The 57,671-nt window shown below is 71.6% G+C and carries 48 protein-coding genes (2 of these 48 running past the window's edge); 41 read left to right on the top strand and 7 right to left on the bottom strand.

Annotated elements, in window-relative coordinates:
- Positions 1 to 1,620, top strand: partial view of a threonine--tRNA ligase gene (gene thrS, locus ABZX40_RS00685; protein WP_355733020.1) — the 3' portion only. 357 nt of this gene lie to the left of the window's left edge; the window shows 1,620 of its 1,977 coding nt (coding positions 358-1,977); the start codon falls outside the window, past its left edge; it ends in the stop codon at positions 1,618 to 1,620.
- Positions 1,621 to 1,664: 44 nt separating this feature from the next.
- Here thrS and ABZX40_RS00680 read toward each other — a convergent pair whose 3' ends face one another.
- Entirely contained in the window at positions 1,665 to 2,327 is a 663-nt protein-coding gene (locus ABZX40_RS00680; RefSeq protein ID WP_355733023.1) for a potassium channel family protein, read from the bottom strand.
- Between the two features lie 85 nt (positions 2,328 to 2,412).
- On the opposite strand from ABZX40_RS00680, the gene ABZX40_RS00675 reads away from it, so the two are divergent.
- The gene (locus ABZX40_RS00675; protein WP_355733026.1) at positions 2,413 to 2,973 is read left to right on the top strand and encodes an HIT domain-containing protein; all 561 of its coding nucleotides are present in this window, start codon (positions 2,413 to 2,415) and stop codon (positions 2,971 to 2,973) included.
- 85 nt (positions 2,974 to 3,058) lie between these two features.
- Here ABZX40_RS00675 and ABZX40_RS00670 read toward each other — a convergent pair whose 3' ends face one another.
- Both ABZX40_RS00670 and ABZX40_RS00665 read right to left on the bottom strand, forming a co-directional pair.
- Positions 3,059 to 4,720 carry a hypothetical protein gene (locus ABZX40_RS00670; RefSeq protein WP_355733029.1) on the bottom strand — a complete coding sequence of 554 codons (1,662 nt, stop codon included), beginning with the start codon at positions 4,718 to 4,720 and terminating at the stop codon, positions 3,059 to 3,061.
- A 246-nt stretch (positions 4,721 to 4,966) separates the two neighbouring features.
- Positions 4,967 to 7,162 carry an elongation factor G-like protein EF-G2 gene (locus ABZX40_RS00665; RefSeq protein ID WP_355733031.1) on the bottom strand — a complete coding sequence of 732 codons (2,196 nt, stop codon included), beginning with the start codon at positions 7,160 to 7,162 and terminating at the stop codon, positions 4,967 to 4,969.
- Between the two features lie 280 nt (positions 7,163 to 7,442).
- Here ABZX40_RS00665 and pgsA point away from each other — a divergent pair, with 280 nt between their 5' ends.
- From pgsA to ABZX40_RS00590, 15 genes are all read left to right on the top strand, one after another.
- Positions 7,443 to 8,150 (top strand): phosphatidylinositol phosphate synthase, encoded by a 708-nt coding sequence (gene pgsA, locus ABZX40_RS00660; protein WP_355733034.1) that lies wholly within the window; start codon positions 7,443 to 7,445, stop codon positions 8,148 to 8,150.
- Entirely contained in the window at positions 8,147 to 9,064 is a 918-nt protein-coding gene (locus tag ABZX40_RS00655) for a phosphatidylinositol mannoside acyltransferase (protein ID WP_355733037.1), read from the top strand. Before pgsA ends, ABZX40_RS00655 begins: the two co-directional genes overlap by 4 nt.
- Positions 9,061 to 10,287, top strand: coding sequence for a glycosyltransferase family 4 protein (locus tag ABZX40_RS00650; RefSeq protein WP_355733040.1), 1,227 nt, complete (start codon positions 9,061 to 9,063; stop codon positions 10,285 to 10,287). The genes ABZX40_RS00655 and ABZX40_RS00650 overlap by 4 nt, the downstream gene beginning before the upstream one ends.
- A gap of 52 nt (positions 10,288 to 10,339) precedes the next feature.
- Positions 10,340 to 10,885, top strand: a complete 546-nt coding sequence (locus ABZX40_RS00645) for a hypothetical protein (protein ID WP_355733043.1) — start codon at positions 10,340 to 10,342, stop codon at positions 10,883 to 10,885.
- A 1,352-nt stretch (positions 10,886 to 12,237) separates the two neighbouring features.
- Complete coding sequence (gene pdxS, locus ABZX40_RS00640) at positions 12,238 to 13,152, top strand: pyridoxal 5'-phosphate synthase lyase subunit PdxS (protein ID WP_355733046.1); 915 nt, start codon at positions 12,238 to 12,240, stop codon at positions 13,150 to 13,152.
- Positions 13,153 to 13,159: 7 nt separating this feature from the next.
- Positions 13,160 to 13,777, top strand: a complete 618-nt coding sequence (gene pdxT, locus ABZX40_RS00635) for a pyridoxal 5'-phosphate synthase glutaminase subunit PdxT (RefSeq protein WP_355733049.1) — start codon at positions 13,160 to 13,162, stop codon at positions 13,775 to 13,777.
- Between the two features lie 47 nt (positions 13,778 to 13,824).
- On the top strand, positions 13,825 to 14,577 hold the full coding sequence (locus ABZX40_RS00630; RefSeq protein ID WP_355733052.1) for a YebC/PmpR family DNA-binding transcriptional regulator: 753 nt from the start codon (positions 13,825 to 13,827) through the stop codon (positions 14,575 to 14,577).
- Between the two features lie 227 nt (positions 14,578 to 14,804).
- On the top strand, positions 14,805 to 15,365 hold the full coding sequence (gene ruvC / locus ABZX40_RS00625; protein ID WP_355733054.1) for a crossover junction endodeoxyribonuclease RuvC: 561 nt from the start codon (positions 14,805 to 14,807) through the stop codon (positions 15,363 to 15,365).
- A complete protein-coding gene (gene ruvA / locus ABZX40_RS00620) occupies positions 15,362 to 15,967 on the top strand; it encodes a Holliday junction branch migration protein RuvA (RefSeq protein WP_355733057.1) in 606 nt (201 codons plus the stop codon). The genes ruvC and ruvA overlap by 4 nt, the downstream gene beginning before the upstream one ends.
- A gap of 231 nt (positions 15,968 to 16,198) precedes the next feature.
- Entirely contained in the window at positions 16,199 to 17,293 is a 1,095-nt protein-coding gene (ruvB, locus tag ABZX40_RS00615) for a Holliday junction branch migration DNA helicase RuvB (protein WP_355733060.1), read from the top strand.
- A 163-nt stretch (positions 17,294 to 17,456) separates the two neighbouring features.
- Complete coding sequence (yajC, locus tag ABZX40_RS00610) at positions 17,457 to 17,948, top strand: preprotein translocase subunit YajC (protein ID WP_355733063.1); 492 nt, start codon at positions 17,457 to 17,459, stop codon at positions 17,946 to 17,948.
- Positions 17,949 to 18,080: 132 nt separating this feature from the next.
- Positions 18,081 to 19,871 carry a protein translocase subunit SecD gene (gene secD / locus ABZX40_RS00605; RefSeq protein WP_355733065.1) on the top strand — a complete coding sequence of 597 codons (1,791 nt, stop codon included), beginning with the start codon at positions 18,081 to 18,083 and terminating at the stop codon, positions 19,869 to 19,871.
- Between the two features lies 1 nt (position 19,872).
- Positions 19,873 to 20,991, top strand: coding sequence for a protein translocase subunit SecF (secF, locus tag ABZX40_RS00600; RefSeq protein ID WP_355733068.1), 1,119 nt, complete (start codon positions 19,873 to 19,875; stop codon positions 20,989 to 20,991).
- Positions 20,988 to 21,527 (top strand): adenine phosphoribosyltransferase, encoded by a 540-nt coding sequence (locus ABZX40_RS00595; protein WP_355733070.1) that lies wholly within the window; start codon positions 20,988 to 20,990, stop codon positions 21,525 to 21,527. Before secF ends, ABZX40_RS00595 begins: the two co-directional genes overlap by 4 nt.
- A gap of 264 nt (positions 21,528 to 21,791) precedes the next feature.
- Positions 21,792 to 24,347 (top strand): RelA/SpoT family protein, encoded by a 2,556-nt coding sequence (locus ABZX40_RS00590; protein WP_355733073.1) that lies wholly within the window; start codon positions 21,792 to 21,794, stop codon positions 24,345 to 24,347.
- Between the two features lie 194 nt (positions 24,348 to 24,541).
- On the opposite strand, the gene ABZX40_RS00585 is transcribed toward ABZX40_RS00590, so the two are convergent.
- Both ABZX40_RS00585 and ABZX40_RS00580 read right to left on the bottom strand, forming a co-directional pair.
- Positions 24,542 to 25,771: a DUF349 domain-containing protein gene (locus tag ABZX40_RS00585; protein ID WP_355733076.1), complete on the bottom strand. Its 1,230-nt coding sequence runs from the start codon at positions 25,769 to 25,771 to the stop codon at positions 24,542 to 24,544.
- Between the two features lie 143 nt (positions 25,772 to 25,914).
- Positions 25,915 to 26,748, bottom strand: a complete 834-nt coding sequence (locus tag ABZX40_RS00580; protein ID WP_355733079.1) for a peptidylprolyl isomerase — start codon at positions 26,746 to 26,748, stop codon at positions 25,915 to 25,917.
- 204 nt (positions 26,749 to 26,952) lie between these two features.
- On the opposite strand from ABZX40_RS00580, the gene ABZX40_RS00575 reads away from it, so the two are divergent.
- The 5 genes from ABZX40_RS00575 (at position 26,953) to rpsD (ending at position 32,434) form a co-directional block, all read left to right on the top strand.
- Positions 26,953 to 27,660, top strand: a complete 708-nt coding sequence (locus ABZX40_RS00575; RefSeq protein WP_355733082.1) for an MBL fold metallo-hydrolase — start codon at positions 26,953 to 26,955, stop codon at positions 27,658 to 27,660.
- 13 nt (positions 27,661 to 27,673) lie between these two features.
- Positions 27,674 to 28,936, top strand: coding sequence for a histidine--tRNA ligase (gene hisS, locus ABZX40_RS00570; protein WP_355733084.1), 1,263 nt, complete (start codon positions 27,674 to 27,676; stop codon positions 28,934 to 28,936).
- Positions 28,937 to 29,374: 438 nt separating this feature from the next.
- A complete protein-coding gene (locus ABZX40_RS00565) occupies positions 29,375 to 30,040 on the top strand; it encodes a vitamin K epoxide reductase family protein (protein ID WP_355733087.1) in 666 nt (221 codons plus the stop codon).
- Positions 30,041 to 30,161: 121 nt separating this feature from the next.
- On the top strand, positions 30,162 to 31,517 hold the full coding sequence (locus ABZX40_RS00560; RefSeq protein WP_355733090.1) for a replication-associated recombination protein A: 1,356 nt from the start codon (positions 30,162 to 30,164) through the stop codon (positions 31,515 to 31,517).
- A 302-nt stretch (positions 31,518 to 31,819) separates the two neighbouring features.
- Positions 31,820 to 32,434: a 30S ribosomal protein S4 gene (gene rpsD, locus ABZX40_RS00555; RefSeq protein WP_355733093.1), complete on the top strand. Its 615-nt coding sequence runs from the start codon at positions 31,820 to 31,822 to the stop codon at positions 32,432 to 32,434.
- Between the two features lie 26 nt (positions 32,435 to 32,460).
- On the opposite strand, the gene ABZX40_RS00550 is transcribed toward rpsD, so the two are convergent.
- Positions 32,461 to 34,662, bottom strand: a complete 2,202-nt coding sequence (locus ABZX40_RS00550; RefSeq protein ID WP_355733096.1) for an AAA family ATPase — start codon at positions 34,660 to 34,662, stop codon at positions 32,461 to 32,463.
- A gap of 179 nt (positions 34,663 to 34,841) precedes the next feature.
- Here ABZX40_RS00550 and ABZX40_RS00545 point away from each other — a divergent pair, with 179 nt between their 5' ends.
- From ABZX40_RS00545 to nusB, 12 genes are all read left to right on the top strand, one after another.
- On the top strand, positions 34,842 to 35,279 hold the full coding sequence (locus ABZX40_RS00545; RefSeq protein ID WP_355733099.1) for a DUF948 domain-containing protein: 438 nt from the start codon (positions 34,842 to 34,844) through the stop codon (positions 35,277 to 35,279).
- Positions 35,280 to 35,295: 16 nt separating this feature from the next.
- On the top strand, positions 35,296 to 35,661 hold the full coding sequence (locus ABZX40_RS00540) for a hypothetical protein (protein WP_355733102.1): 366 nt from the start codon (positions 35,296 to 35,298) through the stop codon (positions 35,659 to 35,661).
- Positions 35,661 to 38,333, top strand: a complete 2,673-nt coding sequence (gene alaS / locus ABZX40_RS00535; RefSeq protein ID WP_355733104.1) for an alanine--tRNA ligase — start codon at positions 35,661 to 35,663, stop codon at positions 38,331 to 38,333. The genes ABZX40_RS00540 and alaS overlap by 1 nt, the downstream gene beginning before the upstream one ends.
- The gene (ruvX, locus tag ABZX40_RS00530; RefSeq protein WP_355733107.1) at positions 38,333 to 38,797 is read left to right on the top strand and encodes a Holliday junction resolvase RuvX; all 465 of its coding nucleotides are present in this window, start codon (positions 38,333 to 38,335) and stop codon (positions 38,795 to 38,797) included. The genes alaS and ruvX overlap by 1 nt, the downstream gene beginning before the upstream one ends.
- A gap of 123 nt (positions 38,798 to 38,920) precedes the next feature.
- On the top strand, positions 38,921 to 40,669 hold the full coding sequence (gene mltG, locus ABZX40_RS00525) for an endolytic transglycosylase MltG (RefSeq protein ID WP_355733109.1): 1,749 nt from the start codon (positions 38,921 to 38,923) through the stop codon (positions 40,667 to 40,669).
- Between the two features lie 11 nt (positions 40,670 to 40,680).
- On the top strand, positions 40,681 to 41,529 hold the full coding sequence (locus tag ABZX40_RS00520) for a shikimate dehydrogenase (protein WP_355733111.1): 849 nt from the start codon (positions 40,681 to 40,683) through the stop codon (positions 41,527 to 41,529).
- A 200-nt stretch (positions 41,530 to 41,729) separates the two neighbouring features.
- Positions 41,730 to 42,914, top strand: coding sequence for a chorismate synthase (gene aroC / locus ABZX40_RS00515; RefSeq protein WP_355733113.1), 1,185 nt, complete (start codon positions 41,730 to 41,732; stop codon positions 42,912 to 42,914).
- Entirely contained in the window at positions 42,911 to 44,554 is a 1,644-nt protein-coding gene (aroB, locus tag ABZX40_RS00510) for a 3-dehydroquinate synthase (protein WP_355733116.1), read from the top strand. Before aroC ends, aroB begins: the two co-directional genes overlap by 4 nt.
- A 655-nt stretch (positions 44,555 to 45,209) precedes the next feature.
- Positions 45,210 to 46,112: an AAA family ATPase gene (locus ABZX40_RS00505; protein ID WP_355733119.1), complete on the top strand. Its 903-nt coding sequence runs from the start codon at positions 45,210 to 45,212 to the stop codon at positions 46,110 to 46,112.
- Between the two features lie 79 nt (positions 46,113 to 46,191).
- Complete coding sequence (locus ABZX40_RS00500) at positions 46,192 to 47,298, top strand: aminopeptidase P family protein (protein WP_355733122.1); 1,107 nt, start codon at positions 46,192 to 46,194, stop codon at positions 47,296 to 47,298.
- Between the two features lie 48 nt (positions 47,299 to 47,346).
- On the top strand, positions 47,347 to 47,913 hold the full coding sequence (gene efp, locus ABZX40_RS00495) for an elongation factor P (protein WP_355733124.1): 567 nt from the start codon (positions 47,347 to 47,349) through the stop codon (positions 47,911 to 47,913).
- Positions 47,914 to 47,915: 2 nt separating this feature from the next.
- The gene (nusB, locus tag ABZX40_RS00490; RefSeq protein ID WP_355733127.1) at positions 47,916 to 48,350 is read left to right on the top strand and encodes a transcription antitermination factor NusB; all 435 of its coding nucleotides are present in this window, start codon (positions 47,916 to 47,918) and stop codon (positions 48,348 to 48,350) included.
- Positions 48,351 to 48,614: 264 nt separating this feature from the next.
- Here nusB and bldD read toward each other — a convergent pair whose 3' ends face one another.
- The gene (gene bldD, locus ABZX40_RS00485; protein WP_355733130.1) at positions 48,615 to 49,118 is read right to left on the bottom strand and encodes a transcriptional regulator BldD; all 504 of its coding nucleotides are present in this window, start codon (positions 49,116 to 49,118) and stop codon (positions 48,615 to 48,617) included.
- Positions 49,119 to 49,415: 297 nt separating this feature from the next.
- Between bldD and pyrR the strand changes: the two genes are divergently transcribed.
- The 7 genes from pyrR to ABZX40_RS00450 form a co-directional block, all read left to right on the top strand.
- Entirely contained in the window at positions 49,416 to 50,021 is a 606-nt protein-coding gene (gene pyrR, locus ABZX40_RS00480) for a bifunctional pyr operon transcriptional regulator/uracil phosphoribosyltransferase PyrR (RefSeq protein WP_355733133.1), read from the top strand.
- A gap of 138 nt (positions 50,022 to 50,159) precedes the next feature.
- The gene (locus ABZX40_RS00475) at positions 50,160 to 51,149 is read left to right on the top strand and encodes an aspartate carbamoyltransferase catalytic subunit (RefSeq protein ID WP_355733136.1); all 990 of its coding nucleotides are present in this window, start codon (positions 50,160 to 50,162) and stop codon (positions 51,147 to 51,149) included.
- A 5-nt stretch (positions 51,150 to 51,154) separates the two neighbouring features.
- Positions 51,155 to 52,444 carry a dihydroorotase gene (locus tag ABZX40_RS00470; RefSeq protein ID WP_355733138.1) on the top strand — a complete coding sequence of 430 codons (1,290 nt, stop codon included), beginning with the start codon at positions 51,155 to 51,157 and terminating at the stop codon, positions 52,442 to 52,444.
- Positions 52,445 to 52,449: 5 nt separating this feature from the next.
- On the top strand, positions 52,450 to 53,022 hold the full coding sequence (locus ABZX40_RS00465; RefSeq protein ID WP_355733342.1) for a hypothetical protein: 573 nt from the start codon (positions 52,450 to 52,452) through the stop codon (positions 53,020 to 53,022).
- A complete protein-coding gene (gene carA / locus ABZX40_RS00460; protein WP_355733141.1) occupies positions 53,019 to 54,173 on the top strand; it encodes a glutamine-hydrolyzing carbamoyl-phosphate synthase small subunit in 1,155 nt (384 codons plus the stop codon). Before ABZX40_RS00465 ends, carA begins: the two co-directional genes overlap by 4 nt.
- On the top strand, positions 54,166 to 57,474 hold the full coding sequence (gene carB, locus ABZX40_RS00455; RefSeq protein WP_355733144.1) for a carbamoyl-phosphate synthase large subunit: 3,309 nt from the start codon (positions 54,166 to 54,168) through the stop codon (positions 57,472 to 57,474). Before carA ends, carB begins: the two co-directional genes overlap by 8 nt.
- Before the next feature lie 123 nt (positions 57,475 to 57,597).
- Positions 57,598 to 57,671, top strand: the 5' portion of a protein-coding gene (locus ABZX40_RS00450; RefSeq protein WP_355733146.1) for a quinone-dependent dihydroorotate dehydrogenase. The gene runs 1,033 nt beyond the window's last position; 74 of the gene's 1,107 nt are visible here — the first part of the coding sequence; the start codon lies at positions 57,598 to 57,600; the stop codon falls past the right edge of the window.

The raw sequence follows: 57,671 nt of genomic DNA, 5'->3' as shown, positions 1-57,671 counted from the left end.
GTCGAGAAGAAGATGCAGGAGATCCAGAAGCGCGGCCAGCGCTTCTCCCGGCGGGTCGTCACCGACGACGCCGCCCGCGAGGAGCTGGCCGGCGAGCCGTACAAGCTGGAGCTGATCGGCCTCAAGGGCGCCGCCTCCAGCGACGACGGGGCGGATGTCGAGGTCGGCGCCGGTGAGCTGACCATCTACGACAACCTGGACGCCAAGACCGGCGAGCTGTGCTGGAAGGACCTGTGCCGGGGTCCGCACCTGCCCTCCACCCGGCTGATCCCGGCGTTCAAGCTGATGCGCAACGCCGCCGCCTACTGGCGGGGCAGCGAGAAGAACCCGATGCTCCAGCGCATCTACGGCACCGCCTGGCCGTCCAAGGACGAGCTGAAGGCGTACCTGGACTTCCTCGCCGAGGCCGAGAAGCGCGACCACCGCAAGCTCGGCAGCGAGCTGGACCTGTTCTCCATCCCCGAGCAGATCGGCTCCGGCCTCGCCGTCTTCCACCCCAAGGGCGGCATCATCCGCCGCGTCATGGAGGACTACTCGCGCCGCCGCCACGAGGAGGAGGGCTACGAGTTCGTCTACACCCCGCACGCCACCAAGGGGAAGCTCTTCGAGACCTCCGGGCACCTGGACTGGTACGCCGACGGCATGTACCCGCCCATGCAGCTCGACGAGGGCGTGGACTACTACCTCAAGCCCATGAACTGCCCGATGCACAACCTGATCTTCGACGCCCGCGGCCGGTCCTACCGTGAACTGCCGCTGCGGCTCTTCGAGTTCGGGACCGTGTACCGGTACGAGAAGTCGGGTGTGGTGCACGGCCTGACCCGGGCGCGCGGGTTCACCCAGGACGACGCCCATATCTACTGCACGCGCGAGCAGATGTCCGACGAGCTGGACCGGACGCTGACCTTCGTGCTCGGCCTGCTGCGGGACTACGGCCTGACGGACTTCTATCTGGAGCTGTCGACCAAGGACCCGGAGAAGTTCGTCGGCTCGGACGAAGCGTGGGAAGAGGCCACCGAGACGCTGCGGAAGGTCGCCGAGAAGCAGGGGCTGCCGCTGGTGCCGGACCCGGGCGGCGCCGCGTTCTACGGGCCGAAGATCTCCGTGCAGACGAAGGACGCCATCGGCCGGACCTGGCAGATGTCGACGATCCAGCTCGACTTCAATCTGCCCGAGCGGTTCGACCTGGAGTACACCGCCGCCGACGGCACCAAGCAGCGGCCCGTGATGATCCACCGCGCGCTGTTCGGCTCGATCGAGCGGTTCTTCGCGGTGCTCCTTGAGCACTACGCGGGTGCCTTCCCGGCATGGCTGGCGCCGGTGCAGGCGATCGGCATCCCGATCGGGGACGCGCACGTGGAGTATCTGGAGGAGTTCGCCGCCACCGCGAAGAGGCGGGGGCTGCGGGTCGAGGTCGACTCCTCGGCCGACCGGATGCAGAAGAAGATCCGCAACGCCCAGAAGGCCAAGGTGCCGTTCATGGTCATCGCGGGTGATGAGGACATGGCCAACGGGGCGGTGTCGTTCCGGTACCGGGACGGGTCGCAGGAGAACGGCATTCCGGTGGCCGAGGCGATCGAGAAGATCGCGAAGACCGTCGAGGAGCGCGCGCAGATCTGACGGCGGGCGTTTCCGTAGAGCTGTGGGGGGAGCCCCCGGGGAGATCAGCTTCCCGGGGGCTCCTCCTCGTCCGGCCGGGTGAAGCGATGGATCAGCCAGGACGAGAACGAACCCGTCACCGCGCCCAGCAGCGCCAGACCGCAGGCCATCATCCCCACCGCGATCAGCCGGCCCTTCGGGGTGATCGGGACGATGTCGCCGTAGCCGACCGTGGCCAGCGTCGAGCAGGTCCACCACACCGCGTCGCCGAAGGTCGTCATGGTGGCGCCCGGCGCGTAGCGCTCCTGGGCGTAGACCGCGAGGGCGCCGGAGAAGCCGACGAGCACGGCGGCGAGGCTGGCGTAGACCATCACCCGGCCGTAGAGGGGGAGGCGGGGGCGGCCGTGGCGGCGCTGGACGGCGTCGTAGAACTTCATGATCCGCAGGGGGCGGAGCAGGGGCAGCAGCAGGGTCAGGGTGTCCAGGGGGTGCTGGCGGACGAAGCCCCAGCGGCGTCCGCCGAGCCGCCAGCGCACCGCGTAGTCCACGAAGAACATCGCCCAGGCCGCCAGCAGCACGGCGAGGGTCAGATCGTGCCAGCCGGACGGCAGTCCGGGGGCGAGCACCAGGGTCGCGTAGGCGCCGAGGAAGCAGAGCGAGGCCAGGGAGAGCGGGATCTCGGTACGGTCCTCCCAGCGGCGGGCGGGCGTACGGCTGACGTCGTCCATCGGGCCAGCTTGGGCCATCGGACGGGCCCGGCCCGGGGCGGCGTTCCGCACTCCCCGGCGACACGCCGCGAACGGCCGAAGCCATATGCTGCTGGGCATGACGAGTGAGCCGGAGCAGCAGATCGGGGTGGGGACGCAGGACGCGTTCCAGCGTCTGTGGACGCCCCACCGGATGGCCTACATCCAGGGCGAGAACAAGCCGACCTCGGCGGAGGCCGGTGACGGCTGCCCGTTCTGCGCGATCCCGGCGAAGTCCGACGAGGACGGGCTGATCGTCCGGCGGGGCGAGCAGGTGTACGCGGTGCTCAATCTGTACCCGTACAACGGCGGGCATCTGATGACCGTGCCCTACCGGCATGTCGCGGACTACACCGAGCTGACCGCCGGGGAGACGGCGGAGCTGGCGGAGCTGACCAAGCAGGCGATGACCGCGCTGCGGGCGGCGTCCGGGGCGCACGGGTTCAACATCGGGATGAACCAGGGGAGCGTGGCGGGCGCCGGGATCGCCGCGCATCTGCATCAGCACATCGTGCCCCGCTGGGGCGGGGACACCAACTTCATGCCGGTGGTGGGGCACACCCGGGTGCTGCCGCAGCTGCTGGCGGACACGCGGGCGATGCTGGCCCAGGCGTGGCCTTCGGCGTAGGGCGGCTGTACGCGCCGGTACCGGGCTGGGCGGGGGTCGCACAGCCCGGTTGCGCGGCTGGGGCGCCGCGGTGGGCGGCCCCGGCCTACGCGTCGTAGAGGTCGGCCTTGCGCGGGGCGGCGTCCTGGACCGCGCCCGACAGGAACGAGGAGCGGGCGCCGAACTTCTCGGTGTCGACGCCGTTCTCCTTGAGGACCCGGATCGCGGCGGCGTGGACGACCCGCAGGACGGGGGTGGCGGCGCGCAGGGCGTCGTCGGCCATGAAGCGGTGGCGCCAGGGCTGGTCCGCCCAGGCGTGCCGCAGACCGAACGGCTCGGGCAGGCCGACGGAGCCGCCCAGCCAGTTCAGCAGCGGCGGGTACCAGGTGAGCGGGGCGCGGACGGCGAGCCGGACCACCTCGTTGGTGCTGACCAGGGGGAGCTTGACCGTGCGGTTCTCCCACGGCTTGAGCGCCTTCTGGACGGACTTGGTGGGGGCCGAGGACTTGGTGGTGAACAGCGAGTTCACCGGGCCCAGGGCGTGGCCGGTGACCTCGATGCGCAGCGTCGAGTGCAGCACGGTGACCGTGATCATCATGGTGATGACCAGCTGGCCGTCCCACAGGGTCCACTGGACGCCCAGGTAGTGGCGGTTGCCCGCGCCGAACTGCTGCTTGTTGCAGATCTCCTGTATCGCGTGCTGCTTGAACTGGAACGCCTCGACATCGGTGCCCTCCGGGCGGGACACCGATCCGGCGTTCTCCCCGATGGGGCTGACGATCCAGTGGCGTATGGAGGGCGGGGTGAAGCCGCCGGTGTTCAGGGGGCCGCGCTCCAGCATGCGCAACTGGTCGTGGATCGAGCGGATGACGTCCCAGCTGCGGAAAGGGTGGATCTCGCGGTCCGGATCGACCGGGGTCAGTTCCTCGGCGAGCTGCCAGGCACCCCAGCGGGTGCCCATGCCGAGTATGCCCTTGGGCCCGGCGTAGAAGACCGAGTTGGACTGCTGCTCGGCGCTCAGCTTGGCCAGGGACTGGCGCAATTGCTCGGCGGCGGTCTCGCCGGGGTTGCTGGGCACCGCCTCCGGGACCTTGGCGCCGACGTTGCCCCCGGACAGCAGGCTGTCCCAGCGCTCGCGCAGATCCTTGGCGGTGGACTCGCAGACCTGCTTGGCCCAGAACCAGCCGAGGACGGGCAGGGCGATGGCCGCCCGCGCGTACCACGCCCAGAAGCCCGTCAGCGGCATCCGGATCAGGAAGATCACGGCGACCACGCCGACGGCCAGCAGCAGGGCCGTGGCCAGCGCGGAGGCCCGTTTGTCGTCGCGCTTGTCGATCATCGCGCGGAGCTGGAAGACGCCCAGCCACAGCAGCAGACCGGGCAGGAACAGCACACCGCAGACCACCATGATCGCCGTGAGCTTGTTGTCGCGGTCGCGGCGGATGCGGTTGGCGGCCAGCGCGTGCTCCACGACGACCTGGGGTTCGGTGCCGAAGGACTGGATCAGCGCGCCGCGGCCCGGGGCCAGCATGCGGCTGACCAGGGCGCGGGAGAACGCCTCACCGAGGTTGGGCCGGAAGATGGCGGCCCATTTGCGGCCCTCGTTGACGCTCGACTTGTGCCAGTCGTTGTCGGCCTTCTTGATGTCGTCCATCGGGCTGTCGCGGTAGGCCATGGAGGCCAGCGCGTAGGTCGGCGCCTGGCCGCCGTCGCCCGTGCGGGGCACCTGGGGTCCGAAGATGTCCCCGTAGCCGCCGTCACTCGCCATGCCCGCCCCCGATCGCCGCAGTGTCGCTCCTGCCGCACTTCCCGACTTCCCGGCCCCGCACACCTGTTGGCCGGTCGTCCGTCCAGAACGGGTCCCGCCCGACGTGCCACCTGATCACGTGATCAGCGTAGCCGCCGCCACCGACATCCGGCGGCGGACGGCCGAAGCCGCCCGCAGGACTCCCCTCGGGCCGGGCCCGACGAGCGCCCGCCGACAGGGGATTTGTGCCCGTCGAGGAGGCAACTCCTAGCCGTCCCCCTCCTGTTCCCGGATCTTTTCCGCGATCTGCGGGGGCATCGGTTCGTGCCGGGCGTACGCCCGCTGGAACCGGGCTGTGCCGTGCGACAGGGAGCGCAGATCGACGGCGTACCGGCTGATCTCGATCTCGGGCACCTCGGCGCGCACCAGCGTGCGCCCCCCGCTGGTCTGCTCGGTGCCGAGCACCCGGCCGCGCCGTCCGGACAGATCGCTCATCACCGCGCCCACATAGTCGTCGCCGACCAGCACGCTCACCTCGGCGACCGGCTCCAGCAGATGGATCCGGCTGTCCCCGGCGGCCTCGCGCAGGGCCAGCGCGCCGGCCGTCTGGAAGGCGGCGTCGGAGGAGTCCACCGAGTGCGCCTTGCCGTCCAGCAGGGTCACCCGCACATCGACCAGCGGATATCCGGCGGCGACGCCCTTGGCGGCCTGGCCGCGCACCCCCTTCTCGACGGACGGGACGAACTGCCGGGGCACGGCCCCGCCGACCACCTTGTCGACGAACTCGATACCGGAGCCGTTCGGCAGCGGCTCCACCTCGATCTCGCAGATCGCGTACTGCCCGTGCCCGCCGGACTGCTTGACGTGCCGGCCGCGGCCGGCGGCCCGGTCGGCGAAGGTCTCGCGCAGGGACACCCTGTGCGGGACGACGTCGACCCGGACGCCGTAGCGGGCGCGCAGCCGTTCCAGGGCGACATCGGCGTGCGCCTCGCCCAGGCACCACAGGACGACCTGGTGGGTGTGCTGGTTCTGCTCCAGGCGCATGGTGGGGTCCTCGGCGACCAGCCGGGCGAGCCCCTGGGAGAGCTTGTCCTCGTCGGCTTTGCTGTGCGCCCGGATGGCCAGCGGCAGCAGCGGGTCCGGCATCTCCCAGGGCTCCATGAGCAGCGGGTCGTCCTTGGCGGAGAGGGTGTCGCCGGTCTCCGCGCGGCCCAGCTTGGCGACCGCGGCCAGATCCCCGGCGATGCAGTGCGACAGCGCCCGCTGCTGCTTGCCGAAGGGCCCGGTCAGCGCGCCGACGCGTTCGTCGACGTCGTGGTCCTCGTGCCCGCGGTCGGCGAGGCCGTGCCCGGAGACATGCACGGTGTCGTCGGCGCGCAGGGTGCCGGAGAAGACCCGCACCAGGGAGACGCGGCCCACATAGGGGTCGGAGGAGGTCTTGACCACCTCGGCGACCAGCGGGCCGCCCGGGTCGCAGGGCTTCAGCTCGCGCGGCTCGCCGCCGATGGTGGTGACCCGGGGCGCCGCGCGCTCCAGCGGGGTCGGGAAGCCGCCGGTGACCAGTTCCAGCAGTTCGACCGTGCCCAGGCCCTGGCGGGCGCCCGGGGCGGCGGGGGCGGCGGCCAGCACCGGGAAGAAGACCCCGCGCGCGACGGCCCGCTCCAGATCGCCGACGAGGGTGCCGACGTCGATGGGGTCGCCGCCGACGTACCGGTCCATGAGGGACTCGTCCTCGCTCTCCGCGATGATGCCCTCGATCAGCCGGTTCCTGGCCTCCTCGATCAGCGGCAGCCGCTCCGCGTCCGGCGGGGACTCCACCCGGGTGCCGCTCGCGTAGTCGAACAGGGTCTGCGAGAGCAGCCCGATCAGCCCGGTCACGGGGGCGTGCCCGTCGGGTCCGGCGGGGCCGCGCAGCGGGAGGTAGAGGGGGAGCACGGCGTCGGGGTCGTCGCCGCCGAACGCCTGGGCGCATATCCGGGTCATCTCCTCGAAGTCGGCCCGCGCGGATTCCAGGTGGGTGATCACGATCGCGCGGGGCATGCCGACGGCCGCGCACTCCTCCCACACCATGCGGGTCGCGCCGTCCACGCCGTCGGAGGCGGAGACCACGAAGAGGGCCGCGTCCGCGGCGCGCAGACCGGCCCTCAGCTCCCCGACGAAGTCGGCGTATCCGGGGGTGTCGAGCACATTGACCTTGATGCCGTTCCATTCGACGGGCACCAGGGAGAGCTGTACCGAGCGCTGCTGACGGTGCTCGATCTCGTCGTAGTCGGAGACGGTGCCGCCGTCCTCCACGCGGCCCGCCCGGTTCACCGCTCCCGCGGTCAGCGCGAGAGCCTCCACCAGCGTCGTCTTGCCCGATCCGGAATGGCCGACCAATACCACATTCCGTACGGATGTGGGATGGTCGGCCGCCCTGGCCCTGCCGGCGGCTCCGGGGTGTGCGTTCGCCTTGTCGCCCATGGCCTTGCCTCCCGTGCACGGTGTGGTCGGTGAGGCGCGGGCGGACAGGGGGCCGCGGTGGCGGCTCCGGTGACGCCCGCGGTCCTTCGAGCTTTCCACTCCCGTCACGGTGCGTCCATACAGGCGACACGGACCCGACGCCCGCCGGGGGTCGCGTACGGGGCGGGGCACGGTGCCCCGTCCCCAGTGCCCGGCAGTCGTACAAGCGCCCGCGTGGCTACGATGGGCCAGCCGGTGGCCAGCAGGGGCCGCGCGGCGACAGCGACCCCTTTGGAAGGCCATGCTGAACAAGTACGCGCGTGCATTCTTCACGCGTGTCCTCACTCCGTTCGCCGCGTTTCTGATCCGCAGGGGCGTCAGCCCCGACACGGTGACGCTGATCGGCACCGCCGGAGTGGTCGCGGGCGCGCTGGTCTTCTACCCCCGGGGCGAGTTCTTCTGGGGCACGGTCGTGATCACGCTGTTCGTCTTCTCCGACCTGGTCGACGGGAACATGGCCCGCCAGCTCGGCCGCTCCAGCCGCTGGGGCGCCTTCCTGGACTCCACGCTCGACCGGGTCGCCGACAGCGCGATCTTCGGCGGTTTCGCCCTCTGGTACGCCGGACAGGGCGACAACAACGTGCTCTGCGCGGTGTCCATCTTCTGCCTGGCCAGCGGCCAGGTGGTGTCGTACACCAAGGCGCGCGGCGAGTCGATCGGGCTGCCGGTCGCCGTCAACGGGCTGGTCGAGCGGGCCGAGCGGCTGGTGATCTCGCTGGTCGCGGCCGGTCTCGCGGGCTTCGACACCTTCGGTGTCCCCGGCATCCACTGGCTGCTGCCCATCGCCCTGTGGATCGTCGCCGTCGGCAGCCTGGTCACCCTGATCCAGCGGGTCGTCACGGTCCGGCGTGAATCGGCCGAGGCGGAGGCCGCCGCCGCGCAGGACAATGGAGGCGCGGACGGCGATGCCCCGGCCGGCGCGTCCCACGGGAGCGAGGCGGCGAAATGAGCGCACGGGAGCGGTTCACCGACGCCCTGTACGGCGCCGGGTGGGCCACCGTGAAGAAGCTCCCGGAGCCCGTCGCCGTCCGGCTCGGCCGCTCCCTCGCCGACACCGCGTGGAAGCGGCGCGGCAAGGGCGTGCTGCGGCTGGAGGGCAACTACGCGCGCGTGGTGCCCGGCGCGAGCCCCGAGCGGCTGCGGGAACTGTCCCGCGCGGGCATGCGCTCCTACCTCCGCTACTGGATGGAGTCCTTCCGGCTGCCCGCCTGGAGCCCGGAGCGGATCCGGAACGGCTTCGAGGTCAAGGACATCCACCACCTCACCGACGGACTCGCCACCGGGAAGGGCGTCGTCCTCGCGCTGCCCCACCTGGCCAACTGGGACCTGGCCGGCGCCTGGGTCACCACCGAGCTGAGGACCCCCTTCACCACCGTGGCCGAACGGCTGAAGCCGGAGACCCTCTACGACCGTTTCGTCGCCTACCGCCAGGGCCTCGGCATGGAGGTCCTGCCGCACAGCGGCGGCACCGCCTTCGGCACCCTGGCCCGGCGGCTGCGCGACGGCGGCCTGGTCTGCCTGGTCGCCGACCGCGATCTGTCCGCCTCCGGCGTCGAGGTGACCTTCTTCGGCGACCGCGCCCGGATGCCCGCCGGACCCGCCCTGCTGGCCCAGCAGACCGGCTGTCTGCTGCTGCCGGTGACCCTCTGGTACGACGACTCGCCCGTCATGCGGGGCCGGGTCCATCCCCCGATCGAGGTACCCGAGTCAGGTACCCGGGCCGAGAAGACGTCTGTCATGACACAGGCGCTGGCCGATGCCTTCGCCACGGGGATCGCCGACCATCCGGAGGACTGGCACATGCTGCAACGGTTGTGGGTCGACGACCTCGAACCCCGCGCGCCGGACGGGGAGCAGCCGTGAGGATCGGCATCGTCTGCCCCTACTCGTGGGACGTCCCGGGCGGCGTCCAGTTCCACATCCGCGACCTCGCCGACTACTTCATCCGCCAGGGCCACACCGTGTCCGTCCTCGCCCCGGCCGACGACGACACCCCGCTGCCGCCGTACGTGGTCTCCGCGGGCCGCGCGGTGCCGGTCCCGTACAACGGGTCGGTGGCCCGGCTGAACTTCGGGTTCCTCTCCGCCGCGCGCGTCCGCCGCTGGCTCCACGACGGCTCCTTCGACGTGGTGCACATCCATGAGCCGACCTCGCCCTCGCTCGGCCTGCTCACCTGCTGGGCCGCGCAGGGCCCCATCGTCGCCACGTTCCACACCTCCAACCCGCGCTCGCGCGCGATGATCGCCGCCTACGCCATCCTCCAGGCGGCCCTGGAGAAGATCAGCGCCCGGATCGCGGTCAGCGAGTACGCCCGCCGCACCCTCGTTGAGCACCTCGGCGGCGACGCGGTGGTCATCCCCAACGGTGTGGACGTCGACTTCTTCGCCCGCGCGGAGCCCCGTACGGAGTGGCAGGGCGACACCATCGGCTTCATCGGCCGGATCGACGAGCCTCGCAAGGGCCTGCCCGTCCTCATGCGGGCCCTGCCCCGCATCCTCGCCGAGCGCCCGAGCACCCGGCTCCTGGTGGCCGGGCGGGGCGACGAGGAGCACGCGGTGTCCGAGCTGCCCCCGGAGCTGCGCTCGCGCGTCGAGTTCCTCGGCATGATCAGCGACGAGGACAAGGCCCGCTTCCTGCGCAGCGTCGACCTGTACGTGGCGCCCAACACCGGTGGTGAGAGCTTCGGCATCATCCTGGTCGAGGCGATGTCCGCGGGGGCCCCGGTCCTCGCCTCCGACCTCGACGCCTTCGCCCAGGTCCTGGACCAGGGCGCCGCGGGCGAACTCTTCGCCAACGAGGACGCCGACGCCCTCGCCAAGTCGGCGGTACGCCTCCTCGGCGACCCCCAGCGCAGAACGGAGCTGCGGGAGCGGGGCAGCGCCCATGTCCGGCGCTTCGACTGGTCGACGGTCGGCGCGGACATCCTCTCCGTCTACGAGACGGTGACGGCGGGCGCGGCGGCGGTCGCGGCGGACGAGCGCGCCCACGAGGCCCGCCGCAGAACGGGCGGCCAGGGCGGACCCGGCGGCAGCTCCGGCGGGGACGGCGGCGGGCTGAGGGCGCGGCTGGGGCTGGCGCGGGACTAGCGCCGGTACGTGCCCGCACGCCGCCCCCTCCAACCCCCTAAGGTGACCGTCCGTGACCGCAACCCTGATCTGGATCCTCGTCGCCCTTGTGGCGATCGGCCTCTATCTGAGCTGGACCGCCGGCCGCCTGGACCGGCTGCACGCCCGGATCGACGCCACCCGCGCGGCCCTGGACGCCCAGCTCCTGCGCCGCGCCTCGGTGGCCCAGGAACTCGCCACCTCCGGGGTGCTGGACCCGGCCGCGTCCATCGTCCTCTACGAGGCCGCGCACGCCGCCCGGCAGGCCGAGGAGGAGCAGCGCGAGGTCGCCGAGAGCGAGCTGAGCCAGGCCCTCCGGGCCGTCTTCGCCGACCCCCACCAGGTCGAGGGCGTCCGCGAGGCGCCCGGCGGCGAGGCGGCGGCCCATGAACTGACGGAGGCGGTACGACGGGTACCGATGGCCCGGCGCTTCCACAACGACGCGGTCGGCGCGGCCCGGCGACTGCGCGAGCACCGCAAGGTCCGCTGGTTCCGCCTCGCGGGCCACGCGCCCTTCCCGATGGCCTTCGAAATGGACGACGAGCCACCGGCGGCCCTGGTGGAACGGGGGGCGGGCTGAGGGGGAGCCCTCCGGGCGGTGGGGGTTCGGGCGGGGGTGGAGCCCTACGGCGTTGGGGGTCGGCGCCGGGGTGGGGGAGCGGTTTCCTGGAGGGGGATGCCGGGGTGGAGCCCCACGGGCGTTGGGGGGTTTGCGCCGGGGTGGGGAGCGGCCTCCTGGCGGGGGATGAGGGAGCCGCCCCTGGAAGCGGGACGCCTGCCCCCGGGTGGGGAGAGCTGCCGTTGGGCCCTTGGAGTCCGGATGCCCGTCCCTGGACTGGATCCGGATGCCCGTCCCTGGACTGGAGGGGAGCGCTGGCCTCAGCGGCAGGGTGCCGTCGGGGACGTGGGAGACCGCCCGCGCACGGGGAGAGCGGCCCTCAGGGGCGGGACGCCCGGCCCCGGGTGGGGGGAAAGCGAGCCGCCCCTGGCGGCGCTAGCGGCGGGGTGCCGAGTCCGGCACCGGCGCGCGTCAGGGACGTGGGAGACCGCCCCTGTACGAGGGAGAGCCGTCTTTGGAGGCGGGACGCGCGCCCCGGATGGGGAGTCGCGTCCTAGCTAGAAGCGGGGTCCGTCGGAAGCGTGGGCGCCTGCCCGCGCACACCGGGAGAGCTGACCTCAGGTGCGTTCCCACCTACAGCAGCCCATCGGCCGGTTCGCAGGACGCCCGCCCCCCCCCGGACATGGGAAAGCCGTACCCGGGATCAGCGCTTCGTTCCGGATGCGGGAGCCCGCCCCCCCCGGACTGGGGAGAGCCGCATCCGGGATCAGCGCCCCGCTCCGGATGCGGGAGCCCGGCCCCGGACTGGGGAGAGCCGCACCCGGGATCAGCGCCCCGCTCCGGATGCGGGAGCCCGCCCCCAGAGGCGTCCCGACCGCAGACACGAGCGACGCTCCCGCGCGGCGGCCCGCCGCGTCCCCGGCCCCGGTCACCCCGGCGACCGCGCGGGAGGCCCGAGGGCAGGGGGCGGCACCCCTGCCCCGGAAATGCGAGACCCGCACCCCGAGCCGGCATCCGCGCCCCGGGGACGGCATACCCGCCCCGGACGGGGCCCAGCGGCTCCCGCGGACGGGGCCTAGCGGTTTCCAGAGACGGGACGCCGACCGCCCCCGGCCGGGATGGCACCCCCGCCCCGCCCCCGGCAAGCCCCACCCCCCCCCACAGCCCCCCCGCACCGCACCCCGCACACTGCACCCTCAACCCGAACCCCTCCTCCTCCCCCTCCCCCCCGCCAAAACGATCCACCCCCTCCCCATTGGCCCTTGCAGTGGCCTGGTCCCCTCGCGTTTCCTCAGTGCAGCGGGCGCCCTGTTCACCGGTGCCGCACCCATCCTCTCCACCCCGTTCACCCCGTTCACCCAGTGAGGTCACCCGTGTCCACCACGCTTCCCGACTCCGCCCAGAACCCCGAGACCGGTACCGCGCGCGTGAAGCGCGGGATGGCCGAGCAGCTCAAGGGCGGTGTGATCATGGACGTCGTCACGCCGGAGCAGGCGAAGATCGCCGAGGACGCGGGCGCCGTCGCCGTCATGGCCCTGGAGCGGGTCCCGGCCGACATCCGCAAGGACGGCGGCGTGGCCCGGATGTCCGACCCGGACATGATCGAGGGCATCATCGAGGCCGTGTCGATCCCGGTGATGGCCAAGTCCCGGATCGGCCACTTCGTCGAGGCCCAGGTCCTCCAGTCGCTCGGCGTGGACTACATCGACGAGTCCGAGGTCCTCACCCCGGCCGACGAGGTCAACCACTCCGACAAGTGGGCCTTCACCACCCCGTTCGTCTGCGGCGCCACCAACCTCGGAGAGGCCCTGCGCCGGATCGCCGAGGGCGCGGCCATGATCCGCTCCAAGGGCGAGGCCGGCACCGGCAATGTCGTCGAGGCGGTCCGCCACCTCCGGCAGATCAAGAACGAGATCGCCCGTCTGCGCGGCTACGACAACAACGAGCTGTACGCCGCCGCCAAGGATCTGCGCGCCCCCTACGAGCTGGTCAAGGAGGTCGCCGGGCTCGGGAAGCTCCCCGTGGTGCTGTTCTCCGCCGGAGGCGTGGCCACCCCCGCCGACGCCGCCCTGATGCGCCAGCTCGGCGCCGAGGGCGTCTTCGTCGGCTCCGGCATCTTCAAGTCCGGCGACCCCGCCAAGCGCGCCGCCGCCATCGTGAAGGCGACCACCTTCTACGACGACCCGAAGATCATCGCGGACGCGTCCCGCAACCTCGGCGAGGCCATGGTCGGCATCAACTGCGACACCCTCCCCGAGACCGAGCGCTACGCCAACCGCGGCTGGTAAGGCACCGATGAGCAGCCCTGTCGTAGGCGTCCTGGCCCTCCAGGGCGATGTACGGGAGCATCTGACCGCCCTGGCCGCCGCCGGTGCCCAGGCGCTCCCGGTGCGCCGCCCGGAGGAGTTGGCCGGGGTCGACGGCCTGGTCGTGCCCGGCGGCGAGTCCACCACCATCTCCAAGCTGGCCGTCCTGTTCGGCCTGATGGAGCCTCTCCGCGCGCGCGTGCGCGCGGGGATGCCGGTCTACGGCACCTGCGCGGGCATGATCATGCTCGCCGACAAGATCCTCGACCCGCGCTCGGGCCAGGAGACGGTCGGCGGTATCGACATGATCGTCCGGCGCAACGCCTTCGGCCGCCAGAACGAGTCCTTCGAGGCCGCCGTCCAGGTCGAGGGCGTGGCCGGGGCCCCGGTGGAGGGCGTCTTCATCCGCGCCCCCTGGGTGGAGTCGGTCGGCGCCGCGGTCGAGGTGCTCGCGGAGCACGACGGCCATGTGGTCGCCGTCCGCCAGGGCAACGCGCTGGCCACGTCGTTCCATCCGGAACTGACCGGCGATCACCGTCTGCACGCGCTCTTTGTCGACATGGTGGTCGCCAAGGTGCGCGGGGAACGGGCAGTGGAGTCCTTGTAGGATCTCAGGCGTCCTACAGAGATTGGTTACGCGAAGGAGACAGGCAGATGTCCGGCCACTCTAAATGGGCCACGACGAAGCACAAGAAGGCCGTGATCGATGCCAAGCGCGGCAAACTCTTCGCGAAGCTGATCAAGAACATCGAGGTCGCGGCGCGGATGGGCGGCGTCGACGTCGAAGGCAACCCGACGCTGTACGACGCCGTGCAGAAGGCCAAGAAGCAGTCGGTCCCGAACAAGAACATCGACTCGGCGATCAAGCGCGGCGGCGGTCTCGAAGCCGGCGGCGCCGACTACGAGACGATCATGTACGAGGGCTACGGCCCCAACGGTGTCGCCGTGCTCATCGAGTGCCTCACCGACAATCGCAACCGCGCCGCCTCCGAGGTCCGGGTCGCCATGACCCGCAACGGCGGCTCCATGGCCGACCCCGGCTCGGTGTCGTACCTCTTCCACCGCAAGGGCGTCATCATCGTCCCCAAGGGCGAGCTGACCGAGGACGACGTACTGGGCGCGGTCCTGGACGCCGGTGCCGAGGAGGTGAACGACCTCGGTGAGTCCTTCGAGGTGATCAGCGAGGCCACCGATCTGGTCGGGGCCCGCACCGCCCTCCAGGAGGCCGGGATCGACTACGACTCGGCCGAGGCCAACTTCGTCCCGACCATGCAGGTCGAACTGGACGAGGACGGCGCCAAGAAGATCTTCAAGCTGATCGACGCGCTGGAGGACAGCGACGACGTGCAGAACGTCTTCGCCAACTTCGATGTCAGCGACGAGGTGATGGAGAAGGTCGACGCGTAGCGCGCCACGCGCGGCGGACCGGATCCGGCGCACCGGCTCAACGGGCCGACGGGGCAACCCCGTCGGCCCGTCGCCGTGCCGGGAGGGCTTTGCAGGGAGTCGCTCGTGGGCGTTGTCAGTGCCAGCGGATAGCCTGCACGAACGGTCGAACGAGCAGGACGACAGGACGACTGACTGACGACGACTGACCGGGCGGGACGAGACGAGACGGGACGGGAGGGGGGCCGGTGCGGGTACTCGGGGTGGACCCCGGTCTGACGCGCTGCGGGGTCGGGGTCGTCGAGGGCCTCGCGGGCCGCCCGCTGACCATGCTCGGCGTCGGCGTCGTGCGCACCCCGGCGGACGCGGACCTCGGCCACCGGCTGGTCGCCGTCGAGCAGGGCATCGAGGAGTGGCTGGACCGCCATCGCCCCGAGTTCGTCGCCGTGGAGCGCGTCTTCAGCCAGCACAACGTCCGTACGGTGATGGGCACGGCCCAGGCCAGCGCCGTCGCCATGCTGTGCGCCGCCCGCCGGGGCATCCCGGTCGCGCTGCACACCCCCAGCGAGGTCAAGGCGGCCGTCACCGGCTCCGGACGCGCCGACAAGGCCCAGGTCGGCGCCATGGTCACCCGGCTGCTCCGGCTCGACGCCCCGCCCAGGCCCGCCGACGCCGCCGACGCCCTGGCCCTCGCCATCTGCCACATCTGGCGCGCGCCCGCGCAGAACCGCCTCCAGCAGGCCGTCGCCCAGCACGCCGCGCGCGCCCCGCGCGCTCCCCACCCCGCCCCGAAAGGCCGTACGGCATGATCGCCTTCGTCAGCGGCACGGTCGCCGCACTCGCTCCGGACGCCGCCGTGGTCGAGGTCGGCGGTGTCGGCATGGCCGTCCAGTGCACGCCCAACACCTTGTCCACGCTCCGCCTCGGCCGCCCCGCCAAGCTGCACACCTCCCTGGTGGTCCGCGAGGACTCGCTGACGCTGTACGGCTTCGTGGACGACGACGAGCGCCAGGTCTTCCAGCTGCTCCAGACGGCGAGCGGGGTCGGCCCCCGGCTGGCCCAGGCGATGCTGGCCGTGCACACCCCGGACGCCCTGCGCCGGGCGGTGGCCACGGCCGACGAGAAGGCCCTGACCGCGGTGCCCGGCATCGGCAAGAAGGGCGCGCAGAAGCTGCTGCTGGAGCTGAAGGACCGGCTCGGCGCGCCGGTCGGCGCCCCCGTGGTCGGCGCCCCGGTCAGCACCGGCTGGCGCGACCAGCTCCACGCCGCCCTGATCGGCCTCGGCTACGCCACCCGCGAGGCGGACGAGGCGGTCACCGCGGTGACACCCCAGGCGGAGGCCACCGAGGGCACACCCCAGGTCGGGCACCTGCTGAAGGCGGCCCTCCAGACCCTGAACAGAACCCGCTGAGCCGGGGGAGGCCGGGTGGTGATGACCGGGACTGAGGACCGGAAGGGGGGCGCGCGCCCGCCCCGCTCGTCGCCAGAGTGAGCGCCGGGGGTGGCTGCCGGGGTGCCCCACCCAAGCCCTCGCCGCGTTCACCCTCCGCACCCCCTCCACCTCCTCCGTCCCCCGCCCCCTGGCAAAGCACTTCGCCCCCCACCCCCCGGCCGACCCTCCACCACTCCAAGGAGACCCGCAGTGAACTGGGACGACCCGACCGACCGCCCCGCCGCCGAGCCCCCCGCCGGTGCCGACGCGGAGCGACTGGTGGGCTCGGTCGCCGACCGTGAGGACCAGGCCGTGGAGGCCGCGCTGCGCCCCAAGGACCTGGACGAGTTCATCGGCCAGGAGAAGGTCCGCGAGCAGCTCGACCTCGTGCTGCGCGCCGCCCGCGCGCGGGGCGCCACCGCCGATCACGTCCTGCTCTCCGGCGCCCCGGGCCTCGGCAAGACCACCCTGTCCATGATCATCGCGGCCGAGATGGGCGCCCCCATCCGCATCACCTCCGGCCCCGCCATCCAGCACGCCGGGGACCTCGCCGCGATCCTCTCCTCCCTCCAGGAGGGCGAGGTGCTGTTCCTGGACGAGATCCACCGCATGTCCCGCCCCGCCGAGGAGATGCTCTACATGGCGATGGAGGACTTCCGGGTCGACGTCATCGTCGGCAAGGGCCCCGGCGCCACCGCCATCCCCCTGGAGCTGCCGCCCTTCACCCTGGTCGGCGCCACCACCCGGGCCGGACTGCTGCCGCCCCCGCTGCGCGACCGCTTCGGCTTCACCGCGCACATGGAGTTCTACGAGCCCGCCGAGCTGGAGCGGGTCATCCACCGCTCCGCCCATCTCCTCGACGTCGAGATCGACGCCCAGGGCGCCGCCGAGATCGCCGGCCGCTCCCGCGGCACCCCCCGGATCGCCAACCGGTTGCTGCGCCGGGTCAGGGACTACGCGCAGGTCAAGGCCGATGGATCGATCACCAGAGAGATCGCCGCCGCCGCCCTCAAGGTGTACGAGGTGGACGAGCGCGGTCTGGACCGGCTGGACCGGGCCGTGCTGGCGGCCCTGCTCAAGCTGTTCGCCGGCGGCCCGGTCGGTCTGTCGACGCTGGCCGTGGCCGTGGGGGAGGAGCGGGAGACCGTCGAGGAGGTCGCCGAACCGTTCCTGGTCCGTGAGGGGCTGCTCGCCCGTACGCCCCGTGGCCGGGTCGCCACCGTGGCCGCATGGGCGCACCTGGGCCTCACCCCGCCCCGCACCGGGCCTGCGGGAAACGGACAACAGGACCTGTTCGGGACGTGACGGCGCGGTTCTGGCCCGCACAGGAACCCCGGTGCCATGCTGAGCGTTGTTCCCTGCGCGCGGACTCGCTTAGACTCCGCCGATGCCGCCCTTGTCGGCGGCTGACAATCCCCCAACCATCAGGCCGCTTCCCACCGCGGTCGTGTGAAGGAAGTTCCGACCCGTGAGTCTCGTGACCCTCCTCCCGTTCATCGTGCTCATCGGGGCCATGTTCCTGATGACCCGGTCGGCGAAGAAGAAGCAGCAGCAAGCCGTCGACATGCGGAACCAGATGCAGCCGGGATCCGGCGTCCGCACCATCGGGGGCATGTACGCGACGGTGAAGGAAGTCAACGAGGACACGGTCCTCCTCGACGCCGGTCCGGGCGTCGACCTGCTCTTCGCCAAGAACTCCATCGGTGCCGTGCTGTCGGACGACGAGTACAACCGCATCGTCCACGGCATCGAGCACGACCTGAAGTCCGACGCCGACCTCGTCCCGGACGACGCCTCCGCGCTGACCGACACCGACAAGCCCGCCGACGCCTCCTCCGACGACAAGCCGGTCGACCTCGGCAAGAAGGACGCCGACGACGAGCCTTCCGACGCCGCTCCCGCCGGGGCGAAGCCGGAGGACGAGCCGAAGAAGACCGACGGCGACTCCGACGCGAAGTAGTCGTGCCCCGGGGCGTGCGGGCCAGGCCCTCACGCCCCGGAGTGCGCCCAGCTCGCAGGGGATCCCGACACCATGTCATGGCCGTCCGCCCGCCGACCCGGAGCGCGGCGGCCCGAGAGGGAGTACGAGAAGGTGGCAGCACCTAAAAAGGGCCGGAACGCGAGCGCCCAGAGCAAGCCGGGGCGCTCGCTGGTCCTGATCCTGATCGCCATCGTGGCGCTCACGGGAGGCATGTTCGCCTCCGGACACACCACTCCGCGTCTCGGCATCGACCTCGCCGGTGGCACGAGCATCACGCTCACGGCGGTCAACGAACCCGGCCAGCCCAACGCGATCAACCAGACGAACATGGACACCGCGGTCGGCATCATGGAGAACCGGGTCAACGGCCTGGGTGTCTCCGAGGCCGAGGTCCAGACCCAGGGCGCCAGCAACATCATCGTCAACATCCCCAAGGGCACCAACTCCGAGCAGGCCCGGGAGCAGGTCGGTACCACGGCCAAGCTGTACTTCCGCCCGGTCCTGCAGCGCGAGGCGGCCGTCGACCCCGCGGCGAGCCCGAGCCCCAGCGCCAGTGACGGCTCCTCCGCCTCGCCGTCCCCGAGCGCGTCCACCTCCGCCTCCGGCGGCGACGGGTCACCGAGCCCCTCGGCCACCCCCTCGTCCTCGGCCACCTCGCAGGGCCGCGCCGTCCCCGAGGCCCTCAAGGCCACCACCGGGACCCCGTCCCCCAGCGGCTCCCCGTCGGCGAGCAGCTCGGCCGGTGACTCCGCCAGCCCCTCGCCCTCCGCGAGCGACGGCGCCGCCTCCGACGCCGACACCGCGCTCCAGGCCCAGTACGCCGCGCTGAACTGCGCCGACCCCGACCAGCGGACCGAGGCGGGCCAGGGCGCCAAGCCCGAGGACTCCACGGTCACCTGCGGCGAGGACGCGGGCGTGTGGAGCAAGTTCCTGCTCGGCCCTGTCGCCGTCGACGGCACCGAGATCGACAGCGCCGAGGCGATCTTCGACACCCAGAGCGCAGCCGGCTGGAAGGTGGTGATGGACTTCAACTCCGAGGGAGCCGAGAAGTTCGCCGACATCACCGGCCAGCTCGCCACCCAGACATCGCCGATGAACGAGTTCGCGATCGTCCTGGACGACGCGGTCGTCTCCCACCCGTACGTCAGCACGACGATCACCGGCGGCAACGCCGAGATCTCCGGCAGCTTCACCCAGGAGCAGGCCGAGAGCCTGTCCAACATGCTCTCCTACGGTGCGCTCCCGCTCTCCTTCAAGGAGTCCAGCGTGACCACCGTGACCGCCGCGCTCGGCAGCGAGCAGCTGGAGGCCGGTCTGATCGCGGGCGCCATCGGTCTCGCCCTGGTCGTGATCTACCTCGTCGCCTACTACCGCGGACTCTCGCTGATCGCCATCGCCTCGCTGCTGATCTCCGCGGCCCTGACCTATGTGATCATGTCGCTGCTCGGCCCGGCCATCGGCTTCGCGCTGAACCTGCCCGCGGTCTGCGGCGCCATCGTCGCCATCGGCATCACGGCGGACTCGTTCATCGTGTACTTCGAGCGGGTCAGAGACGAGATCCGCGAGGGCCGCTCCCTGCGCCCCGCCGTGGAACGGGCCTGGCCGCGCGCCCGGCGCACCATCCTGGTCTCCGACTTCGTGTCGTTCCTGGCCGCCGCGGTGCTGTTCGTCGTCACCGTCGGCAAGGTCCAGGGCTTCGCGTTCACGCTCGGACTGACCACGCTGCTCGATGTCGTGGTGGTGTTCCTCTTCACCAAGCCGCTGCTCACGCTGCTGGCCAGGACGAAGTTCTTCGGCAAGGGCCACAAGTGGTCCGGCCTCGATCCGAAGCGCCTCGGTGTGCAGCCCCCGCTGCGCCGCACCCGCCGCCCCGTCGCCCCCGTCGAACCGAAGGAGGCGTGAGATGTCGAAGCTCGGCACCCTCGGCGCCCGGCTCCACCGCGGCGAGGTCGGTTACGACTTCGTCAAGAACCGCAAGCTCTGGTACGGCATCTCGATCCTGATCACCATCACGGCGATCGTCGGCCTCGCGGTGCGCGGTCTGAACATGGGCATCGAGTTCCAGGGCGGCGCGGTCTTCACCACCCCGAAGACCACCGCCTCCGTCGCCCAGGCCGAGGCCTACGCGGAGACGGCGGCCGGTCACCAGGCGGTGGTGCAGGAACTGGGCTCCGGCGGAATGCGTATCCAGATCTCCGGCGTGGACACCGCCAAGTCGGACCAGGTCAAGCAGGACCTCGCCCGGAATCTGAACGTCGACGCGGAGGCCATCAACGCCGATCTGGTCGGCCCCAGCTGGGGTGAGCAGATCGCCAACAAGGCATGGCAGGGGCTGGGGATCTTCCTGGTCCTGGTGGTGATCTATCTGGCCATCGCCTTCGAGTGGAGAATGGCCGCCGCCGCGTTCATCGCGCTGATCCACGACATCACCATCACCGTCGGCATCTACGCCCTGGTGGGCTTCGAGGTCACACCGGGCACGGTGATCGGTCTGCTGACCATTCTCGGCTATTCGCTGTACGACACGGTGGTGGTCTTCGACTCCCTCAAGGAACAGACGAAGGACATCACCAAACAGAGCAAGTTCACCTACAGCGACATCGCCAACTTCTCGATCAACAGCACCCTGGTCCGCTCGATCAACACCACGGTGGTCGCGCTGCTGCCGGTGGCGGGCCTGCTGTTCATCGGTGGCGGTGTGCTCGGCGCCGGCACGCTCAACGACATCTCGCTGTCGCTGTTCGTCGGCCTCGCGGCCGGCGCGTACTCCTCGATCTTCATCGCCACCCCGCTGGTCGCCGACCTCAAGGAGCGCGAGCCGCAGATCAAGGCCCTGCGCAAGCGGGTGCTGGCCAAGCGCGCCCAGACCGCCGAGGAGGGCGCCCAGCCCGCACCCCAGGGCGCCACCGAGGAGCCGTACGACGACGATCTGCCCGAGGACGCGGCCCCCGCCGTCGTGGGCCCGCGCCACCAGCCGGCGCGCAACCGCGGCCGTGGCCGTCCCTCGGGGAAGCGCCGATGACTGACATCAGGGAGCTGCTGCTCAGCCGGATCCGGGACGTGGCGGACTACCCCGAGCCCGGGGTGACGTTCAAGGACATCACCCCGCTGCTCGCGGACCCGGCCGCCTTCGGAGCCCTCACCGACGCCCTCGCCGACATGGCGGTGCGCCGGGGCGCCACCAAGGTGGTCGGACTGGAGGCGCGCGGGTTCATCCTGGGCGCCCCGGTCGCCGTCCGCGCGGGCGTGGGCTTCATCCCGGTCCGCAAGGCGGGCAAGCTTCCCGGAGCCACCCTGCGCCAGACCTACGACCTGGAGTACGGCTCGGCGGAGATCGAGGTGCACGCCGAGGACCTCAGCGCCGGTGACCGGGTCCTGGTGGTGGACGACGTCCTGGCCACCGGGGGTACGGCGGAGGCGTCGCTGAAGCTGATCCGCCGTGCGGGCGCCGAGGTCGCGGGCGTCGCGATCCTGATGGAGCTGTCCTTCCTCGACGGCCGCCGCCGGCTGGAGCCCTCCCTGGAGGGCGCCCCGCTGGAGGCTCTGCTGACCGTCTGACCGTCCTGACCGGCGGAGCGTCTTCTCGGGCGCCCCGGGCCTCGGCCCAGGGGCGCCCGACCCATTTCTCCGGCCGCCCGACCCGATTCTCCGGCCACCCATACCGTTTCCCGAACGCCCCTCGGGGAATCAAACCTCCCGTCACCGGTGTTTTCGCGCCAAAGGTCCGCAGATCGTCCTGAAGGCGATGTCCCAGCCCAGGATCGCTACCATGGGGTCTCCGGAGCCTGACCGGGGGACCCGGATCGCGCACGAGGAGCCCTCTTGCCAGACGAGGCCCAGCACCTGACCGCCGCCAAGCCCGAGCCCGCCTCGGAGCCCGCGGCCCAGCCCGCGCCGGACGCGAAGAACCCGCACTCCGAGCCACGCGGGACGGTCGAGCACGCCCAGTCGGCCCCCGCGGACCGGCCCGCCGAAGCGGCACGCCCCAAGCCGGCCCCGCCCGAGCGTTCCCCCGCGATCCGCCCCACCCCGCCGCCCCCGGTGCCGACCGCCCCGCAGCAGCCCGCCTCCCGCTCCGGTTCCTCCAACCGCGTCCGCGCCCGGCTCGCCCGGCTCGGCGTCCAGCGCTCCAACCCGTACAACCCGGTCCTGGAGCCGCTGCTGCGGATAGTGCGCAGCAACGACCCGAAGATCGAGACCGCCACGCTCCGCCAGATCGAGAAGGCGTACCAGGTCGCCGAGCGCTGGCACCGCGGCCAGAAGCGCAAGAGCGGCGATCCCTACATCACCCACCCGCTCGCCGTCACCACCATCCTCGCCGAGCTGGGCATGGACCCGGCCACCCTGATGGCCGGACTGCTGCACGACACCGTCGAGGACACCGAGTACGGCCTCGACCAGCTCCGCCGCGACTTCGGCGACCAGGTCGCCCTGCTGGTCGACGGTGTCACCAAGCTGGACAAGGTCAAGTTCGGCGAGGCGGCCCAGGCCGAGACCGTGCGCAAGATGGTCGTCGCCATGGCCAAGGACCCCAGGGTCCTGGTCATCAAGCTCGCCGACCGCCTCCACAACATGCGCACCATGCGCTACCTCAAGCGCGAGAAGCAGGAGAAGAAGGCGCGCGAGACCCTGGAGATCTACGCGCCCCTCGCCCACCGCCTCGGCATGAACACCATCAAATGGGAGCTGGAGGACCTCGCCTTCGCGATCCTCTACCCCAAGATGTACGACGAGATCGTCCGGCTGGTGGCCGAGCGGGCACCGAAGCGTGACGAGTATCTGGCCATAGTGACCGACGAGGTCCAGCAGGACCTGCGCTCGGCCCGCATCAAGGCCACCGTCACCGGCCGCCCCAAGCACTACTACAGCGTCTACCAGAAGATGATCGTCCGCGGCCGGGACTTCGCGGAGATCTACGACCTGGTCGGCATCCGGGTCCTGGTCGACACCGTCCGCGACTGCTACGCCGCCCTGGGCACCGTCCACGCGCGCTGGAACCCCGTTCCGGGGCGCTTCAAGGACTACATCGCGATGCCCAAGTTCAACATGTACCAGTCGCTGCACACCACGGTGATCGGCCCCAACGGCAAGCCCGTCGAACTCCAGATCCGCACCTTCGACATGCACCGCCGCGCCGAGTACGGCATCGCCGCGCACTGGAAGTACAAGCAGGAGGCCGTCGCCGGTGCCTCCAAGGTGCGCACCGACGTCCCCAAGGCCGGCAAGGGCAAGGACGACCACCTCAACGACATGGCGTGGCTGCGCCAGCTCCTCGACTGGCAGAAGGAGACCGAGGACCCCGGCGAGTTCCTGGAGTCCCTGCGCTTCGACCTGTCCCGCAACGAGGTCTTCGTCTTCACCCCGAAGGGCGACGTCATAGCGCTGCCCGCGGGCGCCACCCCGGTGGACTTCGCGTACGCCGTCCACACCGAGGTCGGCCACCGCACCATAGGAGCCCGGGTCAACGGCAGACTCGTCCCGCTGGAGTCCACCCTCGACAACGGCGATCTGGTGGAGGTCTTCACTTCCAAGGCGTCCGGCGCGGGCCCCTCCCGCGACTGGCTGGGCTTCGTCAAGTCGCCCCGGGCCCGCAACAAGATCCGGGCCTGGTTCTCCAAGGAGCGCCGCGACGAGGCGATCGAGCAGGGCAAGGACGCCATCGTCCGCGCGATGCGCAAGCAGAACCTGCCGATCCAGCGCATCCTGACCGGTGACTCCCTGGTCACCCTCGCGCACGAGATGCGCTACCCGGACATCTCCGCGCTCTACGCGGCGATCGGCGAGGGCCATATCTCCGCGCAGAACGTCGTCCAGAAGCTGGTCCAGGCGTTCGGCGGCGAGGAGGCGGCCACCGAGGAGATCGACGAGTCCGTACCGCCCGCCCGGGGCCGTGGCCGCAAGCGCCGCTCCAGCGCGGACCCCGGTGTGGTCGTCAAGGGCGTCGAGGACGTCTGGGTCAAGCTGGCCCGCTGCTGCACCCCCGTACCCGGCGACCCGATCATCGGGTTCGTCACCCGGGGCAGCGGCGTATCGGTTCACCGCAGCGACTGCGTCAATGTGGACTCGCTGTCCCGGGAGCCCGAGCGGATCCTGGAGGTCGAGTGGGCGCCCACCCAGTCCTCGGTCTTCCTGGTCGCCATCCAGGTCGAGGCGCTGGACCGCTCCCGGCTGCTCTCGGACGTCACCCGGGTCCTGTCCGACCAGCACGTCAACATTCTCTCGGCGGCCGTCCAGACCTCCCGCGACCGCGTCGCCACCTCCCGCTTCACCTTCGAGATGGGCGACCCCAAGCACCTGGGCCATGTCCTGAAGGCGGTCAGGGGCGTGGAGGGCGTGTACGACGTGTACCGGGTGACGTCGGCCCGCAGCCGGTCGTAAAGAGCGGCCGGTCGTCGTAAAGAGCACCGTCGTCGTAAAGAGCACCCGGTCGTGAGGAGCACCCGGTCGTGAGGAGCCGTCAGCGGTAAGGACCGCCCTCCAGGGCCCTGGGTATTACCACCAGGGCATCACCACCTCCGGCCAACGAAAAGGGGCTCCCTGGGGAGCCCCTTTCCCATGGTCCGCCCGGCGTGTCAGCCGCCGAACTCCTGGAGACCCTTCAGCGCCTGGTCCAGCAGCGCCTGCCGGCCCTCCAGCTCCTTCTGCAGCTTGTCGGCCCTGGCGTTGTTGCCCTGGGCACGCGCCTGCTCGATCTGCTTGCCGAGCTTGTCGACGGCCGCCTGGAGCTGACCGGTCAGCCCCTCGGCCCGCGCACGGGCCTCCGGGTTGGTGCGACGCCACTCGGCCTCCTCGGCCTCCTGGATCGCCCGCTCCACCGCGTGCAGCCGGCCCTCGACCTTGGGCCGGGCGTCCCGCGGGACATGCCCGATGGCCTCCCACCGCTCGTTGACCGAGCGGAACGCGGCCCGCGCAGTCCTCAGATCGGTGACCGGGAGGATCTTCTCGGCCTCCCCGGCCAGCTCCTCCTTGAGCTTGAGGTTCTCCGTCTGCTCCGCGTCCCGCTCGGCGAAGACCGAGCTGCGGGCGGCGAAGAAGACGTCCTGGGCGCCGCGGAAGCGGTTCCACAGATCGTCCTCGTGCTCGCGCTGGGCGCGGCCCGCCGCCTTCCACTCCGCCATCAGCTCGCGGTAGCGGGCGGCCGTGGGCCCCCAGTCCGAGGAGGCGGACAGGGCCTCGGCCTCGGAGACCAGCCGCTCCTTGGTCTTGCGGGCCTCCTCGCGCTGCGCGTCGAGCTGCGCGAAGTGCGCCTTGCGCCGCTTGGAGAACGCGGAGCGGGCGTGCGAGAAGCGGTGCCACAGCTCGTCGTCCGACTTGCGGTCGAGCCGGGGCAGGCCCTTCCAGGTGTCCACCAGCGCCCGCAGCCGCTCACCGGCGGCCCGCCACTGGTCCGACTGCGCCAGCTCCTCCGCCTCGGTGACCAGGGCCTCCTTGGCGTCGCGGGCCTCGTCGGCCTGCCGGGCGCGCTGTGCCTTGCGCTCCTCGCGGCGGGCGTCCACCTGCTCCACGAGCTTGTCCAGCCGGGCCCGCAGCGCGTCCAGATCGCCCACTGCGTGGTGCGCGTCCACCTGCTCGCGCAGATGGTCGACGGCGGTCTGGGCGTCCTTCGCGGACAGGTCGGTGGTCTTCACTCGCTTTTCGAGGAGGCCGATCTCGACCACCAGGCCCTCGTACTTGCGCTCGAAGTAGGCCAGCGCCTCATCGGGGGAGCCGGCCTGCCAGGAGCCGACGACCTGCTCGCCGTCGGCCGTACGCACGTACACGGTCCCCGTCTCGTCGACGCGGCCCCACGGGTCGCTGCTCACAGCGCCTCCTCCACATGATGCCCCGGGGACTTCGGCGCCCCCGGGCATCGTCCACAGTTTCGTCACGGCCAACATAGGCGACCGGCGGGTTGCCTGTCCGCATCCAGCGCCACCGAAATTTCGCAGGCGGGCCGCCCTGAACGTCAGGACTTCGCGACCGTCGCCTTGTCGATCACGACGGTCGCGTTGGGCGCTCCGTCACCCATGCCGGTGCTCTCCCCGGCGTCGGTGATCTTCTTCAGGACGGCCATGCCGGACTCGGAGACCGTACCGAAGGGCGTGTAGTCCGGGGGCAGCGGACTCTCCTGGTAGACCAGGAAGAACTGGCTGCCGCCGCTGTCCCGGCCCTCGTCGGTCTGGGCGTTGTACTGGTTGGCCATCGCGACCGTGCCCGCCGGGTACACGTCACCCTCCAGGACCGTGTCCTTGAGGTTCTCGTCCGGGATGGTGTAGCCCGGCCCGCCAGTGCCGTCGCCCTTCGGGTCACCGCACTGCAGGACGTAGATCCCGCTGCTGGTCAGCCGGTGGCAGCTGGTGTGGTCGAAGTAGCCCTCGCCCGCGAGGAACTCGAACGAGTTCACCGTGCGCGGCGCCGCCGACGCCTTCAGATCGATCTCTATGTCCCCGCACGTCGTCGCCAGCGTCATCGTGTACTTCGCCGACTCGTCGATGGACATCGCGGGCTCCTTCTCCCACGTCTTTGTCGCGACCTCGCCGGCCGCCGGCTTCTCGCACGGGTCCGGCGGGACGCTCGGCGTCGCGCTCGGCGTCGACTCCGAGGCCGCGTTCGCGCTGTCGTCGCCCTCGAACGCGTCCGTCGTGTAGAGCGCGAGACCGGCGACCAGCACGACGCCGATCACCGACGCGATCACCGCGTTGCGGGTGCGCGATTTGCGGCGGGCGTCGGTACGCCGCTGCTGCTGCCGCAAGAACTTCTCCCGGGCGAGCTGACGCCGCCGCTGCTCCTGGCTGACCACCGGGTTGACTCCTCATGCGTCTCGTACGTCGGCCGCGGTGCGGGCGCGTCTGGTTGAACCGACCGCCCGCGTGTGCCCCGTACCGTATATGGGTTACCTGAGGATCCGGCAGCGCCGGTAGGCTCTGACGACGGGTGTGGCCGGTCACCGGCCGTGCGGGGGACAGGAAACCGCCGCCCGAACCGATACAAACGAAGGACGATCGTGCTCATTGCCGGGTTCCCCGCCGGGGCCTGGGGGACGAACTGTTATCTCGTCGCCCCCGCCGCCGGTGAGGAGTGCGTGATCATCGATCCGGGCCACCAGGCCGCCCCCGGGGTCGAGGAGGCGCTGCGCAAACACCGCCTCAAGCCCGTCGCCGTCGTCCTCACCCACGGCCATATCGACCATGTGGCGTCGGTCGTCCCGGTCTGCGGGGCGCACGACGTGCCCGCCTGGATCCACCCCGAGGACCGCTACATGATGAGCGACCCGGAGAAGGCCCTCGGCCGCTCCATCGGGATGCCGCTGATGGGCGAACTGACCGTGGGCGAGCCGGACGACGTCCGGGAGCTGTCCGACGGCGCCGCGCTGGACCTCGCGGGACTGGAGTTCTCCGTCGCGCACGCGCCGGGCCATACCAAGGGGTCGGTGACCTTCCGGATGCCCGAGACCGCCGATATCCCGTCGGTGTTCTTCTCCGGGGATCTGCTCTTCGCCGGCTCCATCGGACGCACCGACCTGCCCGGCGGTGACATGGCCGAGATGCTCGACTCGCTGGCCCGCGTGTGCCTGCCGCTCGACGACTCGACCGTGGTGCTGTCCGGGCACGGCGCCCAGACGACCATCGGCCAGGAGCGCGCCACCAACCCCTATCTGGGGCAGGTGGCCGCCGGCCTCGGGAGCGCCGACGCTCCCCGACGAGGAATGTGACGAGAGACCTTCCGTGAGCACCTTCCAGGCCCCCAAGGGCACCTACGACCTGATCCCGCCCCGCTCGGCGGCCTACCTCGCCGTGCGCGAGGCCATCGCCGCCCCGCTGCGCGACGCGGGCTACGGCTACATCGAGACCCCCGGCTTCGAGAACGTCGAGCTGTTCGCACGCGGCGTCGGCGAGTCCACCGACATCGTGACCAAGGAGATGTACGCCTTCGAGACCAAGGGCGGCGACAGCCTCGCCCTGCGCCCCGAGGGCACCGCCTCCGTGCTGCGCGCCGCGCTGGAGGCCAATCTGCACCGCGCAGGCAACCTCCCCGTCAAGCTCTGGTACTCGGGCTCCTACTACCGCTACGAGCAGCCCCAGGCGGGCCGCTACCGGCACTTCTCGCAGGTCGGCGCCGAGGCGATCGGCGCCGAGGACCCGGCCCTGGACGCCGAGCTGCTCATCCTGGCCGACCAGGCGTACCGCTCCCTGGGCCTCAGGAACTTCCGCATCCTGCTCAACAGCCTCGGCGACAAGGAGTGCCGCCCGGTCTACCGGGCCGCCCTCCAGGACTTCCTGCGCGGCCTCGACCTGGACGAGGACACCCTGCGCCGGGCGGACATCAACCCGCTGCGCGTCCTGGACGACAAGCGCGCGGAGGTGCAGAAGCAACTCACCGGCGCCCCGCTGCTGCGCGACTACCTCTGCGACGCCTGCAAGGCGTACCACGAGGAGGTCCGTGAGCTGATCACTGCGGCGGGCGTCGCCTTCGAGGACGATCCCCGGCTGGTGCGCGGCCTGGACTACTACACCCGCACCACCTTCGAGTTCGTCCACGACGGGCTCGGCGCCCAGTCCGCGGTCGGCGGCGGCGGACGCTACGACGGCCTCTCGGAGATGATCGGCGGCCCCGCCCTGCCCTCCGTCGGCTGGGCCCTGGGCGTCGACCGCACGGTCCTCGCCCTGGACGCGGAGGGCGTCTCCCTCGACCTCCCCGCCCCGACCAGCGTCTACGCCGTCCCGCTCGGCGAGGAGGCCCGCCGGGTGCTGTTCGCCAAGGTCACCGAGTTGCGCAAGGTGGGCATCGCGGCCGACTTCTCGTTCGGCGCCCGGGGCCTGAAGGGCGCCATGAAGAACGCCAACCGCAGTGGCGCCCGCTACACGATCGTGGCCGGTGAGCGCGACCTCGCCGAGGGCATCGTCCAGCTCAAGGACATGGAGTCCGGCGAGCAGACGGCGATCGGCGTGGGCGAGATCGTGGCGGAACTGGAGTCCCGCCTCGGCTGACACCCCCCCGCGTGCGCCCGGTACCCCACAGCGGTACCGGGCGCACGCGCGCGCGGAGGACCCGCTGGTCGCCCCGACCGTGATCGGTGGTCGGGGGCGGGCGCCCGCGCGCGTGGGGGACCCGCAAAAGTCAGCACGGAACCGCGGGACGCCGCTGCCGGACGCCCGCGCGCGTGGGGGACCCTCACCGTCCACGGTGAGCATGGCACCGCAGCCACCGGACGCCCGCGTGCGTGTGCCCGGCGACGGGCGTCCCCACCTGGCGGACCCGTCAGCCCCGGCGCCAGGGCCGTACGGCCCGAATACCTGTCCGGAACCCGCCTCCCACCTGGGGCCGACGGCCTTTCTTACCCCGGCACAACGGTGCGGACGGGGAGGGGTGCGGCACAATGGCCGTGCCCGAAGCAGGACCCTCCCCCCAGTGACGGAATCGGCGTGATGAGCAAGACGACAGTCAGGGACGTCTCCACCGACCCCGAGCCCGAGCCGACGGCCCCCGCCCAGGCCGGGGCGCGCGCGGTCGGCGGCAGCCGGGCCTTCGCGCTCATGCTGATGATCACGGGCGCCGCCGGGCTGCTGGCCGCGTGGGTCATCACGCTCGACAAGTTCAAGATCCTCGAAGCCAAGGTCGCCGGCGAGACCTATGTCCCCGGGTGCAGCGTCAACCCGGTCGTCTCCTGCGGCTCCATCATGGAGAGCGACCAGGCGTCCGTCTTCGGCTTCCCCAACCCGATGCTCGGACTCGTCGCCTACGGCATCGTGATCTGCGTCGGCGTCACCCTGCTGACCCGGGCCACCTTCCCGCGCTGGTACTGGCTCACCTTCAACGCGGGCACCCTCTTCGGGGTCGTCTTCTGCACCTGGCTCCAGTTCCAGTCGCTGTACCGGATCAACGCCCTGTGCCTGTGGTGCTCCCTGGCCTGGGCCGCGACGATCATCATGTTCTGGTACGTCACCTCCGCCAATGTCCGCAACGGCTTCCTCCCGGCCCCGGCGCCCGTCAAGCGCTTCCTCGGCGAGTTCACCTGGGTCCTGCCGGCCACCCACATCGGCGTCATCGTCATGCTGATCCTCACCCGCTGGGGCGCCGACCTCTGGGCGTGAGCCCCAAGTGAGCTCCCCCGTTAGCCCCCCTCCGCGAGCCCCCGGTCAGCCCGATGAGCCCGGTGAGCCCGGTCCGGGGGGACGCCCCCGCATTGTCAGTGCCGTGACTTAGGGTTTCAGCGTGGAACCCGATCTGTTCACCGCCGCCGCCGAGGAACGCCAGGAGAAGGACCCGGCCGCCAGCCCCCTGGCCGTCCGGATGCGCCCGCGCACGCTCGACGAGGTCGTGGGCCAGCAGCATCTGCTCAAGCCCGGATCGCCGCTGCGTCGGCTGGTGGGGGAGGGCGCCGGGGGCCCGGCCGGGCCGTCCTCGGTGATCCTCTGGGGCCCGCCCGGCACCGGCAAGACCACCCTGGCGTATGTCGTCTCCAAGGCCACCGACAAGCGGTTCGTGGAGCTGTCCGCGATCACCGCCGGGGTCAAGGAGGTTCGCGCGGTCATCGACGGGGCCCGCCGAGCCACCGGCGGCTACGGCAAGGAGACCGTGCTCTTCCTGGACGAGATCCACCGCTTCAGCAAGGCCCAGCAGGACTCCCTGCTGCCCGCCGTGGAGAACCGCTGGGTCACCCTGATCGCCGCCACCACCGAGAACCCCTACTTCTCGGTGATCTCCCCGCTGCTCTCCCGCTCCCTCCTGCTCACCCTCGAACCCCTCACCGACGACGACCTGCGCGGACTGCTGCGCCGGGCGCTCACCGACGAGCGCGGCCTGAAGGCCGCCGTGTCCCTCCCCGAGGACACCGAGGCGCATCTGCTGCGGATCGCCGGCGGTGACGCCCGCCGGGCGCTGACCGCGCTGGAGGCCGCCGCCGGCGCCGCCCTCGACAAGGGCGGGACGGAGATCGCCCTCACCACCCTGGAGGAGACCGTCGACCGCGCGGCCGTGAAGTACGACCGCGACGGCGACCAGCACTACGACGTGGCCAGCGCCCTGATCAAGTCCATCCGCGGCTCCGACGTCGACGCCGCGCTGCACTATCTGGCCCGGATGATCGAGGCGGGCGAGGACCCCCGGTTCATCGCCCGGCGGCTGATGATCTCGGCCAGCGAGGACATCGGGCTCGCCGATCCGGGCGCCCTGCCGCTGGCCGTCGCCGCCGCCCAGGCCGTCGCCATGATCGGCTTCCCCGAGGCCGCCCTCACCCTCAGCCACACCACCATCGCCCTCGCCCTGGCCCCCAAGTCCAACGCCGCGACCACCGCCATCGGCGCCGCCCTGGAGGATGTCCGCAAGGGCCTGGCCGGGTCCGTCCCCCCGCATCTGCGCGACGGGCACTACAAGGGCGCCGCCAAGCTGGGCCACGCCCAGGGCTACCGGTACCCGCACGATCTGCCCGAGGGCATCGCCGAGCAGCAGTACGCGCCGGACGCCCTCAAGGACCGGGAGTACTACACCCCCACCCGGCACGGCGCCGAGGCCCGCTACGCCGACGCGGTGGAGTGGACCCGCAAGCACCTCGGTCGCAAGCCCTCCTGAGCAGCCTGTAGAATCCCCCGAGTGCTGCGTCCCGCACTGTCAGAGCGGGACATCCAGCCGGAACCCCCAGCGGGTTCCAGGAGCGTCGCGCACCGTCGATAGGTGTCGCGGGCAGCCCACCACCCCTCGCCGTACCTCTTCGTACGGCGGAACCGGTCGGTGGGCCACTCGCGTGCTGCACGTTTGTGCCCAGATCAGGGGAGCGGCTGCCCACCGGCCCGGTAGCGGACCGGCGGGTTTCCCCGGCTGCGGATGCGACCTCCCGCCCGTCCTGACAAGCCGAACCAAGGAAATGAGAAGCAGTGGCGAACCAGTCCCGCCCCAAGGTCAAGAAGTCGCGTGCCCTCGGCATCGCGCTGACCCCGAAGGCCGTCAAGTACTTCGAGGCCCGTCCCTACCCCCCGGGTGAGCACGGCCGTGGCCGCAAGCAGAACTCGGACTACAAGGTCCGTCTGCTGGAGAAGCAGCGGCTGCGCGCGCAGTACGACATCTCCGAGCGTCAGCTGGTCCGCGCCTACGACCGTGCCTCCAAGGTCCAGGGCAAGACCGGTGAGGCCCTGATCGTGGAGCTGGAGAAGCGCCTCGACGCGCTGGTCCTGCGCTCGGGCATCGCCCGCACGATCTACCAGGCCCGCCAGATGGTCGTCCACGGCCACATCCAGGTCAACGGCAAGAAGGTCGACAAGCCCTCCTTCGTCGTGCGCCCGGACGACGTGGTGCAGGTCCGCGACCGCAGCAAGGACAAGACGCTGTTCCAGATCTCCCGCGAGGGTGGCTTCGCCCCCGACGGCGAGACCCCGCGCTACCTCCAGGTGAACCTCAAGGCCCTGGCCTTCCGCCTGGACCGTGACCCGAACCGCAAGGAGATCCCGGTGATCTGCGACGAGCAGCTCGTCGTCGAGTACTACGCCCGCTGACCCGGACGTAGCACCGCCCCCGCGCGTCAGCCCGCCGTCTCCCCGCCCTTCCGGGTGGGCGAGGCGGCGGGCTTGTGCGTACCCGGCCCCGGCTCCGCCCGCGCCGCGTGCCGTACGGTCCCGCGCGGCGCACCCGGCAGCTCCGGCGAGCGCGCCGGGCACCGCTGGAGCGCGCGGGCCACCGCCGTCCCCCGGTCCAGCCGCGCCCCGACCCGTACGCACTCCTCGTAGCGCTCGTCGCCGAGCCGGGCCCGGGACATCGCCTCGCACCGTTCGTGCGGCCGGTTGTAGTGGGCCGAACCGAACAGCGGCAGCCCCACCGCCGGCCACATCCCGGCCGCCGCCCCCTGGAGCACCGCCGCCTCAGCCGGATCGCCCTCGGCGGCCGTGACCAGCGCCAGCAGCTCCACCGCCAGCACCGAGCCCAGCAGATCGTGGAAGGCGTGCGCGGTGGCGAGGGCGTCGGCCAGCAGGGTGCGCGCCCCGGCGAGATCACCCTCGCCCCAGGCCGCGTACCCGAGGACGTACAGCGCGTAGGTCCGGGTCCAGCGCTCCCCGTGGTCCTCGCAGACCCGGCGCACGTCCTCGCACAGCCGGACCGCCTCCGCCAGATCGCCCTGGAAGGCGCGGGTCATCGCCAGCTCTACCTGGCCCATCAGCACATTGCTGTTCAGCTCGCCGATCTCCTGATAGCGCTCCAGGGCACCCCGCAGCAGCGTTTCTGCACGGGGCAGGTCGTCGCAGACCAGCGCCAGACAGCCCGAGCGGTGCTCGGCGTACGCCATCGCCGTGGCGCCGGCCAGCCGCTCGGCCTCCTCCCGGCACTCCTGGAGCGCGGCCAGCGCGGGCACCCGGTCGCCCTGGAGGACCGCCACATGGCCCAGCACCCACAGCGCCTTCAGCCGGGACTGCTCGTGCCCCGCGTCCTCCACCGGCAGCTCCACACTCCGCTCCAGCCAGCGCCGCCCCTCCGACAGCCGCCCGCAGCCCACCCAGTAGAACCACAGGGACCCGGACAGACACAGCGCCAGCTGCGCGTCGTCCGGCTCGGCCAGGCAGTACTCCAGCGCCCGGCGCAGATTCGGCAGCTCCACGTCCACCCGGGCCGCCACCTCGGCCTGCCGGGGCGAGAACCAGTCCAGCTCGCACCAGGTCGCCAGGCCCAGGTACCAGTCGCGGTGGCGGCGGCGCAGCCGGGGCGCGTCGCCCGCCGCCTCCAGCCACTGGGCCCCGTACGCCCGGACCGTGTCGAGCATCCGGTAGCGGGTGCCCGCCGGGGTCTCCTCCCGGCTCACCACGGACTGCGCCAGCAACCGGGACAGGGTGTCCAGGACGTCGTCGGCGTGCAGCCCGTCGCCGCTGCACACATACTCGACCGCCTCCAGGTCGAACGGCCCCGCGAACACCGCCAGCCGTGACCACAGCAGCCGCTCGCCGGGCGCGCACAGCTCATGGCTCCAGCCGATCGCCGTGCGCAGCGTCCGATGCCGGGGCAGCGCGTCCGGCCCGCCCCCGGTCAGCAGCCGGAACCGGTCGTCCAGCCGCTCCAGCAGCCGGTCCGGTGCCAGCGTCCCCAGCCGCCCCGCCGCCAGCTCGACCGCCAGCGGGATCCCCTCCAGCCGCCGGCACAGCTCCCGCAGCGCCTCGTCGTCGTCCGGCACCGCGCCCTGCCGCGCCGCCCGCACCCGCAGCAGCGCCAGCGCCTCGTTCTCGGCCAGCGGCGCCAGCGGGACGTGCCGCTCGCCCGCGACGCCCAGCGGCCGGCGGCCCACCGCCAGCACCCGCAGCCCCGGCAGCCGCCGCAGCAGCGTGCCCACCAGGACCGCGCACGCCTCCACCAGATGCTCGAACCCGTCCAGCACCAGCAGGAGTTCACGGTCGGCGAGCCGGGTGAGCAGGGTCTCGCGCGGGGGCCGGGTGGTGTGGTCGGTCAGCCCCAGCGCCTCCACCACCGCGTACTCCACGAAGTCCGGGTCGCGCACGGCGGCCAGCTCCACCAGCCACACCCCGTCCCGGGGCGCGGCCCGCCCCGCCGCGCGGGCCGCCAGCCGGGACTTGCCGACACCGCCGGGACCGGTCACCGTGACCAGCCGGGTGTCCGCGAGCGCCCGCGCCAGCGCGGCCAGTTCGGCCGAGCGGCCCACGAACGCGTCGAGTTCCAGGGGGAGATTGCCGGGCCCGCGGGCCACACTGTTCACTCGGTCACCGGTGGGCTGATCTGGTCGCATAAGACACGGAGCGTACTGAAACGTAATCACTGCGTACAATCGCTTCCCGCGATCACGTGCGTTCCGCTGCGCGCCGGACCGTAATCGGGTACGGAGCCGCACCCCTGGCGCGATAGGCTCGGTGCACTACTTTCTCGATTTTCTCGATGTTCAGGAACGTTTCAGGGAGCGGGTGCGCGGTGTCCGGTGGAGAGGTGGCCGGGATCCTGGTGGCCGTGTTCTGGGCGATCCTGGTCTCCTTCCTCGCGGTGGCACTGGCGAGGCTGGCCCAGACGCTCAGGGCGACCACCAAGCTCGTCGCGGACGTGACCGACCAGGCCGTCCCGCTGCTCGCCGACGCCGCCGCGGCGGTGCGCTCCGCACAGACGCAGCTCCAGCGGGTCGATGCCATCGCCTCGGACGTCCAGGAGGTCACGTCGAACGCGTCGGCGCTCTCCTCCACCGTCGCCTCCACCTTCGGCGGCCCGCTGGTGAAGGTGGCCGCCTTCGGCTACGGCGTCCGCCGCGCGCTCGGTGGCCGCCGGGCCGACGCGCCCGCCGAGCCGCCCGCCAAGGCCCCCCGGCGAGCCGTGATCGTGGGGCGCACGCTCCCCGGCGCGCGCCGCAAGCGGAAGTAAGGACTGAGACCGAGCGATGTTCCGCCGTACGTTCTGGTTCACCACCGGCGTCGCCGCCGGGGTCTGGGCCACCACCAAGGTCAATCGCAAGCTGCGGCAGCTGACCCCCGAGAGCCTCGCCGCCACCGCCGCCAACAAGGCGCTGGAGACCGGGCAGCGGATGCGGGACCGGGCCGTCGGCTTCGCGCTGGACGTCCGCGACAACATGGCCCAGCGGGAGGCCGAACTGACCGACGCCCTGGGCATCGACGCGGACCCCGCGCTCCCCGCCCCGCGCCGGTACACCGCCATCGAGAACACCGAGCACCACCACAAGGACACCCCGAAGTACATCGAACCCCCGATGCACTCGTACCACCGGAATCGGAATGAGGACCACTGATGGAGTCGGCTGAGATCCGTCGTCGCTGGCTGAGCTTCTTCGAGGAGCGCGGTCACACCGTCGTCCCTTCGGCGTCGCTCATCGCGGACGATCCGACTCTGCTCCTCGTCCCGGCCGGCATGGTGCCGTTCAAGCCCTACTTCCTGGGCGAGGTCAAGGCCCCCTACGCCCGCGCCACCAGCGTCCAGAAGTGCGTCCGCACCCCGGACATCGAAGAGGTCGGCAAGACCACCCGGCACGGCACGTTCTTCCAGATGTGCGGCAACTTCTCCTTCGGCGACTACTTCAAGGAAGGCGCCATCACCTACGCCTGGGAGATGCTCACCAGCCCCCAGGACAAGGGCGGTTACGGCCTCGACCCCGAGCGCCTGTGGATCACCGTCTATCTGGAGGACGACGAGGCCGAGCGCATCTGGCGCGATGTCGTCGGCGTGCCCGCCGAGCGCATCCAGCGCCTGGGCAAGAAGGACAACTACTGGTCCATGGGCGTCCCCGGCCCCTGCGGCCCGTGCTCCGAGATCAACTACGACCGCGGCCCCGAGTTCGGCGCCGAGGGCGGCCCCGCCGTCAACGACGAGCGGTACGTGGAGATCTGGAACCTGGTCTTCATGCAGTACGAGCGCGGCGAGGGCACCTCCAAGGAGGACTTCGAGATCCTCGGCGAGCTGCCCAGCAAGAACATCGACACCGGCCTCGGCCTGGAACGCCTCGCCATGATTCTGCAGGGCGTGCAGAACATGTACGAGATCGACACCTCCATGGCCGTCATCGACAAGGCCACCGAGCTGACCGGTGTCGCCTACGGCGCCGCCCATGACTCGGACGTCTCCCTGCGCGTGGTCACCGACCACATGCGCACCTCCGTGATGCTCATCGGCGACGGAGTCACCCCGGGCAACGAGGGGCGCGGCTATGTACTGCGCCGGATCATGCGCCGGGCCATCCGCAACATGCGCCTGCTCGGCGCCACCGGCCCGGTCGTCCAGGACCTGATCGACACGGTCATCGCGATGATGGGGCAGCAGTACCCGGAGCTGGTCACCGACCGCGAGCGGATCGAGAAGGTCGCCGTCGCCGAGGAGAACGCCTTCCTCAAGACCCTCAAGGCCGGCACCAACATCCTGGACACCGCCGTCACCGACACCAAGGCCGCCGGGGGCACCGTCCTCGCCGGGGACAAGGCGTTCCTGCTCCACGACACCTGGGGCTTCCCGATCGACCTCACCCTGGAGATGGCCGCCGAGCAGGGCCTCTCGGTGGACGAGGAAGGCTTCCGGCGGCTGATGAAGGAGCAGCGCGAGCGCGCCAAGGCCGACGCCCGCGCCAAGAAGACCGGCCACGCCGACCTCGGCGCCTACCGGGAGATCGCCGACGCCGCCGGGGCCACCGAGTTCATCGGCTACACCGACACCATCGGCGAGTCCACGGTCGTCGGCATCCTGGTCGACGGGGTCTCCTCGCCCGCCGCCACCGAGGGCGACGAGGTCGAGATCGTCCTCGACCGCACCCCGTTCTACGCCGAGGGCGGCGGCCAGATCGGCGACACCGGCCGGATCAGGGTCGACACCGGTGCCGTGGTCGAGATCCGCGACTGCCAGAAGCCGGTCCCGGGGGTGTACGTCCACAAGGGTGTCGTCCAGGTGGGCGAGGTCACCGTCGGCGCCAAGGCCGAGGCCGTCATCGACGTCCGCCGCCGGACCGCCATCGCCCGCGCCCACTCCGCCACCCACCTCACCCACCAGGCCCTGCGGGACGCCCTCGGGCCGACCGCCGCCCAGGCCGGTTCCGAGAACCAGCCCGGCCGCTTCCGCTTCGACTTCGGCTCGCCCGCCGCCGTCCCCACGGCCGTGATGACCGATGTCGAGCAGAAGATCAACGAGGTGCTCTCCCGCGATCTCGATGTGCACGCCGAGGTCATGGGCATCGAGGAGGCCAAGAAGCAGGGCGCCATCGCCGAGTTCGGCGAGAAGTACGGCGACCGGGTGCGCGTGGTCACCATCGGCGACTTCTCCAAGGAGCTGTGCGGCGGCACCCATGTCCACAACACCGCCCAGCTCGGCCTGGTCAAGCTGCTCGGCGAGTCCTCCATCGGCTCCGGTGTCCGCCGGATCGAGGCCCTGGTCGGGGTGGACGCCTACAGCTTCCTCGCCCGGGAGCACACGGTGGTCAACCAGCTGACCGAGCTGCTCAAGGGCCGTCCCGAGGAGCTGCCCGAGAAGGTCTCCTCGATGCTCGGCCGGCTCAAGGACGCCGAGAAGGAGATCGAGAAGTTCCGCGCCGAGAAGGTGCTCCAGGCCGCCGCCGGACTCGCCGGGTCCGCCCGGGACGTCCATGGTGTGGCGGTCGTCACCGGCCAGGTGCCGGACGGCACCGGCGCCGACGATCTGCGCAAGCTGGTCCTCGATGTCCGCGGCCGGATCCAGGGCGGTCGGGCCGCCGTGGTCGCCCTGTTCACCACGGCGAACGGCAAGCCGCTGACCGTCATCGCCACCAACGAGGCCGCCCGCGAGCGCGGCCTCAAGGCCGGTGACCTGGTCCGTACGGCCGCCAAGACGCTCGGCGGCGGTGGCGGCGGCAAGCCGGATGTCGCCCAGGGCGGCGGCCAGAACCCGGCCGCCATCGGCGAGGCCGCCGACGCCGTGGAGCGGCTGATCGCGGAGACCGCGAAGTAATGCGCAGGGGACGCAGGCTCGCCGTGGACGTGGGGGACGCCCGGATCGGGGTCGCCTCCTGCGATCCCGACGGGATCCTCGCCACCCCGGTCGAGACCGTGCCCGGCCGGGATGTCCCGGCGGCGCACCGCAGACTGCGGCAGCTGGTCGAGGAGTACGAGCCGATCGAGGTGGTGGTCGGGCTCCCGCGCTCCCTCAAGGGGGGCGAGGGCCCGGCCGCCGTCAAGGTCCGCGGCTTCGCGGTGGAGCTGGCCCGGGGCATCGCCCCGGTGCCGGTCCGGCTGGTGGACGAGCGGATGACCACGGTCACGGCGGGCCAGGGACTGCGCGCCTCGGGGGTGAAGGCGAAGAAGGGACGCTCGGTGATCGACCAGGTCGCCGCTGTGATCATCCTCCAGCAGGCACTGGAATCCGAACGGGTGTCAGGTAAAGCTCCCGGCGAGGGCGTCGAAGTGGTCATCTGATCGCGATACGGTAACGTTCCGCGCGGGCGGTGGCATTCGAACTAGCCTCCGCACAAGAAGAGGCGGAACGGGAACCGGGGCCTTGGGGCCCGCGCCCCACTTCCTCGCGGCTCTAGGGGATCGATGACTGAGTATGGCCGGGGCCCAGGCTCCGAACCGTGGCATCCCGAGGACCCGTTGTACGGGGACGGCGGATGGTCAGGGCAGCAGCAGGCCCACGCGGCCCAGCAGCCTGCCCACGGCGGCCAGCAGCAGTACCCGCAGCCGCAACAGCCGCAGCAGGGGTACGGCGGCGGCGACTGGGAGTCCGGCCAGTACGGCTACGACCAGCAGCAGCCCCAGCCTCAGCAGCAGCAGCCCCAGCAGCCGCAGCAGCAGATGACGTACCAGGACCAGTACGGTCAGCAGCAGTACGGGAATCAGCCGTACGACGGCGGTCAGCAGTACGAGGGTGGTCAGCCCTACGAGGGCGGCTGGAACGGGGGCGGTCAGCAGCTGCCCTACCCCGGCACCGCCGACCCCGTGGACCCCTACGGCCAGCAGGCCGCCACCGGATACACCGGCGGTGAGCAGGCCGACTTCTACAACACACCGGACGCCTATCCGCCGCCCGAGCCGCCCCACCGGCGCAGCGCCGAGCCGGAGCCGCGCACCGACTGGGACCCGGAGCCGGACCAGGAGGAGCACGCGTTCTTCGCCGACGACGCGGACGACGCCGACGACGACGCCCCCCGCGATTCCCGGGACCGGGGCGGGCGCGGTGAGCGGCGCGGCCGGGGCGGCAAGCCGAAGAAGAGCCGCAACGGCTGCGCCTGCCTGGTGGTGGCGCTGGTCTTCGGCGGCGGTCTCGCGGGCGTGGGCTACTTCGGCTACCAGTTCTACCAGGACCGTTTCGGCGCGGCCCCGGACTTCGCGGGCGCCGGGAACGGCGAGCAGATCACGGTGACCATCCCACCGGGCGCCGGTGGCTATGTGATCGGGCAGGAGCTGAAGAAGGCCGGCGTGGTCAAGAGCGTCGACGCCTTCGTGGCCGCCCAGCAGAGCAACCCCGACGGCAAGGCCATCCAGGACGGGGTCTACACCCTCCAGAAGGAGATGTCCGCCGACAGCGCCCTGAAGCTGATGCTCAGCCCCGAGAGCCGCAGCAACCTGATCATCGCCGAGGGCAAGCGCAACGCCGAGATCTACACCCTGATCGACAAACGCCTCGAAGTCGACGAGGGCACCACCGCCGAGGTCGCCAAGAACGACTGGAAGGACCTCGGTCTGCCCGAGTGGGCGGTCGGCCACCAGAACGTCAAGGACCCGCTGGAGGGCTTCCTCTACCCGTCCAGCTATCCGGTCGCCAAGGGCCAGGAACCCGAGGACGTCCTCAAGCAGATGGTGGCTCGTGCCACCGACAACTACGAGGAACTCGGTCTGGCGAAGCAGGCGGAGAGCGTCGGCCTGGAGAACGCCTGGGAACTGGTCACCGTCGCCAGCCTGGTCCAGGCGGAGGGCAAGACCCATGACGACTTCCGCAAGATGGCCGAGGTCATCTACAACCGGCTCCAGCCCGACAACACCGAGACGAACCAGGAACTCCAGTTCGACTCGACCTTCAACTACCTCAAGGGCCAGAGCAAGATCGACATCTCCGAGACGGAGATCAACAGCAACCCCGACCCGTACAACACGTACACCAACCGGGGGCTGCCGCCCGGACCGATCGGCAACCCGGGGGAGGACGCGATCAAGGCGGCCCTGAACCCGACCGAGGACGGCTGGATGTACTTCGTCGCCACCGACGGCATGAGCAAGACGGAGTTCGCCAGGACGATCGCCGAGCACGAGGAACTCGTCGAGAAGTTCAACGAGTCGCGGGGCAACTGATGGAGGACGCCGTGCCGGACCGGTCCGGGGAAGGCGCCCCGGGTCGCCGGGCCGCCGTGCTGGGCTCCCCGATCGCCCACTCCCTCTCCCCGGTGCTCCATCGCGCCGCGTACACCGCGCTGGGCCTCGACGGCTGGACGTACGGCCGCTTCGAGGTGGACGAGGCCGCGCTGCCCGGCTTTCTCGGCGGGCTCGGTCCCGAGTGGGCCGGGCTGTCGCTGACCATGCCGCTGAAGCGGGCGGTCATCCCGCTGCTCGACTCGATCACCGACACCGCCGCCTCGGTCGACGCGGTCAACACCGTCATCCTCGCCCCCGACGGCCACCGCACCGGCGACAACACCGACATACCCGGCATGCTCGCCGCCCTGCGCGAACACGGCATCGACAAGACCGACTCCGCCGCCATCCTCGGCGCCGGTGCCACCGCCTCCTCCGCCCTCGCCGCGCTCTCCCGGATCTGCACCGGCGAGATCACCGTCTACGTCCGCAGCGCCGCCCGCCGGGCCGAACTGCGCGAGTGGGCCGAGCGCCTCGGCGTGGACCTCCGTACCGAGGACTGGGACCGGGCCGCCGACGCCCTGCGCGCGCCCCTGGTCGTGGCCACCACCCCGGCGGGCGCCACCGACGCCCTCGCCGCCGCGGTCCCCGAACGCCCGGCCGCCCTCTTCGACGTCCTCTACGACCCCTGGCCCACCGCCCTCGCGGCCCGCTGGTCGGCGTACGGCGGGGCGGTCGTCAGCGGACTCGACCTGCTGGTGCACCAGGCGGTCCTCCAGGTCGAGCGGATGACGGGCCACGCCCCCGCTCCGCTGGCGGCGATGCGGCGCGCGGGCGAACGGGCGCTGGCCGAGCGCTAGCCACCCTTCCCCCCTGATCCACCGCCCGGCGCGGTTCTGACGTACTCACGTCCGCCTGATGGACCTACGGCCGGTTTCGTCAGGGGGACGTGGGAGGATCGGGGTGGCGGTCCCGGGCCGCGCACCGGGTCGCCGTCGCCGTGCGCGAGGACGCGCATACGCAGGGCAGCAGTACCAGGCGCGAACACTGAGGAGCACCGTTGAGCAGGTTGCGCTGGCTGACCGCGGGGGAGTCCCACGGTCCCGCACTCGTCGCGACGCTGGAGGGTCTGCCCGCCGGCGTGCCGATCACCACCGAGATGGTGGCGGACCACCTGGCCCGACGCCGGCTCGGCTATGGACGCGGCGCCCGGATGAAGTTCGAGCGCGACGAGGTCACCTTCCTCGGCGGTGTCCGGCACGGGCTGACCCTGGGCTCCCCGGTCGCCGTCATGGTCGGCAACACCGAGTGGCCCAAGTGGGACCAGATCATGGCGGCCGACCCCGTCGACCCCGAGATCCTCGCCGGACTCGCCCGCAACGCCCCGCTGACCCGCCCCCGCCCCGGCCACGCCGACCTCGCCGGGATGCAGAAGTACGGCTTCGACGAGGCCCGGCCGATCCTGGAGCGGGCCTCCGCGCGCGAGACCGCCGCCCGGGTGGCGCTGGGCGCGGTCGCCCGGTCGTACCTCAAGGAGACGACCGGCGTCGAGATCGTCAGCCATGTCGTCGAACTGGCCTCGGCGAAGGCGCCGCGCGGTGTCTACCCGACGCCCGCAGATGTCGAGCGGCTGGACGCCGACCCGGTGCGCTGTCTGGACGCCGACGCGTCCAAGGCGATGGTCGCCGAGATCGACCAGGCCCACAAGGACGGCGACACCCTCGGCGGCGTCGTCGAGATCCTCGCCTACGGCGTCCCCGTCGGCCTCGGCTCGCACGTCCACTGGGACCGCCGGCTGGACGCCCGGCTGGCCGCCGCCCTGATGGGCATCCAGGCGATCAAGGGCGTCGAGCTGGGCGACGGCTTCGAGCTGGCCCGGGTGCCGGGTTCGCAGGCGCACGACGAGATCGTCGGCACACCCGAGGGCATTCGCCGGGTCTCCGGCCGCTCCGGCGGCACCGAGGGCGGACTGTCCACCGGTGAACTGCTGCGGGTGCGCGCCGCGATGAAGCCGATCGCGACCGTGCCGCGCGCCCTGCGCACCGTCGATGTCACCACCGGCGAGCCCGCCCAGGCCCACCACCAGCGCTCCGACGTCTCCGCCGTCCCCGCGGCCGGTATCGTCGCCGAGGCCATGGTCGCGCTGGTCCTCGCCGACGCCGTCGCCGAGAAGTTCGGCGGCGACAGCGTCCCCGAGACCCGCCGCAATGTGACCTCCTACCTCGACTCGCTGGCCATCCGGTGAGCGGCCCGCTGGTCGTGCTGGTCGGCCCGATGGGGGTCGGCAAGTCCACCGTCGGCGAACTGCTGGCCGAGCGCCTCGGCGTGGCCCTGCGCGACACGGACGCGGACATCGTGGCCGCCGAGGGCCGGACCATCACCGACATCTTCGTCGAGGACGGCGAGGCCGCCTTCCGTGTGCTGGAGAAGGCCGCGGTCCGCCGGGCCCTCGCCGAGCACCGGGGTGTCCTGGCGCTCGGGGGCGGCGCCATCCTGGACCCCGACACCCGCCATGACCTGGCCGGACTCCCGGTCGTCTATCTCTCCATGGACATCGAGGAAGCCGCCCGCCGCACCGGTCTGAACACCGCCCGCCCGCTCCTCACCATCAACCCGCGCAAGCAGTGGCGGGAACTGATGGAGGCCAGACGCCATCTGTACGAGGGGGTCGCCCGCTCGGTGGTGGCCACCGACGGCCGTACGCCCGAGGACGTCACCCAGGACGTACTGGACGTACTGGAGCTGAAGACCGCGAACCCCGGGGACACCCCGGACGCCCGGCAGGAGGACGTCGTGACAGCGTCGGTGACCAGGATCCAGGTCGGCGGTACGGCGGGCAGCGAGCCCTACGAGGTCCTGGTGGGCCGTCAGCTGCTCGGGGAACTGGGCGGGCTGATCGGCGAGAAGGCTCGGCGGGTCGCCGTCCTGCACCCCGAGGCGCTCGCCGAGACCGGGGACGCGCTCCGCGCCGACCTCGCCGACCAGGGCTACGAGGCCGTCGCCATCCAGGTGCCGAACGCCGAGGAGGCCAAGACCGCCGAGGTCGCCGCCTACTGCTGGAAGGCGCTCGGCCAGTCCGGCTTCACCCGCACCGATGTGATCGTCGGCGTGGGCGGCGGGGCCACCACCGACCTCGCCGGGTTCGTCGCCGCGACCTGGCTCCGCGGGGTGCGCTGGATCGCGGTACCGACCACCGTGCTCGGCATGGTCGACGCGGCGGTCGGCGGCAAGACCGGGATCAACACCGCCGAGGGCAAGAACCTGGTGGGCTCCTTCCATCCGCCCGCCGGGGTCCTCTGCGACCTGGCCGCGCTGGACTCCCTCCCGGTCAACGACTACGTCTCCGGGCTCGCCGAGATCATCAAGGCCGGGTTCATCGCCGACCCGGTGATCCTCCAGCTGATCGAGGCCGACCCGGAGGGCGCCCGCACCCCGGCCGGACCGCACACCGCCGAGCTGATCGAACGGTCCATCAAGGTCAAGGCCGAGGTGGTCTCCTCCGATCTGAAGGAGTCCGGCCTCCGCGAGATCCTGAACTACGGCCATACCCTCGCGCACGCCATCGAGAAGAACGAGCGCTACCAGTGGCGGCACGGCGCCGCGGTGGCCGTCGGCATGCACTTCGCCGCCGAACTCGGCCGGGTCGCCGGGCGGCTGGACGATGCCACGGCGGACCGCCACCGGGCCATCCTGGAGGCCGTCGGACTGCCCCTGCACTACCGCTACGACCAGTGGCCCAAGCTGCTGGAGACCATGAAGGTCGACAAGAAGTCCCGCGGCGACCTGCTCCGCTTCATCGTGCTGGACGGCCTCGCCAAGCCAACGGTGCTGGAGGGTCCCGACCCGGCCGTACTGCTCGCCGCCTACGGCGAGGTGGGGGAGTAACTCCCGCTCCATGGGCCCGGGTACCCGGTACCGTCCCCGGCTGTTCACCAAAGGACGGCCGGGGACGGTACCGTTCGGTGGCGGCGGGTCCGTTCCTCACCGGTGCCGTGTCCGGCCGCCGGCACCATCGCCCTGTTGCGTGCGGGCCCCGGGGCCGACGCACACCGCCCCAGGCGCACGCGCCGAGAACGACGAGACGGAGTGGCACCGGATGCAGCACGCAGTGGGGTCACCGCTGCCGCCCCACCAGCCGGGGCAGGGCCCGCTGTCCCCTGCGGGGAGCGGATCGGTTCCTCCGGCGCACGACGGTTCCGGGCCGGTGAATTCGGGGGGTTCCGGGTCGGGTGCGTCGCCTTATCAGGGTTCCGGGTCGGGTCCGTCGCCGTATCCGGGTTCCGGGTTGGGTCCGGTGTCGTATGCGGGGGGTGGGTCGGGTTCGGTGTCCTATCCGGGCGGTGGGACCGGTCCCGTGTCGTATCCGGGTGGCGGCTCGGGGCCGGGTTCGGGTCCGGTGTCGGGTTCCGGTGAAGGATCGGTTCCTCCGCCCTACTCCGGCTCCGCGCCGGTTCCCCCGCCGTATCGGGGTTCCGCCTCTGTCCCCCCGCCCCACCCCGGCTCAGCGCCGGTTCCCCGGCCGCACCCGCGTTCCGCCCCGATGCCTCCGCCGTATCCCGGCTCCGCCTCGGCCCCTCCGCCCCATCCCGGGGTTCCTGGGTCAGCCTCGGCGCCCCCGCCGCATCCCGGGGTTCCCGGCTCAGCCTCGGCCCCTCCGCCCCATCCAGGCCCACCCCATCCCGGCCCCGCGCCCGTCCCGCCCCCTCCCCCCGCGCCCGGATTCACCGGACCGCCCCCCGGCCCGAGGCCGCCCGCCCCGCACCACCAGGCCCCTCGGCAGGCGCCGCCGGCCCCGGAGAGTACCGGGCATGTCGCCCTGCCGCCCGGTGGGCCGGTCGCGGCGCCGGGGCCGTTGCCCGGTATGGCCGCCGCGCCCGACCCCACCGCGACCACACTCGCCGTGCTGCTGATCGGTCCCGCGGGTGCCGGAAAGACCAGCGTCGCCAAGTACTGGGCGGACCACCGCCGGGTCCCCACCGCCCACATCAGCCTGGACGACGTCCGCGAATGGGTCCGCTCCGGCTTCGCGGACCCCCAGTCCGGCTGGAACGACCACTCCGAGGCCCAGTACCGGCTGGCCCGCCGCACCTGCGGCTTCGCCGCGCGCAACTTCCTGGCCAACGGGATCTCCTGCATCCTCGACGACGCCGTCTTCCCCGACCGCCCGGTCGTCGGCCTCGGTGGCTGGAAACGGCATGTCGGCCCCGGGCTGCTGCCGGTCGTCCTGCTCCCCGGGCTGGAGATCGTCCTGGAGCGCAACGCCGAGCGCTCCGGCAACCGGCGGCTCAGCGACGAGGAGGTGGCCCGGATCCACGGCCGGATGGCCGGCTGGTACGGCTCGGGCCTCCCGATCATCGACAACTCCACCCTGGACATCCCCGGCACCGCCCACGTCCTCAACGAGGTCCTGGCCAGATCCATAGCCAGCCCCCCGAGCTGGTAGCCGCCCCGAGCGTCGGCGCCCCCGCCCCCATCGGCGCACCCAACCGGCACAAACCCGGCAATCCCCCTACGCTCGACACATGTCAGAGGTGTACGCGACCCGCCGAGCCCGGCTGAGGGACCGCAGCAACGCCAGCGGCAGCGCCACCGCGCTGGTCACCCGCCCCGCCAATGTGCGCTACCTCGCCGGAGCCGCCCCGCAGGGCTGCGCGCTGCTGCTGGGCAAACGCGAGGACCTGCTGGTCTGCGTCGGCCCCCCGGACGAGCGGTCCGACGAGGGCCGCCCCGACGACGCCCTCCGGCTGCACCTCCTGGAGGGACCCGGCGGGGACCCCGCCGTCGCCGCCGCCGGTCTCGCCGCCGCCGAGGGCGCCGACTCCCTCGCCGTCGAGGAGCATCACCTCACCGTCGCCCGGCACCGCGCGATCGGCTCGGTCGCGCCCGGCGTCCGGCTCACCGACATCGGCGGGGCGGTGGAGCAGCTCAGGGTGGTCAAGGACGAGGAGGAGATCTCCTGTCTGCGGATCGGCGCCGAGATCGCCGACCAGGCCCTCGGCGAACTGCTGGAGTCGATCCTCGTCGGCCGCACCGAACGGCATCTCGCCCTGGAGCTGGAACGCCGGCTCGTCGACCACGGCGCCGACGGCCCTGCCTTCGCCACTTCCGTCGCCACCGGCCCGCACGCCGGGCGGCGCGGCCACCGCCCCACCGACCGCCGGGTTGAGGAGGGCGACTTCCTCTCCGTCTGCCTGGGCGCGGCCTACCGCGGCTACCGCTGCGAGATCGGCCGCACCTTCGTCATCGGCACCTCGCCCGCCGACTGGCAGATCGAGCTGTACGACCTGGTCTTCGCAGCCCAGCGTGCCGGACGGGAGTCGCTGATCCCGGGCGCCGCCTACCGGGACGTGGACCGCGCGGCCCGCCAGGTACTGGACTCCGCCGGGTACGGCACGGGCCTGCCCGCCCTCACCGGACACGGGGTCGGACTCGAAATCGACGAGGACCCGCAGATCGCCCCGGCGGCCATGGGTAAACTGGACGCTTGCGTGCCGGTCACCGTCGAACCGGGGGTCCACCTCCCGGGCCGGGGCGGCGTCCGGATCGATGACACGCTCGTCGTCCGCCCCGAGGCGGACGGCGGACCCGAGCTACTCACCATCACGACCAAGGAGCTGCTCGCGTTGTAGGCGCGTGCCCCGGGGTCGTCCACGTCAGTCCAGGAGATTGAAGCAACCGTGGCTTCCACGAACGACCTCAAGAACGGATTGGTGCTCAAGCTCGACGGCGGCCAGCTGTGGTCCGTAGTCGAGTTCCAGCACGTCAAGCCCGGCAAGGGCCCGGCTTTCGTGCGCACCAAGCTCAAGAACGTGCTGTCCGGCAAGGTGGTCGACAAGACCTTCAACGCCGGCGTCAAGGTCGAGACGGCCACTGTCGACAAGCGCGACATGCAGTTCTCCTACATGGACGGCGACTACTTCGTCTTCATGGACATGCAGACCTACGACCAGCTGCACATCGACCGGAAGACCGTCGGCGACGCCGCGAACTTCCTGATCGAGGGCTTCGAGGCCACGGTCGCGCAGCACGACGGCAGTGTGCTCTTCGTGGAGCTGCCCGCCGCCGTCGAGCTGAACATCGCCGAGACCGAGCCGGGCGTCCAGGGCGACCGCTCCACCGGCGGCACCAAGCCCGCCAAGCTGGAGACGGGCTACGAGATCCAGGTCCCGCTCTTCATCACCACCGGCGAGAAGATCAAGGTCGACACCCGCTCCGGCGACTACCTCGGCCGGGTGAACAGCTAACCGTGGCTGCCCGCAACACGGCCCGCAAGCGCGCCTTCCAGATCCTCTTCGAGGGTGACCAGCGCGGTGCCGATGTCCTGACGGTCCTCGCGGACTGGATCCGGCATTCCCGGACCGACCCGCGGCAGCCGCCCGTCAGCGAGTACACCATGGAGCTGGTCGAGGGCTACGCGGTGCACGCCCCGCGGATCGACGAGCTGATCTCCCAGTACGCCGTCGGCTGGACGCTGGACCGGATGCCGGTCGTGGACCGCAACATCCTGCGTCTGGGCGCGTACGAGCTGATCTGGGCCGATGCCACGCCGGACGCGGTGGTGCTGGACGAGATGGTGCAGTTGGCGAAGGAGTTCTCCACGGACGACTCGCCGGCCTTCGTGAACGGGCTGCTCGGCCGTCTGAAGGAACTGAAGCCCTCACTCCGCCGCGAAGGCGCCTAGCCGCCCGGCCCGCATGTCCGCCCGTCCCGGCCCGGCCGGTGCGGGCCGCCTGCGGGCCGTTCGCGCGGTTCGGGCCGCTTCCCGCGGCCCAGGTGCGCAGGTACCGCAGAAGGGCCCCCAGCGTGACGCTGGGGGCCCTTCTGGTGCCCGTAGGAGGGCGGCTGCCGCCCGGAAACCGCCCGGAAACATGGCGACGGCACGTTTCTGCTGGGGCGGGAGGGCTGTGCAGGAGCGGTGGGGCGGGAGGGGTGACCTGCGGAGCGGTCAGCTCTCCTCGACGTGGGAGACCGCGCGGCGCGCGTCCGCGTCCAGTACGCCCCAGCTGATCAGCTGCTCGGTGAGGACCGAGGGGGACTGGTCGTAGATCACCGCGAGTGTGCGCAGATCGTCCTGGCGGATCGAGAGCACCTTGCCGTTGTAGTCACCGCGCTGGGACTGGATCGTCGCCGCGTAGCGCTGGAGGGGGCCCGCCTTCTCGGCGGGGACCGTGGCCAGCCGCTCCAGGTCGAGGACCAGCTTGGGCGGGGGCTCGGCGGCACCGCCCGGGGTGGTGCCCGGCAGCAGTTCCTGGACCGGAACGCCGTAGAAATCCGCCAGCTCGGCGAGGCGCTGCACGGTCACCGCGCGGTCGCCCCGCTCGTACGAACCGACCACCACGGCCTTCCAGCGGCCCTGGGACTTCTCCTCGACTCCGTGGAGGGAAAGGCCCTGCTGGGTGCGGATGGCCCGGAGCTTGGCCCCGAGCTGTTTGGCGTATTCGCTGGACATATAGCTCCCCGGCAATGGACGACGCGGTCGGCTCGGGTGCCGGGCCGCGCGGCTGGTAACTCACTGTGAGGTTACGCAGCGTTACTCTGCTGCGTCAAGCCGAATGGGCCGCACCGACTCTTCCGTGGTAGTGGCCGCCGATTGCGCCAAGCGGGTGATCCCGGGTCCGTCGGGAGGGTGATCCGGGGTGACTTCGGGGGGTGCCGGAGCGTTCTGGATGGCCTGCTACCGTGGACGGCGCAACCCCGACGTCCTTTAAGGTCCGTCCCGTGAGGCGGAGAAGGAGGTCCGTTTCGTATGGACACGCACGGCCAGCACGATCAGCTCCACCCCGACGCCCCGGCGTCCGCGCACAGGCCCGTTCTCGAAGGGCCGGACATCGCCCGGGTCCTGACCCGTATCGCCCATGAGATCGTCGAGCGCGCCAAGGGCGCCGACGACGTGGTGCTCCTCGGCATTCCGACCCGCGGCGTCCATCTCGCCCGCCGGCTCGCCGCCAAGCTCGAAGAGATCACCGAGCGCAAGGTTCCCTGCGGTTCGCTGGACATCACCATGTACCGCGACGACCTGCGTATGCACCCCCCGCGCGCGTTGGCCCGCACCGAGATCCCCGGTGACGGCATCGACGGCCGGCTGGTCGTCCTGGTCGACGACGTGCTGTTCTCCGGCCGCACCATCCGCGCCGCCCTCGACGCCCTGAACGACATCGGGCGCCCGCGCGCGGTGCAGCTCGCGGTGCTGGTCGACCGCGGCCACCGGGAACTGCCCATCCGCGCCGACTACGTCGGCAAGAACCTCCCCACGTCGCTGCGGGAGACGGTCAGGGTCCAGCTCGCCGAGGAGGACGGTCGCGACACCGTGCTGCTCGGCGTCAAGCGGACCGCCCCGGGCGAACAGCGGTAGCGGACGGCGGCGTACGGCACCCGGGACGGGCCGCCGTACGTCGGCTCCGGCACGTCCGCACCGCGGCTCGCCGCAGCCCACCCCGCCTCGCCCCGTCCGAATTCTCCTGATACTGAACTGCCTTACGGAGCCTGAAAGATGCAGCGTCATCTCATCTCGGCAGCCGATCTGACCCGCGACGACGCCGTGCTGATCCTCGACACCGCCGAGGAGATGGCCCGGGTCGCGGACCGGCCGATCAAGAAGCTGCCGACCCTGCGCGGCCGGACCGTCGTCAATCTCTTCTTCGAGGACTCGACCCGTACCCGGATCTCCTTCGAGGCCGCCGAGAAGCGGCTGTCGGCGGATGTCATCAACTTCACCGCCAAGGGGTCGAGCGTCTCCAAGGGCGAGTCCCTCAAGGACACCGCCCAGACCCTGGAGGCGATGGGCGTCGACGCCGTCGTCATCCGGCACGGCGCCTCGGGCGCCCCGTACCGGCTCGCCAACTCCGGCTGGATCGACGCGGCCGTGATCAACGCCGGGGACGGCACCCACCAGCACCCCACCCAGGCGCTGCTGGACGCCTTCACCATGCGGCGCCGGCTGGTCGGCCGCGACGCCGGGATCGGCCAGGACCTCGCCGGGCGCCGCATCACCATCGTCGGCGACATCCTGCACAGCCGCGTCGCCCGCTCCAACGTCGATCTGCTGCACACCCTCGGCGCGCACGTCACCCTGGTCGCCCCGCCCACCCTGGTGCCGGTCGGCGTCGGGAACTGGCCCTGCGAGGTGGTGTACGACCTGGACGCGGCGCTGCCCAAGTCCGACGCGGTGATGATGCTGCGGGTGCAGCGCGAGCGGATGAACGCGGCCTTCTTCCCCACCGAGCGCGAGTACTCGCGCCGCTACGGGCTCGACGGCGACCGGATGGCGCGGATGCCCGAGCACGCCGTCGTGATGCACCCCGGGCCCATGGTCCGCGGGATGGAGATCACCGCCGAGGTCGCCGACTCGCCGCGCTGCACCGCCATCGAGCAGGTCGCAAACGGAGTGTCCATCCGGATGGCCGTGCTGTATCTGCTGCTCGGGGGCAACGAGCCCGCCGTCACCCCCGCCCGTACCGCCCCCGCCGCTGAGGAGAAGTGACAGACATGAGCAAGATCCTGATCCGTGGTGCGAAGGTGCTCGGCGGCGAGCCCCAGGACGTGCTGATCGACGGCGGGACCATCGCGGCCGTCGGCGCCTCACTGCCGGCCCAGGGCGCCGACGAGGTCGTGGAGGCGGGCGGCAAGGTGCTGCTGCCGGGCCTGGTCGATCTGCACACCCATCTGCGCGAGCCGGGCCGCGAGGACTCCGAGACCGTGCTCACCGGCACCCGCGCGGCGGCCTCCGGGGGCTTCACCGCCGTCTTCGCCATGGCCAACACCTTCCCGGTCGCCGACACCGCCGGAGTGGTCGAGCAGGTCTACCGGCTCGGCCGGGAGCACGGCTACTGCGATGTCCAGCCGATCGGCGCGGTCACCGTCGGCCTGGAGGGCAGGAAGCTCGCCGAGCTGGGCGCCATGCACGAGTCGGCCGCCGGGGTCACCGTCTTCTCCGACGACGGCAAGTGCGTCGACGACGCCGTGATCATGCGCCGCGCCCTGGAGTACGTGAAGGCGTTCGGCGGGGTCGTCGCCCAGCACGCGCAGGAGCCGCGGCTGACCGAGGGCGCCCAGATGAACGAGGGGATCGTCTCCGCCGAGCTGGGGCTCGGGGGCTGGCCCGCGGTGGCCGAGGAATCGATCATCGCCCGGGACGTTCTGCTCGCCGAGCATGTCGGCTCCCGCGTCCACATCTGCCACCTCTCCACCGCCGGGTCGGTGGAGATCGTCCGCTGGGCCAAGTCCCGCGGCATCGACGTGACCGCCGAGGTCACCCCGCACCATCTGCTGCTCACCGACGAACTGGTCCGCACCTACAACCCGGTCTACAAGGTCAACCCGCCGCTGCGCACCGAGCGGGACGTCCACGCCCTGCGCGCCGCCCTCGCCGACGGCACCATCGACATCGTCGCCACCGACCACGCCCCGCACCCGCACGAGGACAAGGACTGCGAGTGGGCCGCCGCCGCCATGGGGATGGTGGGCCTGGAGACCGCGTTGTCAGTGGTGCAGGAGACCATGGTGGACACGGGCCTGCTGGACTGGGCCGGCGTCGCCGACCGGATGTCCGCCGGGCCCGCGCAGATCGGACAGGCCACCGGACACGGCCGCCCCGTCTCGGCTGGTGAGCCCGCCAACCTCACCCTCGTCGACACGGAATACCGTGGCCGGGTGGACCCCGCGGGCTTCGCCTCGCGCAGCCGCAACACGCCCTACCAGGGGCGTGAGCTGCCGGGCCGTGTCACCCACACCTGGCTCCGGGGCAAGGCGACGCTCGTCGACGGGAAGCTCACGTGACAACTCTGCAAGCACTGGCCACCGACCCGTACACGCTGGCCGCCGGCCGGCAATCGGCCGAGGTGACCGACTGGGCCGCCCGGGTGGGCTGGATCGTGGGCCTCGCCCTGTTCGTGGCGCTGGTGTACTGGCTGATGCGCGAGGGCTGGAAGTGGCGCGGCACCCTCCAGGGCGACCTGCCCGAGCTGCCCACCACCCCGGACGATCCCGGCCCGGCGACCCTGACCCTGACCGGCCGCTACCACGGCTCCACCACCGCGGGCCAGTGGCTCGACCGGATCGTCGCCCGGGGCCTGGGCTCGCGCAGCCGCGCCGAGCTGACCCTCACCGACGCCGGACTGGACGTCGTGCGCCCCGGCGCGGACGACTTCTTCGTGCCCCTCGGACAGCTCCGGGAGGCCCGGCTCGACAAGGGCATCGCGGGGAAGGTGCTCACCGAGGGCGGACTGCTGATCGTCACCTGGGAGCACGGCGAGCGGCTGATCGACTCCGGGTTCCGCTCGGACCGGGCGGCCGAGCACGGCGAGTGGGTCACCACCCTGAACGCAATGATCAAGAAGACGGAAGGCGCACGATGACAACCTCCACCAGGGGAGCCGCCAGGGTTCCCGCCGTACTCGTCCTGGAGGACGGCCGGATCTTCCGCGGCCGTGCCTACGGGGCCGTGGGGGTGACCTTCGGCGAGGCCGTCTTCTCCACCGGTATGACCGGCTACCAGGAGACCCTGACCGACCCGTCCTACCACCGCCAGGTCGTCGTCATGACCGCCCCGCACGTCGGCAACACCGGGATCAACGACGAGGACCCCGAGTCCCGCCGTATCTGGGTCTCCGGGTACGTGGTCCGCGACCCCGCGCGCGTGCCGTCGAACTGGCGCTCGCGGCGCTCCCTGGACGAGGAGCTGACCGCCCAGGGCGTCGTCGGGATCTCCGGCATCGACACCCGCGCGCTGACCCGGCATCTGCGCGAGCGCGGCGCCATGCGCGTCGGGATCTTCTCCGGCAACGCCCTGCCCGACGAGGGCACCATGCTCGCCGAGGTCCGCCAGGCCCCCGAGATGACCGGCGCCGACCTCGCCGCCGAGGTCGCCACCACCGAGCCGTACATCGTCCCCGCGATCGGCGAGAAGCGATTCACCGTCGCCGCGATCGACCTCGGCATCAAGGGCATGACCCCGCACCGGATGGCCGAGCGCGGCATCGAGGTGCACGTCCTGCCCGCCACCGCCACCGCGGAGGACGTGTACGCGGTCCGGCCCGACGGCGTGTTCTTCTCCAACGGCCCCGGCGACCCCGCCACCGCCGACCACGCCGTCTCGGTGATGCGGTCCGTCCTGGAGCGGGGCACCCCGCTGTTCGGCATCTGCTTCGGCAACCAGATCCTGGGCCGCGCCCTCGGCTTCGGCACCTACAAGCTGAAGTACGGCCACCGCGGCATCAACCAGCCGGTCCAGGACCGCACCACCGGCAAGGTCGAGGTCACCGCGCACAACCACGGCTTCGCCGTCGACGCCCCCCTGGACCGGATCTCCGAGACCCCCTACGGCCGCGCCGAGGTCTCCCACGTCTGCCTCAACGACGACGTGGTGGAGGGCCTGCGCCTGCTCGACCGCCCGGCCTTCAGCGTCCAGTACCACCCCGAGGCGGCGGCCGGCCCGCACGACGCCGCCTATCTGTTCGACCGCTTCACATCGTTGATGAGCACAGCTCTGGAGGGCCAGCGTGCCTAAGCGCACCGATATCCAGTCCGTCCTGGTCATCGGCTCCGGCCCGATCGTCATCGGCCAGGCCGCCGAGTTCGACTACTCCGGCACCCAGGCGTGCCGGGTCCTCAAGGCCGAGGGCCTCAGGGTCGTCCTGGTCAACTCCAACCCGGCGACGATCATGACCGACCCGGAGATCGCCGACGCCACCTATGTCGAGCCGATCACCCCCGAGTTCGTCGAGAAGATCATCGCCAAGGAGCGCCCCGACGCCCTGCTGCCCACCCTGGGCGGCCAGACGGCCCTGAACACCGCCATCTCGCTGCACGACAACGGCGTCCTCACCAAGTACGGCGTCGAGCTGATCGGCGCCAACGTCGAGGCGATCCACAAGGGCGAGGACCGCGACCAGTTCAAGCTGGTCGTGGAGGCGGTGAACGCCAAGATCGGGCACGGCGAGTCCGCCCGCTCGGTGATCTGCCACTCCATGGACGATGTCCTCGCGGGCGTGGACACCCTCGGCGGCTACCCGGTCGTCGTCCGCCCGTCCTTCACCATGGGCGGCGCCGGCTCCGGCTTCGCCCACGACGAGGACGAACTGCGCCGGATCGCCGGCCAGGGCCTCACCCTCTCGCCGACCACCGAGGTGCTCCTGGAGGAGTCCATCCTCGGCTGGAAGGAGTACGAGCTGGAGCTGATGCGCGACAAGCACGACAACGTGGTGGTCGTCTGCTCCATCGAGAACTTCGACCCCATGGGCGTGCACACCGGCGACTCCATCACCGTCGCCCCCGCCATGACCCTCACCGACCGCGAGTACCAGATCCTGCGGGACATCGGCATCGCCGTGATCCGCGAGGTCGGCGTCGACACCGGCGGCTGCAACATCCAGTTCGCGGTGGACCCCGAGGACGGCCGGGTCATCGTCATCGAGATGAACCCGCGCGTGTCGCGGTCCTCGGCGCTCGCCTCCAAGGCCACCGGCTTCCCCATCGCGAAGATCGCCGCGAAGCTCGCCGTCGGCTACACCCTGGACGAGATCCCCAACGACATCACCCGGGAGACCCCGGCCTCCTTCGAGCCCACGCTCGACTACGTCGTCGTCAAGGCCCCCCGGTTCGCCTTCGAGAAGTTCCCGAGCGCCGACTCCACGCTGACCACCACCATGAAGTCGGTCGGCGAGGCCATGGCCATCGGCCGCAACTTCACCGAGGCGTTCCAGAAGGCGCTGCGCTCCCTGGAGAAGAAGGGCAGCCAGTTCGCCTTCACCGGCCCGACCGGCGACAAGGCGGCCCTCCTCGCGGAGTCCGTGAAGCCCACCGACGGCCGGATCAACACCGTCATGGCGGCCATCCGCGCGGGCGCCACGCCGGAGGAGGTCTTCGAGGCCACCCGGATCGACCCCTGGTTCGTGGACCAGCTGTTCCTGATCAAGGAGATCGCCGACGAACTGGCGGGCGCACCCGAGCTGACCGCCGACCTGCTCGCCGAGGCCAAGCGGCACGGCTTCTCCGACCAGCAGATCGGCGAGATCCGCGGCCTGCGCGAGGACGTCGTCCGCGAGGTACGGCACGCGCTGGGCATCCGCCCGGTCTACAAGACGGTCGACACCTGCGCCGCCGAGTTCGCCGCCCGCACCCCGTACTTCTACTCCTCCTACGACGAGGAGAGCGAGGTCGCGGCCCGCGAGAAGCCCGCCGTGATCATCCTCGGCTCCGGCCCCAACCGCATCGGCCAGGGCATCGAGTTCGACTACTCCTGCGTCCACGCCTCCTTCGCGCTCAGCGACGCCGGGTACGAGACGGTGATGGTCAACTGCAACCCGGAGACCGTCTCCACCGACTACGACACCTCCGACCGGCTCTACTTCGAGCCGCTCACCCTGGAGGACGTCCTGGAGATCGTCCACGCGGAGGCCCAGGCCGGGCCCATCGCGGGCGTGATCGTCCAGCTCGGCGGGCAGACCCCGCTGGGCCTGTCCCAGGCGCTCAAGGACAACGGCGTACCGATCGTCGGTACCCCTCCCGAGGCCATCCACGCCGCCGAGGACCGGGGCGCCTTCGGCCAGGTCCTCGCCGAGGCCGGTCTCCCCGCCCCCAAGCACGGCACGGCCACCACCTTCGCCGCCGCCAAGGCCATCGCCGACGAGATCGGCTACCCGGTCCTGGTCCGCCCCTCCTACGTGCTCGGCGGACGCGGCATGGAGATCGTCTACGACGAGACCCGGCTGGAGTCCTACATCGCCGAGTCCACCGAGATCAGCCCCTCCCGGCCGGTCCTCGTGGACCGCTTCCTGGACGACGCCATCGAGATCGACGTCGACGCCCTCTACGACGGCGAGGAGCTGTACCTCGGCGGGGTCATGGAGCACATCGAGGAAGCCGGTATCCACTCCGGCGACTCCGCGTGCGCCCTGCCCCCGATCACCCTGGGCGGCTTCGACATCAAGCGGCTGCGCGCCTCCACCGAGGCCATCGCGCGCGGGGTGGGCGTCCGGGGCCTGATCAACATCCAGTTCGCCCTGGCCGGGGACATCCTCTACGTCCTGGAGGCCAACCCGCGCGCGTCCCGCACGGTCCCCTTCACCTCCAAGGCGACCGCCGTACCGCTGGCCAAGGCCGCCGCCCGGATCTCGCTGGGCGCCACCGTCGCCGAACTGCGCGCCGAGGGCCTGCTCCCGGCCACCGGGGACGGCGGCGAACTGCCGCTGGACGCGCCGATCTCCGTCAAGGAGGCCGTCATGCCCTGGTCCCGCTTCCGGGACATCCACGGCCGCGGGGTCGACACGGTCCTCGGCCCGGAGATGCGCTCCACCGGCGAGGTCATGGGCATCGACTCGGTCTTCGGCACGGCCTACGCCAAGTCCCAGGCCGGTGCCTACGGCCCGCTGCCCACCAAGGGCCGCGCCTTCATCTCGGTCGCCAACCGCGACAAGCGCTCGATGATCTTCCCGGCCCGCGAGCTGGTCGCCCACGGCTTCGAGCTGCTGGCCACCTCCGGCACCGCCGAGGTCCTCAAGCGCAACGGCATCCACGCCACGGTCGTCCGCAAGCAGTCCGAGGGCCCCGGCCCGGACGGCGAACGGACCATCGTCCAGCTCATCCACGACGGCGAGGTCGACCTCATCGTCAACACCCCCTACGGCACCGGCGGCCGGCTGGACGGCTACGAGATCCGCACCGCGGCCGTCGCCCGCTCCGTGCCCTGCCTGACCACCGTGCAGGCCCTCGCCGCCGCCGTGCAGGGCATCGACGCGCTCCACGCGGGCGGGGTCGGGGTCCGCTCCCTCCAGGAACACGCCGAGCATCTGACCGCGGCCCGCGACTAGCGAGCCCCAGGGGGGACACCGGAAACGGTGTCCCCCTCTTGCTGAGGCCCGTCCCGCCGAGACCCCGTCCCCTCGCCCCCGGCTCCCTGGCTCCCTGGTCCCGAAGGACACCGACACACCACCATGTACACGATCCTCTTCCACCTCCTCTTCCGCCGGATGGACCCCGAGCGGGCCCACCGACTGGCCTTCCGCTG

Source organism: Streptomyces sp. NPDC004610, assembly GCF_040609715.1.
In the GTDB taxonomy this organism is placed as follows: domain Bacteria; phylum Actinomycetota; class Actinomycetes; order Streptomycetales; family Streptomycetaceae; genus Streptomyces.
The sequence above is the reverse complement of the archived record's forward strand: the minus strand, read 5'-3'. Positions and strand labels throughout refer to the sequence as shown.

Bases quoted from the DNA above. Each gene is read 5' to 3' on its own strand.
- mltG (WP_355733109.1), top strand. From the start codon at position 38,921: ATGACTGAGTATGGCCGGGGCCCAGGCTCCGAACCGTGGCATCCCGAG.
- ABZX40_RS00655 (WP_355733037.1), top strand. From the start codon at position 8,147: ATGAGCGCACGGGAGCGGTTCACCGACGCCCTGTACGGCGCCGGGTGG.
- secF (WP_355733068.1), top strand. From the start codon at position 19,873: ATGTCGAAGCTCGGCACCCTCGGCGCCCGGCTCCACCGCGGCGAGGTC.
- alaS (WP_355733104.1), top strand. From the start codon at position 35,661: ATGGAGTCGGCTGAGATCCGTCGTCGCTGGCTGAGCTTCTTCGAGGAG.
- ABZX40_RS00505 (WP_355733119.1), top strand. From the start codon at position 45,210: ATGCCTCCGCCGTATCCCGGCTCCGCCTCGGCCCCTCCGCCCCATCCC.
- ABZX40_RS00475 (WP_355733136.1), top strand. From the start codon at position 50,160: ATGCAGCGTCATCTCATCTCGGCAGCCGATCTGACCCGCGACGACGCC.
- pyrR (WP_355733133.1), top strand. From the start codon at position 49,416: ATGGACACGCACGGCCAGCACGATCAGCTCCACCCCGACGCCCCGGCG.
- ABZX40_RS00540 (WP_355733102.1), top strand. From the start codon at position 35,296: ATGTTCCGCCGTACGTTCTGGTTCACCACCGGCGTCGCCGCCGGGGTC.
- pdxT (WP_355733049.1), top strand. From the start codon at position 13,160: ATGAGCAGCCCTGTCGTAGGCGTCCTGGCCCTCCAGGGCGATGTACGG.
- ABZX40_RS00470 (WP_355733138.1), top strand. From the start codon at position 51,155: ATGAGCAAGATCCTGATCCGTGGTGCGAAGGTGCTCGGCGGCGAGCCC.
- ABZX40_RS00595 (WP_355733070.1), top strand. From the start codon at position 20,988: ATGACTGACATCAGGGAGCTGCTGCTCAGCCGGATCCGGGACGTGGCG.
- bldD (WP_355733130.1), bottom strand. From the start codon at position 49,118: ATGTCCAGCGAATACGCCAAACAGCTCGGGGCCAAGCTCCGGGCCATC.
- ruvX (WP_355733107.1), top strand. From the start codon at position 38,333: ATGCGCAGGGGACGCAGGCTCGCCGTGGACGTGGGGGACGCCCGGATC.
- ABZX40_RS00665 (WP_355733031.1), bottom strand. From the start codon at position 7,162: ATGGGCGACAAGGCGAACGCACACCCCGGAGCCGCCGGCAGGGCCAGG.
- ABZX40_RS00565 (WP_355733087.1), top strand. From the start codon at position 29,375: ATGAGCAAGACGACAGTCAGGGACGTCTCCACCGACCCCGAGCCCGAG.
- carA (WP_355733141.1), top strand. From the start codon at position 53,019: ATGACAACCTCCACCAGGGGAGCCGCCAGGGTTCCCGCCGTACTCGTC.
- ruvA (WP_355733057.1), top strand. From the start codon at position 15,362: ATGATCGCCTTCGTCAGCGGCACGGTCGCCGCACTCGCTCCGGACGCC.
- ABZX40_RS00670 (WP_355733029.1), bottom strand. From the start codon at position 4,720: ATGGCGAGTGACGGCGGCTACGGGGACATCTTCGGACCCCAGGTGCCC.
- ABZX40_RS00500 (WP_355733122.1), top strand. From the start codon at position 46,192: ATGTCAGAGGTGTACGCGACCCGCCGAGCCCGGCTGAGGGACCGCAGC.
- ABZX40_RS00680 (WP_355733023.1), bottom strand. From the start codon at position 2,327: ATGGACGACGTCAGCCGTACGCCCGCCCGCCGCTGGGAGGACCGTACC.
- ABZX40_RS00630 (WP_355733052.1), top strand. From the start codon at position 13,825: ATGTCCGGCCACTCTAAATGGGCCACGACGAAGCACAAGAAGGCCGTG.
- ABZX40_RS00550 (WP_355733096.1), bottom strand. From the start codon at position 34,662: ATGCGACCAGATCAGCCCACCGGTGACCGAGTGAACAGTGTGGCCCGC.
- pgsA (WP_355733034.1), top strand. From the start codon at position 7,443: ATGCTGAACAAGTACGCGCGTGCATTCTTCACGCGTGTCCTCACTCCG.
- ABZX40_RS00675 (WP_355733026.1), top strand. From the start codon at position 2,413: ATGCTGCTGGGCATGACGAGTGAGCCGGAGCAGCAGATCGGGGTGGGG.